The 55,399-nt window shown below is 62.8% G+C and carries 55 protein-coding genes (1 of these 55 cut by a window edge); 23 read left to right on the forward strand and 32 right to left on the reverse strand.

The window, feature by feature from the left end; translation table 11 throughout:
• Positions 1–296: 296 nt before the first annotated feature.
• A complete protein-coding gene (locus A6V37_RS06120) occupies positions 297–761 on the reverse strand; it encodes a hypothetical protein (protein WP_064271285.1) in 465 nt (154 codons plus the stop codon).
• A gap of 788 nt (positions 762–1,549) precedes the next feature.
• Here A6V37_RS06120 and A6V37_RS06125 point away from each other — a divergent pair.
• On the forward strand, positions 1,550–1,999 hold the full coding sequence (locus A6V37_RS06125) for an ester cyclase (RefSeq protein ID WP_064271284.1): 450 nt from the start codon (positions 1,550–1,552) through the stop codon (positions 1,997–1,999).
• Positions 2,000–2,097: 98 nt separating this feature from the next.
• Entirely contained in the window at positions 2,098–2,970 is an 873-nt protein-coding gene (locus tag A6V37_RS06130; RefSeq protein WP_075643422.1) for a DMT family transporter, read from the forward strand.
• Between the two features lie 31 nt (positions 2,971–3,001).
• On the opposite strand, the gene A6V37_RS06135 is transcribed toward A6V37_RS06130, so the two are convergent.
• Entirely contained in the window at positions 3,002–4,387 is a 1,386-nt protein-coding gene (locus A6V37_RS06135) for an FAD-dependent oxidoreductase (RefSeq protein WP_064285871.1), read from the reverse strand.
• Positions 4,388–4,738: 351 nt separating this feature from the next.
• Between A6V37_RS06135 and A6V37_RS06140 the strand changes: the two genes are divergently transcribed.
• Positions 4,739–5,299, forward strand: a complete 561-nt coding sequence (locus tag A6V37_RS06140; RefSeq protein WP_064271283.1) for a hypothetical protein — start codon at positions 4,739–4,741, stop codon at positions 5,297–5,299.
• A gap of 219 nt (positions 5,300–5,518) precedes the next feature.
• Complete coding sequence (locus A6V37_RS06145) at positions 5,519–6,712, forward strand: TIGR03118 family protein (protein WP_064271282.1); 1,194 nt, start codon at positions 5,519–5,521, stop codon at positions 6,710–6,712.
• Between the two features lie 118 nt (positions 6,713–6,830).
• Here A6V37_RS06145 and A6V37_RS06150 read toward each other — a convergent pair whose 3' ends face one another.
• Entirely contained in the window at positions 6,831–7,454 is a 624-nt protein-coding gene (locus tag A6V37_RS06150; protein WP_064271281.1) for a YceI family protein, read from the reverse strand.
• Positions 7,455–7,752: 298 nt separating this feature from the next.
• On the opposite strand from A6V37_RS06150, the gene A6V37_RS06155 reads away from it, so the two are divergent.
• From A6V37_RS06155 to A6V37_RS06165, 3 genes are read left to right on the forward strand one after another with little or no spacing between them, the layout of a single operon-like run.
• Complete coding sequence (locus tag A6V37_RS06155; RefSeq protein ID WP_064271280.1) at positions 7,753–8,283, forward strand: DUF4142 domain-containing protein; 531 nt, start codon at positions 7,753–7,755, stop codon at positions 8,281–8,283.
• Positions 8,280–8,612, forward strand: coding sequence for a cupredoxin domain-containing protein (locus A6V37_RS06160; protein WP_064271279.1), 333 nt, complete (start codon positions 8,280–8,282; stop codon positions 8,610–8,612). Before A6V37_RS06155 ends, A6V37_RS06160 begins: the two co-directional genes overlap by 4 nt.
• Before the next feature lie 17 nt (positions 8,613–8,629).
• The gene (locus A6V37_RS06165; RefSeq protein WP_064271278.1) at positions 8,630–9,325 is read left to right on the forward strand and encodes an RNA polymerase sigma factor; all 696 of its coding nucleotides are present in this window, start codon (positions 8,630–8,632) and stop codon (positions 9,323–9,325) included.
• 55 nt (positions 9,326–9,380) lie between these two features.
• Here A6V37_RS06165 and A6V37_RS06170 read toward each other — a convergent pair whose 3' ends face one another.
• A complete protein-coding gene (locus tag A6V37_RS06170; protein ID WP_064271277.1) occupies positions 9,381–9,797 on the reverse strand; it encodes a plastocyanin/azurin family copper-binding protein in 417 nt (138 codons plus the stop codon).
• Between the two features lie 174 nt (positions 9,798–9,971).
• Positions 9,972–10,691: an SDR family oxidoreductase gene (locus A6V37_RS06175; RefSeq protein WP_064271276.1), complete on the reverse strand. Its 720-nt coding sequence runs from the start codon at positions 10,689–10,691 to the stop codon at positions 9,972–9,974.
• Between the two features lie 107 nt (positions 10,692–10,798).
• Here A6V37_RS06175 and A6V37_RS06180 point away from each other — a divergent pair, with 107 nt between their 5' ends.
• Positions 10,799–11,698 (forward strand): LysR family transcriptional regulator, encoded by a 900-nt coding sequence (locus tag A6V37_RS06180; protein ID WP_064271275.1) that lies wholly within the window; start codon positions 10,799–10,801, stop codon positions 11,696–11,698.
• A 113-nt stretch (positions 11,699–11,811) separates the two neighbouring features.
• Positions 11,812–12,297, forward strand: a complete 486-nt coding sequence (locus A6V37_RS06185) for a GNAT family N-acetyltransferase (protein ID WP_064271274.1) — start codon at positions 11,812–11,814, stop codon at positions 12,295–12,297.
• Between the two features lie 147 nt (positions 12,298–12,444).
• Here the strand turns inward: A6V37_RS06185 and A6V37_RS06190 are convergent, their stop codons facing one another.
• Positions 12,445–13,029, reverse strand: a complete 585-nt coding sequence (locus A6V37_RS06190) for a flavin reductase family protein (RefSeq protein WP_064271305.1) — start codon at positions 13,027–13,029, stop codon at positions 12,445–12,447.
• Between the two features lie 230 nt (positions 13,030–13,259).
• Here A6V37_RS06190 and A6V37_RS06195 point away from each other — a divergent pair, with 230 nt between their 5' ends.
• Complete coding sequence (locus A6V37_RS06195) at positions 13,260–14,066, forward strand: aminoglycoside phosphotransferase family protein (protein ID WP_064271273.1); 807 nt, start codon at positions 13,260–13,262, stop codon at positions 14,064–14,066.
• Positions 14,067–14,116: 50 nt separating this feature from the next.
• Here the strand turns inward: A6V37_RS06195 and A6V37_RS06200 are convergent, their stop codons facing one another.
• Positions 14,117–14,449 (reverse strand): hypothetical protein, encoded by a 333-nt coding sequence (locus A6V37_RS06200; RefSeq protein WP_064271304.1) that lies wholly within the window; start codon positions 14,447–14,449, stop codon positions 14,117–14,119.
• Positions 14,450–14,702: 253 nt separating this feature from the next.
• Positions 14,703–16,205, reverse strand: coding sequence for a MocR-like pyridoxine biosynthesis transcription factor PdxR (pdxR, locus tag A6V37_RS06205; RefSeq protein WP_064285858.1), 1,503 nt, complete (start codon positions 16,203–16,205; stop codon positions 14,703–14,705).
• 106 nt (positions 16,206–16,311) lie between these two features.
• On the opposite strand from pdxR, the gene A6V37_RS06210 reads away from it, so the two are divergent.
• Entirely contained in the window at positions 16,312–17,052 is a 741-nt protein-coding gene (locus A6V37_RS06210) for a GNAT family N-acetyltransferase (RefSeq protein WP_064271271.1), read from the forward strand.
• 37 nt (positions 17,053–17,089) lie between these two features.
• On the opposite strand, the gene A6V37_RS06215 is transcribed toward A6V37_RS06210, so the two are convergent.
• Both A6V37_RS06215 and A6V37_RS06220 read right to left on the reverse strand, forming a co-directional pair.
• Positions 17,090–17,626, reverse strand: a complete 537-nt coding sequence (locus A6V37_RS06215; RefSeq protein WP_064271270.1) for a GNAT family N-acetyltransferase — start codon at positions 17,624–17,626, stop codon at positions 17,090–17,092.
• A gap of 110 nt (positions 17,627–17,736) precedes the next feature.
• A complete protein-coding gene (locus A6V37_RS06220; RefSeq protein WP_064271269.1) occupies positions 17,737–18,603 on the reverse strand; it encodes a LysR family transcriptional regulator in 867 nt (288 codons plus the stop codon).
• Between the two features lie 122 nt (positions 18,604–18,725).
• Between A6V37_RS06220 and A6V37_RS06225 the strand changes: the two genes are divergently transcribed.
• The 4 genes from A6V37_RS06225 (at position 18,726) to A6V37_RS06240 (ending at position 22,311) form a co-directional block, all read left to right on the forward strand.
• Positions 18,726–19,670, forward strand: a complete 945-nt coding sequence (locus A6V37_RS06225; RefSeq protein ID WP_064271268.1) for an AEC family transporter — start codon at positions 18,726–18,728, stop codon at positions 19,668–19,670.
• A gap of 208 nt (positions 19,671–19,878) precedes the next feature.
• The gene (locus A6V37_RS06230) at positions 19,879–20,844 is read left to right on the forward strand and encodes a quinone oxidoreductase family protein (protein ID WP_064271267.1); all 966 of its coding nucleotides are present in this window, start codon (positions 19,879–19,881) and stop codon (positions 20,842–20,844) included.
• Positions 20,845–21,049: 205 nt separating this feature from the next.
• Positions 21,050–21,628 carry a DUF4337 domain-containing protein gene (locus A6V37_RS06235; protein WP_064271266.1) on the forward strand — a complete coding sequence of 193 codons (579 nt, stop codon included), beginning with the start codon at positions 21,050–21,052 and terminating at the stop codon, positions 21,626–21,628.
• Between the two features lie 65 nt (positions 21,629–21,693).
• Complete coding sequence (locus A6V37_RS06240; protein WP_064271265.1) at positions 21,694–22,311, forward strand: LysE family translocator; 618 nt, start codon at positions 21,694–21,696, stop codon at positions 22,309–22,311.
• A 12-nt stretch (positions 22,312–22,323) separates the two neighbouring features.
• On the opposite strand, the gene A6V37_RS06245 is transcribed toward A6V37_RS06240, so the two are convergent.
• From A6V37_RS06245 to A6V37_RS06265, 5 genes are all read right to left on the reverse strand, one after another.
• A complete protein-coding gene (locus A6V37_RS06245) occupies positions 22,324–23,598 on the reverse strand; it encodes an RNA polymerase sigma factor (RefSeq protein ID WP_064285859.1) in 1,275 nt (424 codons plus the stop codon).
• 4 nt (positions 23,599–23,602) lie between these two features.
• A complete protein-coding gene (locus A6V37_RS06250) occupies positions 23,603–24,010 on the reverse strand; it encodes a VOC family protein (RefSeq protein WP_064271303.1) in 408 nt (135 codons plus the stop codon).
• A 21-nt stretch (positions 24,011–24,031) separates the two neighbouring features.
• Entirely contained in the window at positions 24,032–24,559 is a 528-nt protein-coding gene (locus A6V37_RS06255) for an SRPBCC family protein (protein WP_064271263.1), read from the reverse strand.
• 59 nt (positions 24,560–24,618) lie between these two features.
• On the reverse strand, positions 24,619–25,032 hold the full coding sequence (locus A6V37_RS06260; protein WP_064285860.1) for a YciI family protein: 414 nt from the start codon (positions 25,030–25,032) through the stop codon (positions 24,619–24,621).
• A 152-nt stretch (positions 25,033–25,184) separates the two neighbouring features.
• Positions 25,185–25,538: a YciI family protein gene (locus A6V37_RS06265; protein ID WP_064271302.1), complete on the reverse strand. Its 354-nt coding sequence runs from the start codon at positions 25,536–25,538 to the stop codon at positions 25,185–25,187.
• A gap of 410 nt (positions 25,539–25,948) precedes the next feature.
• On the opposite strand from A6V37_RS06265, the gene A6V37_RS06270 reads away from it, so the two are divergent.
• The gene (locus A6V37_RS06270; protein ID WP_064271261.1) at positions 25,949–27,916 is read left to right on the forward strand and encodes a hypothetical protein; all 1,968 of its coding nucleotides are present in this window, start codon (positions 25,949–25,951) and stop codon (positions 27,914–27,916) included.
• A 93-nt stretch (positions 27,917–28,009) separates the two neighbouring features.
• Here the strand turns inward: A6V37_RS06270 and A6V37_RS06275 are convergent, their stop codons facing one another.
• Positions 28,010–28,483, reverse strand: coding sequence for a hypothetical protein (locus A6V37_RS06275; RefSeq protein ID WP_064271260.1), 474 nt, complete (start codon positions 28,481–28,483; stop codon positions 28,010–28,012).
• A gap of 921 nt (positions 28,484–29,404) precedes the next feature.
• On the opposite strand from A6V37_RS06275, the gene A6V37_RS06280 reads away from it, so the two are divergent.
• Entirely contained in the window at positions 29,405–29,755 is a 351-nt protein-coding gene (locus tag A6V37_RS06280; protein ID WP_064271301.1) for a DOPA 4,5-dioxygenase family protein, read from the forward strand.
• 81 nt (positions 29,756–29,836) lie between these two features.
• Here A6V37_RS06280 and A6V37_RS06285 read toward each other — a convergent pair whose 3' ends face one another.
• The 4 genes from A6V37_RS06285 to A6V37_RS06300 all read right to left on the reverse strand — a co-directional run bounded on the left by A6V37_RS06285 (position 29,837) and on the right by A6V37_RS06300 (position 33,977).
• Positions 29,837–30,148, reverse strand: a complete 312-nt coding sequence (locus A6V37_RS06285) for a high-potential iron-sulfur protein (RefSeq protein ID WP_064271259.1) — start codon at positions 30,146–30,148, stop codon at positions 29,837–29,839.
• Positions 30,149–30,197: 49 nt separating this feature from the next.
• Entirely contained in the window at positions 30,198–30,887 is a 690-nt protein-coding gene (locus tag A6V37_RS06290) for a nitroreductase (protein WP_064271258.1), read from the reverse strand.
• A gap of 135 nt (positions 30,888–31,022) precedes the next feature.
• On the reverse strand, positions 31,023–31,706 hold the full coding sequence (locus tag A6V37_RS06295) for a Fe2+-dependent dioxygenase (protein ID WP_064271257.1): 684 nt from the start codon (positions 31,704–31,706) through the stop codon (positions 31,023–31,025).
• A gap of 66 nt (positions 31,707–31,772) precedes the next feature.
• Positions 31,773–33,977 carry a TonB-dependent receptor gene (locus A6V37_RS06300; protein ID WP_064271256.1) on the reverse strand — a complete coding sequence of 735 codons (2,205 nt, stop codon included), beginning with the start codon at positions 33,975–33,977 and terminating at the stop codon, positions 31,773–31,775.
• Positions 33,978–34,430: 453 nt separating this feature from the next.
• Here A6V37_RS06300 and A6V37_RS06305 point away from each other — a divergent pair, with 453 nt between their 5' ends.
• Positions 34,431–35,426, forward strand: a complete 996-nt coding sequence (locus A6V37_RS06305; protein ID WP_064271255.1) for an aldo/keto reductase — start codon at positions 34,431–34,433, stop codon at positions 35,424–35,426.
• Between the two features lie 19 nt (positions 35,427–35,445).
• On the opposite strand, the gene A6V37_RS06310 is transcribed toward A6V37_RS06305, so the two are convergent.
• The 5 genes from A6V37_RS06310 to A6V37_RS06330 are packed head-to-tail and all read right to left on the reverse strand — an operon-like array spanning position 35,446 to position 43,364.
• Positions 35,446–36,012, reverse strand: coding sequence for a YbhB/YbcL family Raf kinase inhibitor-like protein (locus A6V37_RS06310; RefSeq protein WP_423213163.1), 567 nt, complete (start codon positions 36,010–36,012; stop codon positions 35,446–35,448).
• Positions 36,013–36,049: 37 nt separating this feature from the next.
• Positions 36,050–36,850: an ROK family protein gene (locus A6V37_RS06315; protein ID WP_064271253.1), complete on the reverse strand. Its 801-nt coding sequence runs from the start codon at positions 36,848–36,850 to the stop codon at positions 36,050–36,052.
• A 47-nt stretch (positions 36,851–36,897) separates the two neighbouring features.
• Positions 36,898–38,508 (reverse strand): glucose-6-phosphate dehydrogenase, encoded by a 1,611-nt coding sequence (zwf, locus tag A6V37_RS06320; protein WP_064271252.1) that lies wholly within the window; start codon positions 38,506–38,508, stop codon positions 36,898–36,900.
• A 20-nt stretch (positions 38,509–38,528) separates the two neighbouring features.
• A complete protein-coding gene (locus tag A6V37_RS06325) occupies positions 38,529–41,336 on the reverse strand; it encodes an MGH1-like glycoside hydrolase domain-containing protein (RefSeq protein ID WP_064271251.1) in 2,808 nt (935 codons plus the stop codon).
• 51 nt (positions 41,337–41,387) lie between these two features.
• The gene (locus A6V37_RS06330; protein WP_064285861.1) at positions 41,388–43,364 is read right to left on the reverse strand and encodes an amylo-alpha-1,6-glucosidase; all 1,977 of its coding nucleotides are present in this window, start codon (positions 43,362–43,364) and stop codon (positions 41,388–41,390) included.
• Positions 43,365–43,574: 210 nt separating this feature from the next.
• On the opposite strand from A6V37_RS06330, the gene A6V37_RS06335 reads away from it, so the two are divergent.
• The 3 genes from A6V37_RS06335 (at position 43,575) to A6V37_RS06345 (ending at position 46,535) form a co-directional block, all read left to right on the forward strand.
• Positions 43,575–43,889, forward strand: a complete 315-nt coding sequence (locus A6V37_RS06335; RefSeq protein WP_064271249.1) for a hypothetical protein — start codon at positions 43,575–43,577, stop codon at positions 43,887–43,889.
• Between the two features lie 58 nt (positions 43,890–43,947).
• On the forward strand, positions 43,948–46,101 hold the full coding sequence (locus A6V37_RS06340) for a phosphocholine-specific phospholipase C (RefSeq protein WP_064271248.1): 2,154 nt from the start codon (positions 43,948–43,950) through the stop codon (positions 46,099–46,101).
• A gap of 164 nt (positions 46,102–46,265) precedes the next feature.
• Positions 46,266–46,535 carry a cupin domain-containing protein gene (locus A6V37_RS06345; RefSeq protein WP_064271247.1) on the forward strand — a complete coding sequence of 90 codons (270 nt, stop codon included), beginning with the start codon at positions 46,266–46,268 and terminating at the stop codon, positions 46,533–46,535.
• 21 nt (positions 46,536–46,556) lie between these two features.
• On the opposite strand, the gene A6V37_RS06350 is transcribed toward A6V37_RS06345, so the two are convergent.
• Together A6V37_RS06350 and A6V37_RS06355 are read right to left on the reverse strand one after the other, a co-directional pair.
• On the reverse strand, positions 46,557–47,672 hold the full coding sequence (locus A6V37_RS06350) for a succinylglutamate desuccinylase/aspartoacylase family protein (RefSeq protein ID WP_064271246.1): 1,116 nt from the start codon (positions 47,670–47,672) through the stop codon (positions 46,557–46,559).
• Positions 47,673–47,716: 44 nt separating this feature from the next.
• The gene (locus A6V37_RS06355) at positions 47,717–48,484 is read right to left on the reverse strand and encodes a transporter substrate-binding domain-containing protein (protein ID WP_064271245.1); all 768 of its coding nucleotides are present in this window, start codon (positions 48,482–48,484) and stop codon (positions 47,717–47,719) included.
• A 121-nt stretch (positions 48,485–48,605) separates the two neighbouring features.
• Here A6V37_RS06355 and A6V37_RS06360 point away from each other — a divergent pair, with 121 nt between their 5' ends.
• Complete coding sequence (locus A6V37_RS06360; RefSeq protein WP_064271244.1) at positions 48,606–49,526, forward strand: LysR substrate-binding domain-containing protein; 921 nt, start codon at positions 48,606–48,608, stop codon at positions 49,524–49,526.
• A 13-nt stretch (positions 49,527–49,539) separates the two neighbouring features.
• Here A6V37_RS06360 and lysA read toward each other — a convergent pair whose 3' ends face one another.
• Positions 49,540–50,823 (reverse strand): diaminopimelate decarboxylase, encoded by a 1,284-nt coding sequence (gene lysA, locus A6V37_RS06365; protein ID WP_064271243.1) that lies wholly within the window; start codon positions 50,821–50,823, stop codon positions 49,540–49,542.
• Between the two features lie 70 nt (positions 50,824–50,893).
• Here lysA and A6V37_RS06370 point away from each other — a divergent pair, with 70 nt between their 5' ends.
• Positions 50,894–51,838, forward strand: a complete 945-nt coding sequence (locus tag A6V37_RS06370; protein ID WP_064271242.1) for a LysR family transcriptional regulator — start codon at positions 50,894–50,896, stop codon at positions 51,836–51,838.
• 14 nt (positions 51,839–51,852) lie between these two features.
• On the opposite strand, the gene A6V37_RS38800 is transcribed toward A6V37_RS06370, so the two are convergent.
• From A6V37_RS38800 to A6V37_RS06390, 4 genes are all read right to left on the reverse strand, one after another.
• Positions 51,853–52,269 carry a rubredoxin gene (locus A6V37_RS38800; RefSeq protein ID WP_075643423.1) on the reverse strand — a complete coding sequence of 139 codons (417 nt, stop codon included), beginning with the start codon at positions 52,267–52,269 and terminating at the stop codon, positions 51,853–51,855.
• 364 nt (positions 52,270–52,633) lie between these two features.
• Positions 52,634–53,623, reverse strand: coding sequence for an alpha/beta hydrolase (locus A6V37_RS06380; protein WP_064271241.1), 990 nt, complete (start codon positions 53,621–53,623; stop codon positions 52,634–52,636).
• A gap of 205 nt (positions 53,624–53,828) precedes the next feature.
• The gene (locus tag A6V37_RS06385) at positions 53,829–55,280 is read right to left on the reverse strand and encodes a glycosyltransferase family 2 protein (RefSeq protein ID WP_064285862.1); all 1,452 of its coding nucleotides are present in this window, start codon (positions 55,278–55,280) and stop codon (positions 53,829–53,831) included.
• Between the two features lie 55 nt (positions 55,281–55,335).
• Positions 55,336–55,399, reverse strand: partial view of a cytochrome b gene (locus A6V37_RS06390; protein WP_064271239.1) — the final stretch only. The gene runs 536 nt beyond the window's last position; only the last 64 of its 600 coding nucleotides appear in the window; its start codon lies off the right edge, out of view — the gene reads right to left on this strand; it ends in the stop codon at positions 55,336–55,338.

Consider the following 55,399-nt stretch of genomic DNA (forward strand, 5'->3'; position numbering starts at 1 on the left):
TCGCGCTGGCGTGACGGCGTTGGTTTGTGGGTGGTGGTTTGGTGCGGCGAGTGGTGTGTCGGCGGGGGGATGGCGGCGAGTCTTGTCTATGGAGGCCTGGACGCGGTCGGTGGGACAGTGTGCGGCAGCTGCTTGCGGAGCGCGGGTAATTGCGCTTGCGACGAAAGGCATGGCAGGCGTGCGCACGCGCCAGATGGAAGCGACCAGCGCGGGCGCGTGGGCGGGCGGCCGCTTGAACCATTTTCGTCTCAATGATTCGCCGGCCACCTCGGTACTTGCCGCGCCCTTCTGGTTGCTTAGTGTTGAGCGACGGCGGCTTGTTGCGCGGCATCGATTTTCGGCGCCGCTGTATTTTCCGGCGACGGTTTTTTGCGCAGGGACGCGTTTGCGGTGGCTTCGGATGCCTTTGCTCGCTGCGATGCCTCCGCCAGTAGATTTGCCGCATGGCGTGCCGTGATGCGGCTTTGCGAAACACCTTTCGCGTCGAGTGCGATCACCTGGTACAGCTCACGGTCGCATTCGAGGTCCCGCTGATACTGCTCCATCGTGTCCACCAGCAACTCAAGAAGCGTCTGACGACGCCGCCGTTCATCGCTTGTAATTGCAGGATTCCTACATATTGAAGACGCGAATGTGATCAAGGTATCCAGTTGACCCACCTGCCGGTCGCAGAGATCGAATGCCGACAGGGCAAGCTTTTCGTACTGAAGTGCGTCGACCGGCGGACGTGAAGCTGGTTGATTTTTGATGGACTTGCTCATGGTGCGATCTCCTGTTGCTTACATGGATCGCCCGACACTCGCTTGGGAAGGGGGTGAGCGGGCACGAAGCGGGTTAGCAGACCGGGACACAAACAAACCGGCGAGCCTTGCGGCTCCCCACCACGGCCCGCCCATTGAAATATAGACGTGCAGAGGTAGACGCACGACCCGCCTGGGCGGGTGTGCGGTTTGCGTCGCAGGCTGCTAAACCTGGCCATCAGGTGTTTCCCGACGACTCGATAATTATAAATCAGGCGAACCGCATTGCCTTCAATCATCTAGTCAAAATGTGTGACTTGGCCGAAGAGATAAGGGGAGATAGGACAAAGAACATTGATGCTTGGCTGTTTCGGTCAATTGCAAACCATGTCCTACGACGCGTCCAGAAAAGGATTCCTTACTAAATAACGCAAGGACCACCGCCGCGTTGGTCCGCGAGCGCGTGAAGCGAGAGTAACGGCAACATGATCGGACTCCAGTCAATGAAGGACAGGCGAGCCGTATGTCGAAGATCGGATTGGCAAGCGGACTCCCGCGAAATACGCGCGATTCACGCGCACTATCTCGCGTTCGACGACTGCGCCTACTGTGCGATTGCATGGACACGATAGGGCTGCGGCCCAGCGCAGGCACTCCGATTCTTGCTTTTTCGTTGCGGCGAACGCAGTCAGCCTATCGAGTATTGCAGCAAGAAACGGGGGGCACCCGGCCGCTTGCGCCCATATCGTTGAGGCAGAGGGAAGCAATAGCGTTTCTCTCTTCCAACTTCAGTCAACGAGGAATTCACCATGTCCAAGGAAGATGACAACAAGGCCGTCGTGGGCCGCTGGTTCACCGATTTCTGGGGCAAGACATGCAATCTCAACATCGTCGACGAACTTGCTGCGCCAGACATGCTGCTTCAATACTCGCTGCACGAACCACGGCGCGGCCGCGAGGACATCAAGGCATTCATGTCCGATTTCCGTGAAGCGTTCCCGGACCTCAACTTCTGGGGCGCCGCTGATCTGATCGCCGAGGGAGACTATGTCGTTGGCCGCTGGGAAGGTGGCGGCACGCATACCGGTCCGGCGTTCAGCGATTTCCTCATCGGATCCTTGCCCGCCGGGACCGGCCGGACGATGCGCTTCACCGGCACGACCGTGCTTCGGTTGAAGGACGGCAAGATCGTTGAAGAGATCGGACTGGACGACGGCGTGACCGCGCTGCAACAACTTGGACTCCTCAAGGCAGCGTAATCGAAGGCGGAGCGCTGACGCATTCTCCTCCCCGATCGATTCATTGTGAGGTATCTTGATGCCAGTACCGTCATCATCATCGAAAGGGGGCTCTTGCCGTGTCTTCCGTTCGTGTCGTCGTTCTGACGGTACTGTCGATGGTTGCCTTCGCAGCGAACTCGCTACTGTGCCGCGTCGCCCTAAGGGGCACGGGAATCGACGCGGTAACTTTCACGTCGGTTCGCATCGTATCCGGCGCTTTCATGCTGTTGCTCGTAGTGTGGATTCAGGGCGGCCGGGTCCGGCATGCCGGTAACTGGCTCTCTGCACTCGCTCTTTTCGTCTACGCTGCCGGCTTCTCGTTTGCCTATCTCAGCTTGCCCGCATCCACTGGGGCATTGCTGCTCTTCGCCGCGGTTCAGGCCACCATGATCGGATACAGCGTCCGCATCGGCGAGAGACTATCCATGCTGCAATGCACTGGGCTCGTTTGTGCGCTGGCGGGACTCGTCGGCCTGTTGCTTCCCGGTCTTTCCGCGCCGCCGCCAGGCGGCGCTGCCCTGATGCTTGCCGCCGGCATGGCCTGGGGCATCTATTCGCTGCGCGGCAAAGGCGCGAAAAATCCGACGATGGAGACAGCCGGCAACTTCGCGCGCGCGGTGCCTTTCGCCGCCGTGCTCAGCGTAATCACGCACACGCATGCCGCGCTCGATTGGCCAGGCCTCGTGTACGCGATCGCGTCCGGGGCTGTCACTTCCGGCATCGGTTATGCCCTTTGGTATGCCACATTGCCGCAATTGAAAGTCGCTAATGCTGCAACGGTGCAACTGAGCGTACCGGTGATCGCCGCCATAGGCGCTACTGTTTTCCTTGACGAGAGTCTCACGCCCAGAATCGTGCTTGCGTCGGCGGCAATCCTCGGAGGAGTCGCCATCGTCGTGCTCAACGGCCGGCGGCCCGCCGCCAGTCCGCAGTACGGCGTGAAGCAGTAAACGGGCCGAGGCGTTCCCAAGCTACGCCTGCTCAGTACTCGCGCGGTGACACTGATCGTTCGACCTCGGACGCCGGCGAGGAGGCTGAGCGCGCAGGCCTTCGATTTGTCCGCCAGACTCGCCAGGCGATTGCAGGGCTGAGCAGCGAAAGCGGCGGGTTGGTCAGGTTCACCACCTTGAGAAACGCGGTCGCCAGCGCGCCGTCGTGTGCAGCAGCAAGATGAAACTGGCCGATATACCAGTTGATGAAGCGCAGCATCGGCGGTCGGGCGCCCTCGATTTGCGGATGACGCAGGTCGTTGCCAACCGCGATGTCCCATGGAATGTCGGCAATCTTCGCGACCGCTCCGAAGAACCGGCGTGCAAGCTCTCGCGAACCCGCGCGCAGGCACTCCTGCAGAGTCAACGCCTCAAGTGCCGCGACCGTCATCCCCTGCCCGTAGATAGGGTTGAAGGAGCAGATCGCGTCCCCGAACACCAGGTAGTTCTCGGGAAAGCGCGCAAGCTTCTCGTACCGCCGGCGCAAGTTGGAGACGAAGCGATAGCGCCTGTAACTGGTTAGCGGTTCAGCTATCGCGACAACGTCGTGAATATCCATGGTCGGCAGCGTTGCCAGATAGGCGAGAAAACCTTGATCGTCGTCGGGCGCGTCATCGCCAAGAAAGCCAACCGCGCTGACGATCCAACTGTCGTGTTCCTGAGCGAGCAGGGCGCCGCTGCGCCAGTTCGGCTCACTGCCAGCGATAACAATGCCGAGCTTGCCATCAAGGTCAGTTGCCCGGCGCCGGTAGGTGCGTGTCACGTAGCCGACGCCGATTTCGACCTTCTCGCTCGCCGGAGGTGCGTAGCCGAGCGCCTCAAGCCACGCAGCGCTGCACGAGCCACGGCCAGTTGCATCGACGACCAGGTCCGCATAGAGCGTCTCGTCCGCGTTGCCCTCGACACGCACGCGCACACCGGTAACGCTCCTGCAATCGGAGTCGCTGGCCAGACCCAGCACAGCGCAATTCTCAACGGCGCGCAGATTCGGCAACTTCAGGAGCCGTCGGCGCACATGGCCTTCGAGCACGGGGCGGCTCGCGAGCAGGCCCGTCAGATCGCTCCTCGCACGAGCCAGCGCAACGTTGCGGCCAATCCAGGTGACGTCGGCGGCGACATCGCCGCGCAGCCCGCCGCTTTGCGCGACCACCTCGTCGCTATACCCCGGGAAGAATTCCTCGAGCACCGCACAACCGCGCGCGAGAAGGCCGTGCGTGTGGCGCCCCTGCGGCACGCCCTTGCGCGGAATGTCCGCGGCCGGAAATACATCGCGTTCGAGCACGGTGACGGTGGTATAGAAGTCCGCCAGCGCACGGGCGGCCAGCAAGCCGCCCATGCTGGCGCCAACGACGATCGCATGCTCACCGAGGTTCTTCATGACAATTCTCCAGCTCAAATCGTCGAACTCGACGGCGCCGATCACTGGGCCTTCGAGGGTGATCAGCAACCCGTGCTGGTCAGCATCAGGCAATTTGTCAGCGGTCTCCCAGCATGACGGCAAATGCGTGATGCAGGCAATGACTCAATCGTCTGAATAAACTGCCCGCGCCAAACCAGGGCTTTCTGACCCCAGGAATAACCCGGCGTGTTCAACCGTTCAATCGTCAAGCGACCACGTCTTCGGACGTGTGCCTTTTACGCAGCGGTTTGAATGGATGGAGCACACGGACGTGCAGGCTGCCGCCGCCTCCGCGCGTCGAAATGTCGGCGTTACATGCAAGAGTGCATCATGGACAAACTATTTCGCTTTGGGGCATTACTCGTCTGTCTCGGTCTTTCTGCTCCCGCGTTCGCGCAAGAATATGACGATTCAGCGATGCAGGCCGACAGCGCCAATTGCCGCGCGGTCGCCGGGCAGGCGGACATCGACGGCTCGATGCAACAGATCATCGGGCGCGCGTGCCTGCAAAGTGACGGGACCTGGCAGTTCGAGCAGAATTCCGACGGCAGCGTGTTGTGGTATCCGGTTGCCGCCTACCCGTACCCTGACCCGTGGTGGTGGGGGCCGCCGATTTTCATCGGCGCGGGAGTGACTTTCATCTTCGTCGATCGTTTCCATCACTTCCACCACTTCCATCACTTCGATCATTTCCATCAACTGCCTCACGTCCACTTTGGCAATGCAGCCGGAGTCGGTGTCCACCGTGCGCCCCTCCCGAGCGGCGGAATGCAAGTGCCTGGTGGCACGCGTGGTTTCGGCGGTATGCAGCCGTCCGGTGGAATGCACGGCTTCGGCGGCATGCAGCCGTCCGGTGGAATGCACAGCTTCGGCGGCATGCAACGGCGCTAGATCGACCCGCGCAGCAATGCCATAGGGTAGGTCGTTTGCGCATGGATGGAATAGTCATGCGTGTTATTCGTTGCACGCCATTCGTTTTCATCCAGCCAGTTCAGTCATTGCGATCGCGCGACGCCGCGGGCGAAATACGCCCTGTCTTGCAGGAATAAACCTCGCGTCCTCTTCGTTTTCTGATCGTACAAACCTTTGGACAGAGCAAGGAGTACGGTCATGAAGTCTCTACTCGGCGTGTTCGGCGTCGTAGCCTGCGGCGCGGCCATCGCGACTCTCGTGTCATGCGGTGGCGGCTCCGGTTCGAACAATTCAAACCCGTTCGTTCCGTCGTCGTTCACTGTGACGGCCCTCGTGTCCGATGGAGTGGTGCCCGCCGCGCACACCGACACGAATCTGAAAAACCCTTGGGGCATCGTCTTCAATCCAAAAGGTTTTGTCTGGGTAGCGGACAACGGCACCAATCTCGCCACGCTGTATGACGGCAACGGCGTGCCGCAATCGCTGGTCGTCACGATACCTGCCGGCAAGAACGGTTCGGCGTCGCCCACGGGTATCGTCTTCAACGGCACTTCAAGCTTCACGGTCACGCAAAACGGCAAGTCCGGCGTCGCCGCATTCATCTTCACGGGCGAAGGCGGCACTATCACCGCGTGGGCGCCCACCGTCGGGCCGACTAACGCGTTCGTCATGTACGACGACGGCACGGGTGGCGCCGTATACAAGGGTCTCGCGCTCGCCTCGATAAACGGCAGCAACTTCCTTTACGCGACTGACTTCCATAACAGGAAGATCGACGTCTTCGATACCAACTTCGCCAAGGTCGCGCTGCCGGGCGCCTTCGTGGACCCGGCGATTCCGGCCGGCTTCGCGCCGTTCGGCATTCAGTTAATCGGCTCGAATCTGTTCGTCACTTACGCGATGCAGGACGCAGCCAAGCACGACGATGTCGCCGGCGCCGGACTTGGCATGGTCGATATATACGACACCGCCGGCAACCTGAAGCAGCACTTCGCGACCGGTGGCCCGCTGAATGCGCCCTGGGGCATGGCGCAGGCGCCCGGCAACTTCGGCTCGATGAGCGGAGCGATACTGATCGGCAATTTCGGCGACGGCAGGATCAACGCGTTCAATGCGGTGAACGGCCAGTCGATCGGAACGCTCAACGGCGCGAACAACACGCCGATCGTCGAGAACGGCTTGTGGGGCATCGCGTTCGGCAACAACCTCAGCAATCAGCCTTCCAATACGCTGTTCTTCGCGGCGGGCCCGAATAGCGAAGCCAATGGCCTCTATGGACGAATCGACGTGAATACAACGGCGAGTTCAGGCACGAACACCGGTGGTTCTGGTTCGAGCACGGGCACAAGCTCGGGAGGTGGCGTGGGTACTGGAATGGGCATGGGCATGTAGCGCTAGCCGCGGAGTGGATAACGGCCGTTCTCCAGGCGAGAGCGGCCGGCTTTTTGTGAACGACGACGCGCGCCTCAGATCTGGCGATGCCGTTCGTACGATACGACAGCGCAGTGATTCACGGATCGGACTGTTCCCTCACGAACCTGGCCTGGATCCTCATGTGCACATCGTCGCCGACGACAGAGGGCCATCTCGACAACCCGAACGCAGCCCGGCTGAAATGGCCGTCCGCGGAGAAGGCGAGCGTTTGGGGTGTGCGCGGCGGATCGCGCGGGGCTTCGTCAAACGTCACCGCAAGTTCGATGGAACGCGTCGTCGCCCGAATCGTCAGATCGCCCGTTAGCTGGCCAGTGTCAGTACCGGTGCGCACGAATCGGGTACTGACGAAGCGAATGGAAGGATAGTGGGCCACATCCAGCATGCCATTGCCTTCAACGATCCTAGCGACGAACGGTACGCTCGCTTCCAGACTGGTCGCGTCGATCGTCACCGTGATGCGGCCCGCGACAAAGCCCTGAAAACCGTCGAGCTCGGCACGCATGCGACTAAAGCGCATGGTGAGATTGGAGTGCCGGAAGTTCGCCACATTGAACTCGACACCTGAACGGTGCGAATCGAGCTGGTACTGTACTTGCGGCGCGGACGCGTCGATCGGGTCGGCGCCAACCGCGACCGCTGTGGACACGGCGCAGGCAAACGTCGCCGCGATCGCGATTGCCCATGTGTCGACGCGACGCATGGCCGTGCGTCGTCGATGAGTGGAACTGCTATCCCGCACGCTTTTGCCTCCATTTCCCCGGATGCGCGTCAGACTCGCTTAAACCCGATGCGGCTGCGAGATCGAGATCGTCGCGGAAATCCCCGGCCACCTTCACCCATAAACGATTGGCGCCGCGTTCTATTCCCGAGCCGCCTCGCTGAATCGAACCGAAATCGGGAACAGCCTTGCGGCTCGTGACATCTATCTCTGCAAGTGCAGAAAGGGCGCAATGCCCTCTTTGCGAACGGCGACCCGTGCGCCCATCCAGGAGACCAAGATGAAAAGCATCCGCTGGCTGTTGCTTGCCGCGCTCGCATTGGCGAGCGCTACCAGTTTGGCCCAAGGCTCAGGGCCGACCGATCCCCAAATTGCCGCTATCGTCGTTGCGGCGAACCAGGCCGATATCGATGCCGGCAAGCTTGCCGATTCGAAAACGCAGTCGAAGGACGTCAAGGCGTTCGCTGAGCGCATGGTCGCCGACCATACCAGCGTCAACCAGTCGGCCGTCAATCTCGTGCAGAAGCTCGGCGTCACGCCCGAGGCCAATCCGACCAGCGACAGCCTCAAGCAGGGCGGTGAGGCTAACATCGCGAATCTCAAGTCACTGCAAGGCGCACAGTTCGATCGCGCGTATATCGATCATGAAGTGACCTATCACGAACAGGTGCTCGACGCGCTTGACAAGACTCTGATCCCGAGTGCGAAAAACGCCGAACTGAAGGCGCTGCTCGTGAAAGTCAGGCCGGTGTTCGTCGCGCATCTGGATCACGCGAAGCACGTACAGGCATCTCTCGCGAAGATGCAATGAGCCGGCTGCGCGATGTCTCGCTAAGCGCCTGCGTAATTGCGTGCGTGGCCGGCGCCGGGCCGGCGGCCGCGCGTAACTGGGTCGTGACGATCGAGCAAATGCGCTTCGCGCCGTCCACTCTGACTGTGCATCGAGGGGACACCATTGTGTGGGTCAACAAGGACCTCGTTGCGCATACGGTGAGCACCGATGCAAAGGGCTTCGACTCCGGCAGCATTGCGCCCGAAGCATCCTGGCGATATGTTGTAAGCGGGCCCGGCCGTCAGCCGTACACGTGCCGGTTTCATCCAACGATGCATGGCACACTGATCGTCGAGCCTACACCGTGACCGAGCGAGGTGCCGCAATGGCCGACGTGTACTCCAGCGGATTGGCAGATCCCGATGCGGACATTGTGCACCGTGTCCAGGCGGGCGACCGCGCGGCCTTCGAGCTTTTGATGCGCCGCCACAACCGGCGCCTTTACCGGCTGGCGCGTGCCACGCTGCGCAATGACGCCGAAGCGGAAGATGCGTTACAGGATGCATATCTGAAGGCCTTCAGATCAATCGCCCAGTTTCGCGGCGACGCCGCGCTTTTTACGTGGCTCTCGCGCCTCGTGCTCAATGAATGTCTTGGCAGGATGCGCCGTGAGACACGCCGCCAGAAGGTGATTCCGATGCTGCCGGATTGTCCCGACGAGGAGCAGATGTCTTTCGAAATCGACGCGACGAATACCCGCGATGACTGCGCCCCCGACCAGTCGGCCGCCCGCGCAGAGATCCGGGCGCTTCTCGAACGCAAGCTCGATGCTCTGCCCGTGGGCTTTCGCACGGTGTTCGTGCTCAGATCGGTTGAGGAGCTGAGCATCGAAGAAACGGCGCAAAGCCTGGGCATTCCCGAAGCCACGGTGCGCAGCCGTCATTTCAGGGCGAGATCGATGTTGCGCGAATCGCTAGCGCAAGAACTCGACCGGCTGGGGCCGGAATTATTCGAATTCGGCGGCAAACATTGCGACCGCGTCGTCGCAGCCGTGCTTGAGCGGCTGCGACGATCTAGATGATCTGGAGTTCTATGCATTGTTTTGACGTGCCTGTCAGCAGGACCGCATGCGCGATTCACGGCGTCACTGCGAGCTCCGTGTGCATGCCTGCCGTGTAGTGCCCAGGCTTGTTGCAGATCAGCACGTAATGGCCGGGCGCGAGTTTGAATGACGCGTGCTTGCTCTTGCCCGGACCGATATCCTCGACTTCGCCCACCTTACTGAGCTTGTGCTCAGGCACCGTGCCCTTGCTGACGGGCAGCGCGCCATCCGAAAGATCCGTTTTGAGCACGACGAGTTCGTGCTCCATGTTGTTGTCCGCGGCATTCCTGACGTCGATCGTGACGCGGCCCGTCCTCACGTTATGAGTGTCGAGCTGGATCGAGTTCGATAACAAGGTGGCCTTGACGGTTTGCTGCGCCCAGCTGGCATGCGATGTCATGCCGAGTGCAGTTGCACCGATAAAGACAGCGATTCCGTAAGCGAGACGCATGGCAATCTCCTTTGCGTCAAAACATCGCGCCGCCGTTTCGTCGAGCGCGCAAACGCCCCTGCCTGAGCAACGGCATCAATTCTTCCAGCAGGGAGCGGCATGCCCAGTAAACGTACGCCGCGAGCGGCTTATTCCCGGATCAAATGACCCATCACGCGGCTTGACGAATTCAAGTCAAACCAACACACCACCACCGTCTATCACCACTGTTTGCCCAGTGGCAAACGCGTTATTCATCAGGTGTACATATGTTTGCGCGATCTCGTCGGCCTCCCCGATCCGGTGGACCAGCAACCGCGTGCCGACCTCGCGATACAACACCTCGCGCTCATCTTCCGGAATGTTCGACCACAGCGCAGTGCGCGCGAAACCCGGGCTGACAATATTGACCCGAATCGGCGCGAGTTCAACCGCGAGGGCACGGGTGAAGCCTTCCATCGCACTACAGATACTTGCCCCGGTCGTCCATCCTTTTTGCGGCCGTGCACCGGCGACCCCGCTCGTCAGCACAATCGATCCGCCTCGCCGGATATTCGGGGCCGCGGCCTTCACCGCTGCAATCGCGCCGAACACTCGCACCTCGAACGCCTTGCGCACCGCGTGCAGGTCCGTATTCGCCAGTTCGCCAATTTGCAGGCTGTCGCCGGCCGTATAGGCCAGATGATCGAAGTCGGCGATCCTGGTGAACAGTTCAGCAACCGAAGCGGCATCGTTCAAATCCGCAACATGGCCGACCGCACGCGAGCCCAGTTCCGCGACGGCCGCCTTAACCTTGTCTTCACGCGAAGACGCCACAACGACCATCGCCCCCTGCTCCACCGCGGCACGCGCGATGGCAAACCCGATACCTGACGTACCACCCAGCACTACCACTTTCTTGTCATGCAGATTCATGTTGATCCCCTGTCGATTGAGCCAAACGGCGTACGACAAAGTGTGATTGCGTAATCGGACTTGATAAACGATGATTTATTTATCGCACTCGCAAATGGATCTTATGAATGAACCGCTTTGTCAGCATGTCGATCTTCGTTCGGGTGGTCGAACGCGGCAGTTTTGCCGCCGCCGCCGAAGACAGCGGTATGACGGCGACGATGGTCGGCAATCATGTCCGCGCACTCGAACGTCTGCTTGGTACGCGTCTCCTCAACCGGACAACGCGGCGGCAGAGCCTGACTGAAATCGGCCGGGGCTACTACGAACAGTGCGTCAGCATTCTGGCCCAGGTCCAATCCGCGGAAATCGACGCGCGCGACATGCGCGCGCGGCCACGCGGACGCCTGCGGATCAGCGCGCCGGTCATCTTCGCGGCCTGCCGGCTCGCGCCGGCCATGAAGGTCTATCTCGAGCGCTATCCCGACGTGCAAGTGGAACTGGTGCTGAACGATCGCATCGTCGATCTCGCGGATGAAGGCTTCGACGCCGCGATCCGGGTCGGCGCCTTGCCCGATTCGAACCTGATCGCACGACCGCTGATGCCTTCATCGCGCATTGTCTGTGCCGCACCGGGTTATCTGGCGCGGTACGGAACACCGGCCACGCCTAAAGATCTGGAACAACATCATTGCCTCGCGTTCCGATTCAACAGCGGCGCCGAGCGCGACTGGAGCTTCACCCTTGCCGACGGTTCGCAACAGACGGTGCGCGTGCCTGGCCGGCTCGATATCAGCGAGGGCCATGCGTTGCGTGAAGCCGCGCTCACCGGCCTCGGCATTGCACGGCTGCCGGATATGATGCTGGAGCGCGACCTCGCCGCGGGAAAGTTGATCAGGTTGTTTGCCGATCTGCAGATGCCGACGTTTCCCGTGCACATCGTCTATATGCCCGAGCGCAAACAGACCGCGAAACTCGCGAGTTTCGTCGAGTTCGTGATTGGACAATTTGGTCCTGAGCGTCGATAACGCCCTCTGGTCAGAACGGCACGTTAAACGATACGATGCTTGTCTGTTCCGAAGCTGGCGCGCCATCGCGACACTTCCGTCTGCAACTCAACCGATCGACTGAGCATCTACCCTTGACTATCCATATCCGCCCCGCCACCGCAGCCGACGCTGCACTGATTCTTCGCTTCATCACGGAACTCGCGGTATATGAAAAAGCGGAGCACGAAGTCGTCGCAACCGTCAAAGACATCGAAACGAGCCTGTTCTCCACGGGTTCCAGCGCGACGGCGCTGATCTGCGAGATGAACGGCGAGCCGGTCGGTTTTTGCGTCTACTTTTTCTCGTATTCGACGTGGCTCGGCAAACAAGGGCTTTATCTGGAAGACCTGTACGTGTCGCCGGCATCGCGCGGCAGCGGTGCGGGCAAACAGATGCTGCGCCACCTTGCGCGAATTGCCTGCGAAACAGGTTGCGGCCGTTTCGAATGGAGCGTGCTCGACTGGAACGAACCGGCAATCGGTTTCTATGAATCGATCGGCGCGAGCGCGCAAAGCGAGTGGGTGCGTTATCGCTTGGCGGGAGACGCGCTTAAGGCGTTTGCCGAAGGCGACGCGTAAGCGACACTCGACTTGATACGCGCCCTGTTCGTGTGCAGCAAAAACCGCCTGCGTAGTCCGACGGCGGAACAGGTGTTCACCACTCGTCGCACTGCTGGAGCAGAAAGCGGGCAAATTTCTTCGAAGCAAGTAATCGCCCGCCAGCCTTCACTTGACCGCCATACTCTCCACCGGCTCCACCTCAAACGCTTCTCCGGTGGCAAAAAACGTCCCCCCAGCCACGTAGTGGCACGTGCGCAGATCGGGATCGTCGCCGAAGTGCCAGCGGTTGTTCGAATACACGCGGCTGTCCGCATACGCCGCGACCACTTCGCCGATAATCAGATCGTGGCGCTGGCTGTCGTCCGGAATCACCTTGCACTCCATCCACGTGATGCAGCCGGCGAGCATCGGCACGTCGATGTGTTGCGCAGGGAACGTCTCGAGACCGAAGGCGGCGAACTTGTCGAATTCGGTGCCCGCGTTCGAACCCACCGCCAACGTCTGTGCGGCGAATCCGCGGCTCGGCAGTTGCAGTCCGAATACACCGCTCGCTTCCATCAGTTGCCGCGTGAGCGTGCGGCCGTCCACCACCACGACCACCTTCGGCGGATTGAAGTCGAGCGGCATGGCCCACGAAGCCGCCATCACATTCGTGCGGCCGCCGTGCGCGCTGGTAATGATCGTGACCGGCCCATGATTCAGTAGCTGCGTGGCCCGCGGCAATGCAACAGGCTCTCGGGTAACTTTCATACGTTTGTTCGCTTCAAAGTGGATGCACGGATTGTAGCGGGGCCGCGCGAGGCCGGTGCGGCCACGCTCATCCGGGCCGCACTTGCCTTTCTCAGGCGAGAATGCCATTTCAACAGAACAATGGAGACACCGTGCGCGTCATCTGCCTGCATGCCTCTGGCTGCACAATCACTGTATCCAACGCGCCGGCCCGCGCTGTGCGCTGGCAGACATTCGCACACTGACGCGCCATGTTCACCGAGTACATCGTCAAATGGGATCTGGTGCAGGACGGCGAGCCGCTTCGCACGCACAGCAGCCGGCTCCTGCCGGTGCGCCGGCACGGCGTGCCGGCAATGCTGAAAGTCGCACAGGAACCCGAAGAGAAATTCGGCGCGCGGCTCATGGTGTGGTGGGACGGCGAAGGCGCCGCCCGCGTCCTCGCGCACGATGCCAATGCCGTCCTGCTCGAACGTGCGCAAAGCAGTCACGCGCTGGCGGATCTGGCGCGCACGGGCAACGACGATGACGACGATCGCGCCATCGACATTCTTTGCGCCACCACCGCGCGCCTTCACGAACCGCGCCATAAACCGCTGCCGGAGCTGGTCGGGCTGCCGCGCTGGTTCGAGAGCCTATGGCCCGCAGCCCGGCACTACGGCGGCTGGCTCAACGGGAGTGCCGCCGCCGCGCAGGCATTACTCGCCGCGCCGCAGGAGGGGGTGGTCCTGCACGGCGACATCCATCACGGCAACGTCCTCGATTTCGGCCCGCGCGGCTGGCTGGCGATCGACCCGAAAGGCCTGCACGGCGAGCGCGGTTTCGACTACGCCAATATTTTCTGCAATCCCGACGACGATTCAGCCCTGATACCCGGACGGTTCGAGCGTCGCGTCGAGCGAGTCGCGCTGAAAGCCGGACTCGACCGGCGCCGCTTGCTGCAATGGATACTCGCGTGGTCCGGATTGTCCGCGGCGTGGATTCTCGAAACTGGCGAGACACCCGGCATTGACAGGGAGATCGCCGGGATGGCGGCCGATGCGCTCAGGCACGGATAGAGGCGGGGCAAGTCAGGGGCGGCGGCTCGCGAACCGCCGCCCCATGTGCGTCAGTGCAGGGCTTTGCCGTTGGGCAGCGCGTCCAGCGGTTTGTGCTGTTCGTCGCCGAGCCCGGGGAAGAACGCGTTCCATGCGGCGCGCACGCCTTGGGCCGCGGTGGCTTCGGCGCTGATCGATTCGGCCTCGCCTTCGCCGGCTTTCGATGGATCGGCTGACAAGCCGCGCCAATGCGTAAAAACGAGCAGCGGTTTTTCGCTCCAGACGCCGTCGCCGAATTTTGCAAACGCGGTGTCGCCGCTCGTCAGTTGCACCTCGTACCAGCCTTCGCGCACGGGCGTATGGGCGGCAAGGTCAAACCACGCGGTCGGTTCGATTTCCTTCATGTCGTCTCCGGTCGAATAGATCGTCATAGATAACCGCAACAAGCGCACGCTTCGTGCCCGAGCCAGCAATGGCCGGACAGGCGTGCCGCATGCCGTGTAATGCTGCAGTGCAGCGCGCCGAACATGGCCTGCGCGCGATCCGCCGATGTCACACACGCCGAAATCGCCGCGCATAAGCGACACGATAGCGCGACATGGGCCGCGCGGACAAACGCAATAAGTGACACGCGACGCGGCACGGCCCGCGCGGCAGTCAACCCGCTTTCCGCCCGCGTTTCGGCTTGCCCTCCATCTCGCCCGCGAGTCCGGCCAGCACACGGATAGCGGGGGCCAGCCGCTCGGCGGGCGTGTTTCCGTAGCCGATCACCAGACCGTTTGTTTCGGCGCGCGGTTGCAACGCGAAGCCGGAGAGTGCGCGCGGATTGAAACCTTGGGCCAGCGCGCGTGCAGTGAGATTGCTATCGACGATGCTTGCCGGCAAGCGCAGCGTCAGATGCATGCCGCAATTGCCACCCAGAATTTGCGAGGGCGCGAAATGCGCGTTGAGCGCCTCGCGCAATGCCTGCTGACGGTCGCGATACAGCCGCCGCATGCGCCCGAGATGCAGCCCGAATTCGCCACTGCCGATGAAATGCGCGAGTGCAAGTTGCTCCAGACGATGCCCGCCGCGCAGCATCTCCTGCACCGCGACGGCCGTGTGCGCGGCGATCGCGCGCGGCAGCACCACGAAGCCGATGCGCAGCGCCGGAAACATCGTTTTGCTGAAGGAACCGACGTAGAGCACCGGCGCGTCCTCCACCAGCCCCTGCATGCTGGCGATCGGTTCGCCGGTGTGGCGAAATTCGCCGTCGTAGTCGTCTTCGATCAGCCACGCGCCCACGCGCCGCGCCCGGGCGATCAGCTCCAGACGGCGCGCCACCGAGAGCACCGCTCCCGTCGGATACTGGTGTGCGGGCGACGTGTAGATCAGCTTTGGCGGGTGCGTGTGCCACGCATCGGGCGGCACGGCCATGCCTTCGGGATCGACGGGCATCGGCAGCGTGGTTAGATCGCCCAAATTGAACGCGGCTTTCGCGCCGCGATAACCCGGGTCTTCGACCCACGCGACATCGCCCGGATTGGTGAAGAGCCGTACGCACAGGTTGAGCGCCTCCTGCGCGCCTTCGGTGATCACGACTTGCGAGCCGTCGCAGCGCACACCGCGCGCCATGCGCAGATGGGCGGCGATCGCGTCGCGCAAGGCCGGCTCGCCGGCCGGTGTGCCGTAGCCGAGCGCCTCGGGCAAACCGTGCTCCATCGCACGTTCAAGCGCGCGCCGCCAGGCGGTCACCGGGAAACGGTCCAGCGCGGGCGTGCCGGGCGTCAAAGGCAATGTGTTGTCGGCATGCGTGCGCGTGGCCGCGAACTGCCCGACGCGCGCCGCGTAAGCCGCCTGCGGCGCGGCGGGTTGCACCCGCGGCTCACCGCGCGCGGACGGGCTGGAGAGCGGGCTGACGCGCGTGCCCTGTTTGTCGGCGACGACATAGCCGACCGCGGCCAGATGCTCGTACGCAATCACCACCGTGTTGCGCGAGACGCCCATCTCCGCCGCCAGCAAACGCGACGACGGCAGAAGCGAGCCCGCCGGCACGCGCCCGGTGAGGATTGCCTGCTGCAACCGCTCGATCAGCTGCTTCTGCAGCGGCGCGGGCTTGTCGGCGCCGCCTTGGGCCGTCGCCGTCAGCGGGTTGTCGAGCGGACCAATGATTTCGATCATCTTAGCTGGACCTATCAAATGCGCTTATCGTGGATCTTTTTAACATACCACGTTTGCCGTATCGTTCTTTTCATCGACGATCATTCGCTACGACAGGAGAGCAGACATGGAATCCAGACGCAACGTGTACGACCAGCCGATCGGCACGCCCGTGCCGGGCTGGAGCGGCGCCCAGGCACCCGGCCGCGAGCCGCTGTCGGGCCGCTATTGCCGCATCGAGCCGGTGAATGTGGAGCGCCACGCCGAGGAACTGTACGACGCCTATAGTTCGGCCGACGACGGCCGCAGCTGGACCTATCTCGCGGTCGGGCCGTTCGAGAGTCTCGCCGCCTACCGCGAGCATCTGACGCGCATCGCCGCCTCCGCCGATCCGCTGCATTACACGGTGATCGACCTCGCGACCGGCAAGGCGGTCGGTACGCTGGCGCTGATGCGCATCGACCGCACGAACGGCGTGATCGAGGTCGGTCACGTTACCTATTCGCCCCGCCTCCAGCGCACACGTGTCGCCACCGAGGCCATGTTCCTGCTGATGACGGAGGTGTTCGAGAAACTGGGCTATCGGCGCTTCGAATGGAAATGCGATTCGCTGAACGAACCATCGCGCACGGCTGCGTTGCGCTATGGCTTCACGTTCGAGGGGATCTTCCGTCAGGCGATCGTGTATCGCGAACGCAATCGCGACACTGCGTGGTTTTCGATTATCGACAGCGAATGGCCCGCGCTGCGTTCGAGCTACACGCGCTGGCTCGATGCCGGCAACTTCGACGCGCAAGGGCAGCAGGTTGAACGGCTGGTGGTTTTGATCGACCAGCAACGGGCGGCGGCAAGCAACGCCGCGCGGTGACATAAGCGGCGAACTGGCCGGCGACGACGCTCGCCTCTCACACCGCGTTGGCCACGCGCCGCAGGACGATGGTCGGCTTGCCTTTGTACGTGGTGCGATGTTGTTCGCGATAGCCGCATTTGTGGGCGACACGCAGCGACGGCAAGTTCTCCGGCGAGACGATACAGGCTGTTTCGCCGCCCGGCCATTGCCGGTCAGCCCAATCCAGCGCGGCGCGCACGGCCTCGGTTGCGTAGCCGCAGCCATGCGCCGCCGGGTCCAGCGCCCAGCCGATTTCAGGCGTCGACATCAACGAAGGTTCGATGTCGCGGTGATAGTCGGCAAAACCGACTTCGCCGAGGAACCGGCCGCTCTGCTTGTCGCGCACCACCCAGTAGCCATAGCCCAGCATCGCCCAATGTCCGGCGTAGCGCAGCAGGCGTGCCCAGACTTCCTCGCGCGTGAAGGGCTTGCCGCCGATATAGCGGATCACTTCCGGATCGGACCACATCGCGTAGCTTTCGAGGAAATCGTCGCGCGTGTGCGGACGCAGGGTCAGGCGGTCGGTGGTGAGAAGCGTGGACGGAGTGGGCATGGGGAAGGAAGCGAAAAGTTAGCGATGTGACCCGGCAAACAGTGCGCTCGATGATCGCAGATTTTTTGCGCGCCAGGTGCGCCGCCAATGCGCAGGCATCGGCCCCACCCTCAAGCCATTTCCAGAAACCTCGCCAGACACGGATTGCGATTCGCCGGCGACCAGGCAATCACTTGCTCGATCAGCGGCGCATCCACCAGCGGCCGGAATACCACTCCCGCGAGTTGCGCCTTGCGCATCGACGCCGGCACCAGCGCCACGCCCACTCCTTCGTCGACGAGGCCCAATACCGTCTGCTGCAACTGCACCTCGAAGCGTATGTCAGGTTCAAAGCCGCCCGAGCGGCAATGGTCGACAATGGCCGCGCGCAGCGTGGAGGCCGCTTCCTCGGATGCAAGCACGAACGGCTCACCCGCCAGTTGAGAAATCTTCAAGCGCCGCGCGCGGGCTCGCGCATGGTTGCGCGATAGCGCAACACACAGCGGTTCGCGCACGACAGTGCGCGTGGCCAGTCCTTTGTCCCGCACGTTCGGAAACATGATCGCCGCATCGATCTGGCCGGTAAGTACCTGCGCAGCCAGATCGTTCGAAACGACCTCGCGCAAATTCAACGCGACCTCCGGAAACGCGGCGCCGAAGGCGCGCGCATAGCCAGGCACGACGTTATACGCCGAACACATCGTGAAGCCGATAGCCAGCTTGCCAGTGTCGCCGTGCGCGGCCGCTTGCGCATTGCTGACCGCCTGCTCCACCGCGGCGAGAATCGCCTTGGCATCGGTATAGAAGCGCTCGCCCGCCGCGGTCAAAGTCACACTGCGCGGACTGCGCTCGACCAACGTTACACCGACGCTCGCCTCCAGCGCCGCCAGTTGCCGGCTCAACGGCGGCTGCGACAGATTCAGACGCGCCGCCGCCCGGCCGAAATGGCGCGTCTCGGCCAGCGTCACGAAGTAGCGCAGCGGTTTGATATCAATCAATTTGTGCTCACGCCAGATGACGATGCAAAAAAGGTATTGTTCGACGCGATAAACAGTATTGGATTGTATCGCTGCAAACTACTACGCTGGCGAATCGCGCTTCCGCCCAGCTTTCTTCACCGATGTTAGCCACGCTCGAAATCCTGCTCCCCGTCTTCGGCCTGATTTTCGCGGGCTTTGCATGCCGCCGGCGCAACGTGCTTGGACCGAACTCGGCTTCGGAACTGAACCGGTTCGTAGTTTGGCTGGCGTTGCCGGCAATGCTGTTCGACATCATGGCGCACGCCACCTGGCAGCAGCTTTATCAGCCGGCCTTCGTCGCCACCTTCTCGATTGCGTGCGCCAGCATGTTCGCGCTGATCCTCGCCATGCGCCTGATGAACGGCCGGCATCTGGCCGACGCGAGCGTCGATGCAATTGCGGCGTCGTACCCGAACACGGGCTACATCGGCTTTCCGTTGGGCATGATCGCGTTCGGGCCGGCCAGCCAGACGCCGACCACGATCGCCACCATCCTCGTCACGTGCGTGCTGTTCGCGCTGGCGATCGTGCTGATCGAAGTCGGCCTGCAGACGGAGCGCACGCCCCACAAGCTCGGTCTGAAGGTGCTGCGCTCGCTCGCGCGCAATCCGTTGATCGCGTCGCCCATCGCGGGTGTGCTGTTTGCCAGCCTCCATGTCGCATTGCCGCCGAGCGCGGAGACCTTCCTGAAGCTGCTGGGCAGCGCGGCGAGTCCGTGCGCGCTGGTGAGCCTGGGTTTGTTCCTCGCGGAAAAACGGCCGTCCGAAACCGGCGCGCGCGGCGTCGCCCTGCTGGTGACCGGCGTCAAGCTGCTGCTGCAGCCGGCGCTGACGTGGTGGCTCGCGGCGCGCGTATTCGAGCTCTCGCCCGCGCTGGTCGAAATGGCGGTGATACTGGCCGCCCTGCCCACCGGCACCGGTCCCTTCATGCTCGCCGAGTACTACGAGCGTGAGGCGCACATCACCTCGCGAACCATCCTGCTGTCGACGGTAGGGTCGATCGCGACCCTGTCCTTGCTGCTGATGCTGATGGGCCATCGGACCTAAACGCAGGGCAGCGCATCCGGATACGCAAAGCGCCAATCCAGCCGCCCTCGTCAAGGCGCGCGGATAGCGGTCGGCCCGCGCCTCGCGCTATGCTTCGCCCACGGACCGACGCGGTTCGCGATCCTCATGCATGAATCGCGAACCGACCCGCCGTGCCCAAAGCCAGCCCACCCGCGAGGCAGCCCAGATCCACTCGGAGCAACGCACCATGAAAGCCATCCAGTTCAAGTCCTTCGGCAACCCCGCAGTGCTCGACTACGTCGATCTGCCGAAGCCCGAAGCCGATGCGGACAGCGCCGTCGTGCAAATCAAGGCAGCCTCGGTGAATCCGAGCGACGTCAAGAACGTCGCCGGGCATTTCGGGCACACGGTCTTGCCGCGCACACCCGGACGCGACTTCAGCGGCGTGGTGGTGGATGGTCCGCAAGCATGGCTCGGCGTCGAAGTGTGGGGTACCGGCGGCGATATCGGTTTCACGCGCGACGGCACGCACGCCGAATTCATCAAGGTCCCGCTCGCTGCTCTGTCGCGCAAACCCAAAACGCTGAACCACGCCCAAGCCTCCGCGATCGGCGTGAACTTCGTGGTCGCCTGGCTTGGCACGGTCGAATACGCGCACCTGCAAGCGGGCGAGACCATCGCGGTAATCGGCGCGGGTGGCGGTGTGGGCGGCGCAGTCGTGCAGATCGCGAAAGCGCTCGGCGCGCGCGTCATCGCCGTGGATCGTCGTCCGCTCGACGCGAATACGCCGGCCGGCCGCCTGATCGACGACTACGTGCCACTCGACGAAACCGCCACCGGGCGTGTGAAGACGCTGACCGGCGGCGCGGGCGCGGACGTGGTGTACGACACGGTCGGCGGCGTGGCCTTCGAAACCGCGCTGAGTCTCGTCAAGCGACGCGGCCGCGTGCTGGAAATCAGCGGCACGGGCAAGCGCCGCGTCGAGTTCGATCTGATCGACTTCTATCACAACGAGACCCAACTGCTCGGCGTGGATAGCGCCAAGCTCGGCGTCGCGGACTCCGCGCCGTTGATGAGCGCACTGGTCGAGGGCTTCGAGAGCGGCAAGCTGACCGGCCCGGCCATCGCGCAGACCTTCCCGCTCAAACGCGCTCGCGAAGCCTACGAAGCAGTGGCCGCCGGCACACGTGGCCGGGTCGTCGTCACGATGTAATCGCTCTCGCGCCCGGCGGGCGTGGCGGCATTCATTGACAAGCAAGCGGCCGCCGCACTCCACGCAATGGCCGGACATGTATCAAGCACTTGCATCTGCTAACAGGCCCTCTTTTCCGTCAAGAGGCGTCACACGCTAAGATTGAGCCCGCCGGACTCACACGCCGCGCGGTGACAAAAAGAAAAGCTTTGCCTCGGAGAATCAGATGCCTGAAGAATATGAAGTGCATGGTCCGCACGACCATGCCGTGGAACACCCCGGCCATCACGACGCGGATCCGTTTGCGAGCCGCATGGCCGTGATCACGGCCATCCTCGCGACGATCGGCGCGCTGTTGGCGTACCAGAGCGGCAACAGCGAAAATCTGGCGCTGTACTACAAGAACGAAGCCGCCATCAAGAAGACCGAGGCGTCGAACCAGTGGAACTACTATCAGGCGAAGGGCGAGAAAGAGAATCTCGCGGATCTCGGTGCGGCGCTGTCCGCCCCCAACTCCGATGCGCGCAAGAAATTCCTCGCCGACGTCGACAAGTACAAGACGCAGAAAGAGCCGATCCGCGCGAAGGCCGAAGCGATCGAAAAGGAAGTCGCGGATAATGACGCCAAAAGCGAAGCGCTGCTGCACGGCCATCATCGCTGGGCGCAAGCCACCACGCTGATCCAGGTTGCCATCGCACTGTGCGCGATCACGTTGCTGACGCGCAAAAAATGGCTGCGTAATCTGTCGTTCGCGGTGGCGGGCGCGGGTGTGATAACCGGCGTGATGGCGTTTTTCTCGGCTTGATCAGTGAAGTGAATCGCCGCGCTGCCGCATTCGCCGGCCGCGCGGCGCGTATGAAGGAGTGAAGCATGATTGATGGATCTGCCGTTCTGGGCGTGTTTTCCGTCTATGTGGCCGGCGTGGTCATTCCCGGCCCGAACTTTGTCGCGGTCGCGCACAAGGCCGCGTCGGCGACGCGACTCGAAGCGCTGGCCGTGGTCGGCGGCATCGTGCTCGTCAATCTGTTCTGGGCAAGCTGCGCGATTCTTGGCGTCGGTATCGTGTTCGCGGCCTTTCCGTGGCTCGCGCTGGCGGTCAAGGTGGCCGGCGCCGCTTACCTGATCTGGTTCGGCGGCCGTCTGATCGTCAAGGCTTCGGCCGGCAAGCCGGCGGCAAGCCCGAATGCGTCGGCGGGTGGCTTCCGGCAAGCGTTCGCGCAAGGCTTTGCGACCAACATCGCGAATCCGAAGTCGATGGCGTTCTTCGCGGCCGTGTTCTCCGCCGCCACACCGGCGCATGTGAGCGTGGGCACGTTCATCGCGATGCTCGGCATGGTGTGCGTAGTCGCGGGCAGCTGGTACAGCTTCGTCGCGCTCACCCTGTCGCACTCGCGGATTGCGACCGCATACCGGGGCTCCAAGGCGTGGATAGATCGCGCGTGCGGCGGTCTGATTGTCGCGCTGGGCGTGCGGCAGTTGATACGGTAAACCGCCGCCCGCTCAATGCGTCATGGCATGCGCACGCTCGAGCAACAACTCGCGCTCACGGGCGTTGCGCGTCATCCCAGCGGCGCGTTCGAACTCCGTGCGCGCCTCTTCAACACGTCCGAGTTTCGCCAGCAGATCGCCGCGCACGCTTGGCAGCCAGTGATAGTTCGCAAGCGCCGGGTCGTTCGCCAGCGCATCGGCAATCTCCAAACCAGCCGCCGGGCCGAACGCCATCCCCACCGCCACCGCGCGGTTCAACTCGACCACCGGCGAAGGCGCGACCTGGGCCAGCGCGTCATATAACGCGACAATCTGCGCCCAATCGGTGTCCTCCGCGCGGCGGGCACGAGCGTGACACGCGGCGAGCGCCGCCTGCAGCGCATACGGGCCGCTCGCGCCGCCCAGCGCATGCGCGCTCTCGAGCGCGGCGAGTCCGCGGCGGATCAGGAGCGGATCCCAGCGGCCGCGATCCTGATCGAGCAGCAATACCGGACGGCCCTGCGCATCGGTGCGCGCATGCATGCGCGACGCCTGAATCTCCATCAACGCGACCAGCCCGTGGACCTCGCTTTCGCCGGGCACGAGGCCGCTCAGCACACGCCCGAGGCGCAGCGCTTCCTCGCATAGCGACGGCCGCATCCAGTCGTCGCCGGCGGTCGCCGAATAGCCTTCGTTGAAAATCAGATAGATCACCTGCAGCACCGAGGCGAGCCGCGGCGCGCGGGCGTCCGCTTGCGGCACCTCGAACGGCACCTTGGCCGCCGAGAGCGTGCGCTTGGCCCGCACGATACGCTGCGCGATGGTCGGCTCCGGCACGAGAAACGCACGCGCGATTTCGTCCGTGGTGAGGCCGCCGAGCAGGCGCAGCGTGAGCGCGACGCGCGCGTCGGTGGACAGCACCGGGTGGCACGCGGTGAATACCAGCCGCAGCAAGTCGTCGCCGATGTCGTCGGCGCGTGCGGCATCAAGGGCATCGACGAAATCCGGCACGAGATGGGCCTCCTGCGCGTCGAGATCGTGACCCAGCTCCTCGCGCTTGCGGGCATGCAGCGCTTCCTGCCGCAAGCGGTCGAGGGCCCGGTTCTTGGCGGTCGCCATCAGCCACGCTCCCGGATTGTCGGGCACGCCCGCGTCAGGCCAATGTTCGAGCGCCGCCACCAGCGCGTCTTGCGCCAGCTCTTCGGCGAGCCCCACGTCACGCACGATCCGCGCGACGTGGGCGATGACCTTGGCGGACTCGATCCGCCAGACGGCCTCGATGGCACGGTGAGTGGCTGCCGTGGTCACTGGCTCAACCCGCCTTGCTGGCGTTCGGGTCCATGTAGATGAGCTCCCAGATATGGCCGTCGATATCCTCGAAGCCATGCCCGTACATGAAACCGTAGTCCTGCGGCGCGCGCGGCACGTTGCCGCCAGCGGCAAGCGCTTTGGCGACCAGCGTATCCACCTCCTCCCGGCTTTCGCAGGAGAGGCCCACGAGTGCCTCGGTGCTCTCTTTCGGATTGCACAGCGACTTGCGCGTGAAGGACTTGAACAGGTCCTTGACCAGCAGCATCGCGTAGAGGTTTTCGCCAAGAATCATGCAGGCCGCCTGCTCGTTGGTGAACTGCGGGTCGAAGCTGAAACCGATCGCGCTGAAGAAGGCTTTCGACCGGTCGAGATTGCCGACCGCGAGATTGACGTAAATCTGCTTATGCATGATGGCATCCATTGCTCAGGTTCAGCTCGCCTCGGCGAGCGTTTTCAGATTGTTCAGGCCGTCCTCGAAATCCTTGCCGACCATCTTGTCCATGCTGATGAACACCTGTATCAGCTTCGACATGAACGGCGCGGGTCCGTGCATCGCCCAGGTGACCTCGGTGGCGTCCCCGTCTGGCTTCAGCGTGAAGTCGGCCATGTTGTGCGCTTCGAACGGCTTCAGAAAATCGAGGTTCAGCGTCACGCTCGAGGGCTCGGTCGTACCGACTATCTCCATCTGCCCCACGCCGACCTTGTCGCCTTGCCACGCGTAGCGCGCACCCTTGCCGCTCTCCGTGCCGCTATAGGTGCCTTGGGCCGCCGGGTCCTTGCGCAGGAACGGATTCCACAAATTGAACTGATGAAGGTTGTCGATCAGCGCGTAGATGCGCTCGGGCGGCGCCTTGATGCGCACGCTGCGTTCAATGCGAAAGTTATCGGGGCGCGTCGCCGCGTAGACCAGCACCAGGCCTATGGCGGCGACCACTGCGATCAGCAGGGTCTTGAGCATGACGAATCCTTTCGATTTGATGGAGCCGTATCGATGTGTGTGAAGGCGGCGTGGCAGTGTCAGCGCTTGCCGGCTTCCAGTTCGCGGAACCGGTCCAGTTCGGGGCTGGGTTCGAAGTCGTCGAGTACAAACAATTGACGCACTTCAATTTCACCGTCCGCCTGCTCGCCGAAGGGCGCCGGAAAGCGCCGCGCCCATTCCATCGCCTCTTCACGCGAGCGCACCTGGATCAGCGTGTAGCCGGCAATCAGTTCCTTGGTCTCGGCAAACGGACCGTCGATCACCGACCGCTTGCCGCCGCTATAGCGCACCCGCCAGCCTTTCGAACTCGGCTGCAAGCCGGTGGCGTCGAGCAGCACGCCGCCTTTGGCCAGCTCCTCGTGGTACGCACCCATCGCGGCTATCAGGGACGCTTCCGGCATCACGCCGGCTTCGCTGGCGGCGGTCGCTTTGACGAGAATCATGAATCGCATCGCCGTTACTCCTTTTTCGTGGTGAGGGGGAAAGCCGCGCACGTTGGCGGGCTTCTTACTCACACGACGAGCAACGCGCGGCCGGATCGACAGACCGGTCGATTACCCAGGGAAAACCCCAAGTCAAATACCGCCAACGATGCGCAGACCACCTAGATGAAACAAGGTCCGAGTTTGCGAACTTCAACGGTGCACCACGTTGCCGCCGGGCAGGCTTGTGCGATCGCCACGGCTTCTTCGCGGGTTTCGCAATTGAGCAGAAAGAAGCCACCGATCATTTCCTTGGCTTCAGCGAACGGACCGTCGAGAAGTTTCGGCTGACCGCCGCGCACCTGCACGCGCACGGCGTCGCTGGATGAAGTGAGCGATTCGACCGCGACCAGTTTGCCGCGCGCTTTCAGATCGGCGGAGAAACGCACCATCTGGTCATAAACTTCCCGGCCCGCCGCTTCACCGCGTTCGGCGCGCTGGTTCGGGTCTTCGATGACAAGCAGCATATAAGACATGACGTCTCCCATTGATTGCGCCGCAGACGTGAGCGCCATGGAGGCGCATGACAGCAAAAAGCGCGCTTGCGGTACGTTGGCGAGAGGCAGTCTAACAAGCGTGAAAGGCTCCGGCAAACCCGCTCCGGCGCGCGCTCCAGCACTGGCGCGGGGTCCGTCGCCCGCCTTACGGAGACTCGTAATATTCACGCGGCATACGGTTTGTGCCGACGCGGCCGACACGATAACGGCGCTTTTAAAGTATTCTCCCAACGCGCTAAAGATCACTGTGGAATTGCCGTTCATCGCTTGGCAGCCACACATAATCCGCTTTTTATTTAGGGCCGGGCGCGCCAGGCGATACGCTCATTTGTCGGCAATATTGGCTGGCATAACACGCCAAACGAATAAACAGAATATCGGGGAAATTCATGCATCAATCGTTGGTACGCACCGGCGTCGCTGCTGCTGCGGCTTTGGCCTTTTTCCAGCTTGGTGGTTGCAGTGGCGGCAGTTCCGGCTCATCGTCCGCGGGAACACCGGCGGTGACGGCGAGCGCCGTCAGCGGCACGGTGGCCTCCGGCAACGCGCGGGTCGGCGCGACCGTCACGCTGTTCGACGCGACCGGCGCCCAAGCCACCGCGACCACCGACTCGCAAGGCGCGTACACGATTTCGGTGAAGGGTATGACCGCGCCGTTCCTGATCGTCGCCACTGACGCCAGCGGGATCTCCGCGCCGCTCGTCTCCGTGCTCGCCCAGTTGCCGGCCGGCACGGGCACGGCGCCGGCCGTGGTCAACGTCACCACGCTGACCACCGCGATCGCCGCCATGCTCACCGCCTCGGGCAACCCGACCGACCTCGCGTCCAGCACGGCGCTCGCCAAGGTCACCTTGCCGTCCGTGCAGATCGCCACCATCACGCTCGACACGATACTGGCCAAGATCCTCGTGCAGAACGGCTTGCAGTCGGCTGGCTTCGATCCCATCGGCGTGGCGTTCACGCCGAACCATACCGGCGCCGATGCGGTCATCGATACCGTGTCGCTCGTCACAGGCTCTAACGGCGGTTTGTCGCTGCTCTCGAACGCGGCGCCTGGCACGACCGTCGCGCTGAACAACCAGACCTCGCAATCCGTGGCGCTGGCAGCGCCGCCCGCGGCGGCGAACTACCTGGAGCCGCTCGCCGCGTTGCTGACCACGTGCGCCGCGAACGGCACGCTCAATACGTCGTGCTCGCCGGCCATCGACACCACGTTCCTGGAAAACGGTTCGACCGATCTCGCCGCCGGCCACGGTCTGACGGATGCACTCTTTACCGGCGCCGTATTCGGTTCGCCGAAGACGCTCGCCTTCTTCACGCGCAACGGCAAGCAGCAGGCGCTTGTGCAGTTGCCGTTCACGCTCGCGAGCGGCACGGTGGCAGGCGTGCTCTACAGCATCGCGCAGCAACTCGCCGCACCGGTGACGCTCGCGGGCGGCACGCAACTTGGGTGGGATCTGATCGGCAATCAATCGCAGTTCGCCGTGTCGATCAACTCGCAAATCGCGCGGCGCACCTTCCTCGATTCGCGGCTGAACGACGTGAATCGTTATGAGTCAGGGCTGACGATTGCCATTCCGACGGCAGCCAACCCGACGGTGTATTCGGCGTCCGTCACCGGGCCCGGTCTCGCCGCGCCGGTATGGCTGATGCCGCGCAATGCCGTCGGCAGCAGCACGCTGGCGCTGTCGAACACGCCGTTGAGCGCCGCACCGGTCTCGCCCGCCACGACCAGCAGCAATACGTCGCTGTACCGCTGGTCCTGGCAATCGCTTTCATCGGCGGCAAGTTTCACGGCGCCGTCCGCGAGCGGCTACTACGCGGCGCAATCACTCGATGCGAGCAGCGTGCCGCTCTATTCGGCCTACACGGTGACGTTCTACGACAAGAACGGCGCGCAACTCGGCCAGTCGTCGATCATCAATCCGGGCAGCCCATTGAGCGCCGCGGCAGGCAGTTCGGTCGCATGGCCGACGCTGCTGCCGGACTTCGCCACGCAATTTTTGACGCCGGGCGGTTCGCTCGCCGGCACGCAGTACGCGATGAGCGTGACGTGGTCGAGCCTCGTGAATGGACAGAATCTCTCGTATCCGGTGACGTCCGTGCAGATTCAGGCGACCGGCCTGAGCACCGGAGGTGCGAGCGTTGAAGTAGACGGCTTCTCCGTCGGCGCGCCGAACAACACCACGTTCGGTCAATATCAGACGACGGTCAGCGCTGGAGTGAATTCGCTAGGCGTGCAGACTTGCACGAATTGTCCGTTCCCGCCGCTGGTGGCGGGCAGTTCGCGGCTCGTGCAGTTGAGCGGCGGGCAGAATGGAATCTCATACTACGACATCACGAAGTACAACGACTGAGGCCGATAAGCGGCGTGTCAGTGCAGCTGAATGAAAAACGCCCGGCAGGGCGTTTTTCATTTGCGCGAGCGAGACGGGAGAAAGCCGTGCAGCTCAGTGTGCGGCTTCCGCCAGCGCTTGCACTTGCACGGACTTCATCAATCCTTCGATCATCTTCGCTTCCGCGCTCGCAATCTCGCTCAGCGATGCCACGGACAGTTGTCCATCCAGAATTGCCAGCGCCGTGCACACGCGGGCGTAGTCGCCGTCATCGAGTACCCACACGCCGCTTTCATGTTCGCGGGAGTCGAGGCGAACCATTGCCGCGTGCGCGCTTTCGATGTCGGACAGCAAGTCTTCGCCGAGGCCGAGGTGCGCAAGTTCTTGCGACACCAGCAAATGCCGGCTCAAGGTCATGTGCAGATTCCGCGACCCGTGGCCGCGCCGGAATGCATCGAGGGCGGTGTAGCACTGCAGGAGCATCGCCGTGGTGACCGGCTCGTGTGCGGTGCGGCTATAGGTCAACGCGCGCAGCAGCGGGGACATGGCCGGCTGATGGTGCTTGCGGACTCGCGATTTATTGGACATATCGGTTCTACCTCCTTCACTAACTCTCGGCTTCGCCACCGAATTCTTCTGCTCTCCGGCGGCAAATGCCGCCGATACGCCGGCGGCTCGACAGGCCCCTGATCTGAGTCTGTGCAACCATCATGGCAAGCAACTATTAAGACAGACTTAAACGCCGCACGGTTTGATCGCGTGCAGCATCTCACGTTACGCGGCCGGCCGCTTGGGCGGTGTCGTCCGCCAACAGCAAAAATGCAACACCGGGATATCGGTGCGAAATCGCCGATTGCAAGCCGTGCCGCGCACCGCGACGAAAAAAAACCCTGTTCCCGCGAGGGAACAGGGTTTGACAGGATGGAACAGTCGTACTCGCGCGTGGATGCTTGCCGACTTAAACCCCACCACAAACTAACAAAGCGACTACCTGACTACACTGCTAAAACTATTCTTGCTCGTATTGCCACTGCTAAAGCGGTTACTGCCGGAACGGTTGCTACAAAAAACTTTCGTTACTGGAACAAAAACTTCGTTGCTGGAACTGCTCACTGCATCACAGCCCGGTCCTCGCCTTCAACATCACCTGGCTGCAACCCCCTGCTGATTCGCGCGCAAATTACGCGGACCGCGCGCTGTTCTTCTTGCTTCTACTACCGACTGCTCTACTGCCCTGCCGCGTGGCACAACCGCGGCAAACTGCGATCAACGGTACGGTTCAAAAACAACGCGGGGGGAAACCGCGTCGATGGGCGCGGTGTTTTGTCGCTCCATGGAAAACAGTTTATGTGAGCACACGCGAATGCAATTGGTCGAAGCGAGGGGATTTGGCAGGTCAGTTTGCCGGATCGCTGTAACAGGGCTAATTCTTCAGACTTGGGCACACGCCCGCGGGAAAACTGAAGCAGAATGAAGACTGGAAAAAACTACTTTGCACCGGACACCGCCATGACGCTTCGCGACACTTCCGCCATCGAAAGCTGGCACGCCCATGTCTATTTCGATTCGAACAGCCGCGACGCCGCGTGGGCCTTTCGCGAGCAAATCGAAGCACACTGGAGCGGCAAGCTGCAACTCGGCCGCTTTCACGAGCGCCCCGTGGGGCCGCATCCCATGTGGTCGTATCAACTCGCGTTCACGCAGGAGCAGTTCGCCGCGCTGATCGGCTGGCTCACGCTGAATCACGGCACGCTCGATATTTTCGTGCACCCCAATACCGGCGACGCGCTAGGCGATCACCGCGACGCGGCCATATGGATCGGGCGCTCGCACGAATTGGTGCTGAGCGTGTTGACGTGACCAGCGTTGCGTTTGAAACCGGCGTGTGCGCGAACGCGGGGAACGGCGGTGCGTTTAGCTGAACGCGCGCCGCCTACACGCTCACATATTCGTGTACGAACTGCACCAGCCGCGCGCGGCGACCTGCTTGTCGCCGAACAGCGTGCAACCTCCGTAGGCGTCGGTGGCTTTGCCCTGAAACAGCGAACAGGTGCCGCAGGTTTGTCCGGCCGCATAGCTCGGGAACTTCGCTTTATCGACCTTGGAAGCATCTTCCCGGTAGCCGAGCGCTTGCGCTTTCGGATCGGCCTCGTTGAGCGTGTTGCCGGCCTCGGCGTAGGCGGCACGGGCAAGCACGAGCGCTGAGCCCATGCCCGCGCTGAGCATCAGAAAATGGCGGCGCGATGTTGTCATGATGGTCCGATGGAAATTGAGGGCCTGCTTCGGTCTCGATCACTCACTCTCAATCGAGAAATCGCGTGAACCGTTCAACCGGTTCGCGTTCGGTGCGCAGCGTGTTGACCAGCGCGTTTTCATCCGCGAAACCCAGCGACATGCCGCACACCAATTGCTCTTCGGGCGGCAAGCCGAGATGCCCCGCAATCACGCGATGAAACGGCGTGAAAGCGGCCTGCGGGCAGGTATCGAGGCCACGCCCGCGAGCCGCCGTCATGATGGCCTGCAGGAACATGCCGTAGTCGAGCCAGCTGCCGCGCTCCATGATCCGGTCGATGGTAAAAAACAGGCCCACCGGCGCGCCGAAAAAGCGGTAGTTCTGCGCATGCTGTTCGTGCATGCGCCCCTTGTCGCCCTTTTCGATCCCGAGCAAGGCGTACAGATCCCAGCCGATCTTGCGGCGACGGTCGATGTACGGCGAAACCCATTGATACGGATAGTACCGGTACTCTTCCTGATACAACGCGTCGCGTTGCGGATCGTCGTGCGCCGCAACCAGGTCCCGTGAAAGACGCGCGAGCGACCCGCCCGTCACCACGTAGACTTTCCACGGCTGCGTGTTGGTACCCGAGGGCGCGCGACTGGCCGCTTCGAGAATGGCTTCGATGTCGCCGCGCGGCACCGGCGCAGGCAGAAATGCGCGAATCGAACGCCGCGTCATGAGAGCGGCGTCAACTTCGTTGGCGGGTAGGGTCATGGGCGGCTTCCGGCAGAACCTGTCATGGTGGTGGTCTGCAAGAATTCTAGCGCGAGCGCGTGCTTTCCCGCTGGCCGGCCAGCGGGGGTCACGCCATGTTCGACTCATGCCTCAAGCCGCTTGCCGCGGGCACGCCTACGTTTCGCTCCAGGCTCGCAACAGGTTGTGATAAATGCCAATGAGGCTGCGGCGCGCGGCATCGTCAGCTTGCGTCGCGTTCAAGCGTTGAATGGCGGTGTCCATATCGAACAGCATCGCACGCTGCGTGTCGCTGCGCACGAGGCTTTGCACCCAGAAGAAACTGGCGAGCCGCGCGCCGCGCGTGACCGGCGTGACCTGATGCAGACTCGTGGCCGGATAGACGATCATGTCGCCGGCCGGCAGCTTGACCTGCTGCACACCGTAGGTGTCCTCGATCACGAGTTCGCCGCCATCGTAGTCGGCGGGGTCGGATAGGAATAACGTCACCGAGACGTCGGTGCGCAGCTTCACGCCGTTGGGCAGCACCCGCACCGCGCCGTCGACGTGACTGCCGAACTGCATGCCGCCCTCGTAGCGATTGAAGAGCGGCGGGTACACCTGGTTTGGCAACACCGCGCTGATGAACAGCGGGTGCCGCTCGATCGCGCCCAGAATCACGTCGCCAAGCTCACGCGCAATCGGCGTGTGCTCGGCAATCTGCTGATTGCGCTTGACCGGCGCGCCCTGATAACCGGCGGTGGCTCGGCCGTCGACCCACGCGTCGCCGGCTTGATCGAGCCGCTCGCGCACGAAGCGCAGTTGTTCGGCGTTCAGGACATTCGGAATGTGCAGCAGCATAGTGTTTCCTTCGCGGTGGCTTGCGATATCGCAACCGGCAAGCCTACCGCATCAGTGCGGTGCGTATCAGAAGCGGTAGTCGAACGTCGCCAGCAACGTGCGTCCGACGCTCGGCACCGAGCGGCCGCCGTCAGATGGAATCAGCGCGTCGTAGTACTGCTTGTTGGTCAGGTTGAGCAGGTTCAGACGGATGTCGTATTGCTTCGCGTGGTACGCGGCGGTCGCATCCCAACGCGTGTAGCCCGGCACCTGCACGTAATTCGTGTTCGACGCATAACGCGGCGACATATAGGTCGGACCGCCGCCGATTTCCCAATGCGGCGTAAGCGCGTACGTGGTCCACAACGTCAGCGTGTTGCGCGGCGTGTTGGCCGGCACGTGGCCCTGCGTGCCGTCGAGCGCCTTCAGGATGATGGCGTCCATGTACGTGTAGCCGCCGTAAATCTGCCACCTGTCGGTGATGTGGCCCGTCACGCCGGCCTGGAAGCCGTCGACGCGAACGTCGCCGTCGAGTTCGTATTCGGTCGGCGAGACCTGCGTGCGCGCGTTGTTCATTTCCTCGCGGAAGAACGCGGACGTCACCGACAGATTGCCGCCGAGCAGGTCCCACTTGCCGCCCACTTCATACGAGCGGGTCGACTCCGGCGCGAGATTCTGCGTCAGGTTGGTGACCGTCAACGCTTCGAGCGACGGATCGAACGACGTGCCATACGACACGTAATACGACTGCCAGTCGGTCGGCTGATAAATCACACCGGCCCGAACACTGGTGAAGAAGTTGGTTTGAGCCGCATAGCCCGGCAGGCTGATCGAGTTGTGAATCTGCGCCTGAAAGCGATCCCAGCGCAAACCGCCGATCACCTTCCAGTGCTGGCCGATCGACACGGTGTCGTTCAGGTAGGCGGCAATTTCGTTCGAGCCGGAATCGGCGTGGTTGCCGACCGTGGTGGTCACACCGGCAGGCGACGACAGATACGCCGGGTTCAGCATCGTCACGACCGGCAGGTTATTGCGCGTGTAGGCCTGATTCGTATAGCTGTCGTGTCCGAGCTCGATGCCGCCGATCAGGTCGTGCTTGAGCGGCCCGGTATCGAATTTGTATTCGAGCGTGGTGTCGTTGTACAGCGAGTGGTTCTCGATCACGCGGTCATGGCTCTGCAACTTGATGAACAGTTGCGACGGCGGGAGTGTCGTGTAATTGCCGTTCGTCAATGCCGTGCTCGAGGCGAGCGGTCCGGTCAATACCGCTTGCGGCGCGGTTTCGCGCGCGTCGGTCAGCGAGTGCGAAAACTGCGTCTGGTTGGTCAGCGTGAGCGCGTCGGAGAACTTGTGCTTGATCGCGGCGGTGAACGTCTGCACGTCCTGAATCGTGCGGTCGGTAGTCAGCCCGTAAAACGTGTTCTTCGGCACCGGCGACGGGTGGCCGTTCAACGCCTGCACGCCGTAGTCAGGCATGTCGTAGTTGTGCTGGATCAGCGCGGACAGCGTCACTTCAGTCGGCGTGCCGATTCCGAAGCGCACTTCCGGAGCGATGCCGTAGTCCTTGTTCTTCATCACATCACGCGTCGAACCGAGGCTCTGGCCGAATGCGTTCAGGCGAATCGCGGCGGTATCCGTGAGTTTATGGTTCACGTCGATCGTGCTGCGATAGCGGTCGTCCGTGCCGACCATGGCCGTGACTTCCGCGGAGTCCTTCAGGTTCGCTTTCTTGCTGACCTGGTTGATCACGCCGCCGGTCGAGCCACGGCCGAACAGCATCGACGACGGTCCGTACAGCACTTCGAGCTCTTCGAGGTCGAAGGTGTCGCGATAGTACTGGTTGCGGTCGCGGAAGCCGTCCAGATAGATGTCGTTCTGCGCGGTAAAGCCGCGCAGGTTGATGTTGTTGCCGATCTGCCCACCTTCGGCCGCGCCGATCGTCACGCCAGGCGCGTTGCGCAGCGCGTCCTGAAACGACGTGGCGCCTTGCGTCTCCAGTACGGCCTTGTTGATGACCGTCACGGTCTGCGGAATGTCGCGCAACGCCGTGGGCGTCTTCGCGCCGACGGTCGAGCGCTCTGCCTGGAAGTCCTGTTGCTCGGCCTGCGCCGCGACGCCGATCGTCGGCAGGTTGCCGCTGTCAGTGGGTGTGCTCGCCGCGGAGTTGGCGCTCGACGGCTGCGTGGCGGTTTGCGAAGCGGATTGCGGAGCGGTCTGCGCGACGGCCGGTGTCGCAAAAGGAACGGCAAAAGCTAGCGCTAACGCGGTCGCAAGCGGCGTGTGGTTGAACATGGGAAATCCCGTCAGAGGTGCGCTTGCCGGATTCGCATGCCTGAGATGGAATCAATGACAAAGCCGCATTTGGCTGGCTGCCGGAGTTGTGCTCGCGGCACAAACGACGGGATGGCTGGCTGATGGTTAAATGAGAATCGCTATCATTCCACACGCATAAAGCCGCATCAATCACGGCAAGCATTACCCCTCGTAACAGAATTGTTTCTTCTCGTTACGATTGAATGGAATACGTAAACTTCGACGCGATCGCGAAGCCAATTTATTACTCATTTGTAATGTCTAAGGTATTAAAACGAATTTCTTTCAATACCCTAACCAGAGACTGCGCCATCGATATTCTTTCAATTTAATAACAATCAAAAGCAATCCCCGCCAGCACCAAATCGCAACTCCGTTTATCCTTTTTGCAACACCGTGTATCGAACTGTTCCGTCCATTCCCGGAGTGACCATGCAATACCGCCAATTCGGCCGCACTGGCCTGACCGTTTCGCGCCTGTGCCTCGGCACGATGACCTTCGGCCTGCAGACTGAAGAAGATGTCTCACACCGCATTCTCGATACGGCAGCGGACGCCGGCGTCAATTTCATCGATACCGCCAACGTGTATCCGCTCGGCGGCGGCGAAGGCATTGCCGGCCGCACCGAGGAGATTGTCGGGCGCTGGCTGAAGGGCAAACGCGCCCGCTTCATTCTGGCAACCAAGGCCGTCGGCAAAATGGGGCCTTCCGCATGGGACCAAGGCGCATCGCGCAAACACCTGCTGGACGCCATTGACGCCTCGTTGAAGCGCCTCGGCACCGATTACGTGGACCTGTACCAGCTCCATTCCGACGACACTCACACGCCGCTCGACGAAACACTTGAAGCATTGGACGTGATCGTGCGTTCAGGGAAAGCGCGCTATATCGGCGTATCGAACTTTCTCGCGTATCGGCTGGCGCGCGCCTTGGGCCGCGCGGATGTATTGCGCGTGGCGCGGTTCGTGTCCGTGCAGCCTCGCTATAACCTGCTGTTCCGCCAGATCGAGCGGGAACTGCTGCCGCTCGCGGCCGAAGAGCAATTGGCCGTGATGCCGTATAACCCCCTCGCGGGCGGCCTGCTCACGGGCAAGCACAAGCACGATGCCGCACCGGCGTCCGGGCGTTTCACCGAGACCGTCGGCAAGGCCGGCGCGATGTACCAGGAGCGGTACTGGCATAAGCGCGAGTTCGAAACGATCGAGCAACTGAAAGCGATGGTGGCGCCAACCGGCGAATCGTTGACGCGGGTTTCGCTCGCCTGGGTGCTGGCGAATCCGCTCATCACGTCGGCGATTATCGGCGCGAGCCGCGCCGAGCAGTTGAGCGATACGCTCGCGGCCTCCGAACTCGTGCTCGACGCCCAGATCAAGACACAGCTCGACGAGGCCAGCGTGGCATACCGCTGGGGCGATGCGGCGCGTTAAGCGCTATCAGCCATGAGATTCATCGCCCGTAACGCAGGACCGTGCTCGTTGCCGCGAGCACGTGCCCCTTGATCGCAGCGTGCAAAGCGTCTCTCGTCAAACCGGGCGGCAGTGCGTCGGGCGGCAGATCGAGTGCATAGACCTGCGCGAGGTAGTGATGCGGATTGTCCCCCACCGTCGGGCACAGTCCGCGATACCCGGTACCGCCCGACTGGTTCACCCCGTCCACGCTGCCAGGTGGCTGGGGACCGCCCGCGTCGAGCGAGGTGATTGAGGGTGCCAGCCCATACAGCACCCAGTGCACAATCCCGAGGCCTTTCGCGCCGTCTGGATCAAAGATGGTCACTGCAAAGCTCTTCGCGCCGGCCGGCGCGTTGCGCCATTGCAGCGCCGGCGAAACATTGTTGCCACCGCAATTATTGGCGCTCGACGCATGGCTCGAATCCACCGTGCCGCCATCCGCCACACCCGGCGAGGCAACCACGAAGGCATCCGCCGCGCCGGCATGCGCCGCGGCACACGACAGCGCGGCAAACACGCCGGCCGCGAGCAGGCGTCGCACGAAACCCCGTTGATTGCTGTGCATCATCCCTGGTCACCTCTTCCCGTTTATTGGTCAGACTTCACTTGAAGCGGCCCGCCCGCTCGTTCGCCTCCGGCAGTTGCCGCGTCTCGCGCAAGGAGCGCGGATGCCACAGGCGCGCGCCGCCTTCGATACCCGCGTCGTTCGAAACGGTCGCCACGTTCGCCGGCAAATCGAACTTGAGACGCGCCGCGTTGCCGCCGCCGATCCACAGTTTGTCGTAATTCACCAGCGCCGCCAAAATGCCGATCACCTTGTGAACGCGCCGGTTCCAGCGTTTATTCCCCGCTTTCTCGCGCGCAGCCTCGCCGATGTATTCGTCGTAAGCCACGCCCTTCTTGCTGACCGGATGATGCGCAAGCTCGAGGTGAGGCATCAGCTCGCCGTCGCGGAACATGGCCGTGCCCGCACCCGTGCCGAGCGTCAGCACGAATTCGAGGCCGTGACCTTCGATGGCGGCAAAGCCCTGCATCTCGGCGTCGTTGATCATGCGCACCGGCAAGCCGCCCAGGCGCTGCGCCAGCGAATCGGCCAGCGGTATGTCGTGCCACCCTTCCACGCCGAAGTGCGGCGCGGTCAGAATGCGGTTGTTGCGCACCACGCCAGGAAAGCCGATCGACATCAGCGTAGGTGGCGCCTGTTCGACGAGCGGCGCGACCAGCTTCGCCAGCGCGTCCACCAGTTGATCCGGCGTGCACGGATGCGGCGTCGCGACACGCACGCGTTCGGTCGTCATCTGGCCGTTAGCGTCGATGATCGCGGCCTTGAGGCCGGTGCCGCCGACATCGATCGCCAGGATCTGCTCGGTACTGCTCTTCACTTTCGTCTTACGCGTCGCCACGGTGCCCCCCGATGATGTTGGTGCGGCTCGATGGATTGCTTCTTGAGTTACTTCTTCTGGACTGCTTCTCTTTTCAGCGGACGCCATGCGCGACCGTCGCGCGCCAGTAGCGCATCCGCTTGCGCGGGACCCTCGCTGCCGGCCGCATAACCGTGCACCGGCAGCGCGCCGCCGGCTCGCGGATGCAGCACGTCGTCCACGGCGCACCAGCTCGTCTCAATGCTGTCGGCGCGCTGGAACAGCGTCTCATCGCCGAGCATGCAGTCGTACAGCAAGGTTTCGTAGCCGACGTTGGCGCGTTCCGCGAAAAAATCGCCATAGTCGAAAGACGACTGCACCGCGCCGACCTGCATGACCGGCCCCGGCGTTTTTACGTTGAAGTCGAAGCTCGTGCCGTGTGCGGGATCGATGCGCAAGGTCAGCACATTCGGCGTGAGCGCGTCGACGGGCGTGTCACGGAACAGGCGGAACGGCACCGGTTTCAGCTGCACTGAAATTTCTGTGCGACGCGCCGCGAGCCGCTTGCCGGTACGCAAATAGAACGGCACGCCGGCCCAGCGCCAGTTCTCGACGAACACGCGCGCCGCCGCATAGGTTTCCGTCGTGCTGCCGGGGGAGACGTCCGGTTCCTCACGATAGCCGACGCCGGCCGGACCTTTTTCGTATTGGCCGAACACCACGTCGTTCGGCGTCAACGGCTGGATCGCGTCGAACACTTCGGCCTTCTTGTCGCGCACGGCCTCAGGGTCGAACGAGTTGGGCGGCTCCATGGCGACCATGCCGAGCAACTGGAACAGATGGTTCGGCAGCATGTCGCGGAACGCGCCCGTCTGCTCGTAAAACTTGCCGCGCCCTTCCACGCCGATCGTCTCTGCCGCCGTGATCTGAACGCTGTCGATATATTCGCGCCGCCACATCGGCTCGAACAGCGCATTGGCGAAACGCACCGCAAGAATGCTCTGCACGGTCTCCTTGCCGAGAAAATGATCGATGCGATACACCTGCGATTCTTTTGCATACGACAGCACATGCGCGTTCAGATCGCGCGCCGAGGCCAGATCGGTACCAAACGGCTTCTCGATCACGAGGCGGCGGAAACCGCTGCCGTCACCCCCTTCTTTCAACAGGCCCGCTTTGCCGAGATGCTCGACGATCGGTTTGAAAAAGCGCGCGCTGACCGCAAGGTAAAAGATCACGTTGCCGCCCGGCGTTGCGTCGAGCTTTTGCTTGAGCTTCGTGAAGGTGTCGTCGGTTTCGAATTCGCCGGCCATGTATTCGAGGCGCTGCGCGACCCAGTCCCACGCCTTGTCGTCGAGCGTGCCGGCGTGGAACGTGCTGGCTTTGTCGGCGGCGAATTGCTGCAGGGATTTATGGAGATCTTCGCGCCACTCGCTCGTCTCGCGCTCGCCGTGATTCACGCCGACAATTTTCATGGCGTTGTCGAGCAGGCCGTCCACCGCCAGGTTATAGAGCGCCGGCGTCAGGAGCCGCCGGGTTAGATCGCCGCCCGCGCCGAAGATCACCAGAGTGCAAGGTGGCGCGGGCCGCTTGCCGGCCGGCGATGCGGGCGCGTCGTGCGGACTCGCGCTGACTTTGCAACTCGGTCGTTGACTGGCGGCGGCGTGATCGGATGCTGCAGTATTCGGTGTAGTCGACATGGGATTCCTCAATCCTTGTGCTATTTCGTCGATGCGTGGGCGTGTTCCGGCGCAGGCGCGGTCGCACTCGCGCCTGCCGGCGCCGCAGTTTGCGCCACAGCCGACGCGGAATGCGGCGCCGGATCCGCTTCACCCGCCAACGGCACATTGCCCGACGCGGCCATCGCGCGCGGTTGCAACAGCAACGCAACCAGCCCCGTCCAGCCGGTCTGATGCGACGCGCCCACGCCGCGCCCCGTGTCGCCGTGAAAATACTCATGAAACAGGATCAGATCGCGCGAACGCGGGTCCGCCTGTAGCAGAGGATAGGCGCCCATCACGGGCCGCTCACCGTCCCTGTTCTTGAGGAACAGCGTCGTGGCCCGGCGCGCCAGTTCATCGGCGATTTCGCTAAGCGAGAACTTCTGCCCCGATCCGGTTGGATACTCGACGCGGAAATCCTCGCCGTAATAGCGGTGAAATTCGTAGAGCGATTCGATCAGCAGATAGTTCACCGGCATCCACACCGGGCCGCGCCAGTTCGAATTTCCACCGAATACGCGCGTATCGGATTCGGCAGGCAAATACTTGACGCAAAAACTGCTCCCGTTGTGATTGAACACGAACGGGTTGTCCCGATGGCAGCGCGAGAGCGCCCGCACGCCATGATCGGAAAGAAATTCGCTTTCGTCGAGTGCACGGCGCAGTAATGCTTTCATCCGATGCCCACGCAAGAGCGAGAGCAGCAGCGCGTTGCCCTTGCCTGGCTCGTTCCAGCGCGAGACCAGCTTCGCCAGATCCGGGCGATGTTCGAGGAACCAGACCAGCCGTTCACGCAAGCCTGGCAAGCCGCCGTGCAGGCGCTCCTCGAGCACGTGCACGGCGAACAGCGGAATCAGGCCGACAATGGAACGCACCCGCATCGGCACGTTGCTGCCGTCGGGCAGGCGCAGCTTGTCGTAGAAGAACTCGTCCTGACTGTCCCACAAGCCCGTGTCGCAACCGTCGTCGCAACTCACCGCCTCGGCGATGAACAGGAAGTGCTCGAAAAACTTCACGCCGATATCCACGAACACGTGGTTCTCATACGCGAGTTCGAGCGCGATACGCATCAGGTCGAGCGCATACGCAGCCATCCATGCGGTGCCGTCGGCCTGATCGATGTGGCCGCCGGTCGGCAGCGGCGACGAGCGGTCGAAGATCCCAACGTTGTCCAGGCCCAGAAAACCGCCCTGGAAAATATTGTGGCCGTCGGCATCCTTGCGGTTCACCCACCACGAGAAATTCAGCAGCAGTTTGTGGAAGACAAGTTCGAGAAAATCGCGATCCGGCTTGCCGGTGAGCACGCGGTCGATCTCATACACGCGCCACGCGGCCCATGCATGCACGGGCGGGTTCGCGTCGCCGAGCGCCCATTCGTAGGCGGGAATCTGGCCGTTCGGATGCTGATAGCGGTCCTTGATGAGCAGGAGCAGTTGCCGTTTCGCGAACGCCGGATCGATCAGTGCAAACGCGGCCGCATGAAACGCCAGATCCCACGATGCGTACCACGGGTATTCCCATTTGTCCGGCATCGACACAATGTCCGCGTTGCACAGATGCCGCCAGTCGATATTGCGGCCGCGTTTGCGATCGGCTGACGGCTTCGGTTGCAGCGGATCGCCGTCGAGCCAGCGCTGCACGTCGTATTGGTAGTACTGCTTCGACCACAGCATGCCGGCGAGCGCCTGACGCTGCACGAGACGCGCATCGGGATCGTGGATCTCGTGTTGCAGCGCGCCATAGAATTCGTCCGCCTCGGCGATACGGCGCGCAAAAACCGCATCGGCATCGAGCGGCACGGCGTCGGGACTCGACTCAGGACGCCAGCGCAGGTACACCACGGCGCGGCCATACGGAGCAAGCTCGATCGGCGCATGGGCGCCGGCCTTGGTGCCCGCGTCGCGGCGCACGGCCTGCTCGTCGCCGTTCACCAGATAATCGTTGAAGCCGTCTTTGAACGGACCTGCGCCGTCCATGTTGAAGAGACGTTTGACGTTGGTGTCGTTCTCGCAGAAGAGCCACGTGACCTGCGGCGCGTCCTTCGACCACGCCGTAACGACGATCGGCTCATGGCCCTGCTGACGCCCGATCACATGCGCGTCGCCGTCGTGGTCCGTGCCGGCGACGAGCGAGGGTTTGCCTTTGTTCTCCTTCCACGACCACGAATTGCGCGCCCATATTTGCGGCAGCACATCCAGCGAGGCAGCCTGGTCCGCGCGATTCTCGATCGTCACGCGCATCAGGATGTCGTCGGGTGTGTGTTTGGCGTATTCGACCTGGACGTCGAAGTAACGCAAATCGTCGAACACGCCGGTATCGAGAATTTCGTACTCCGGCATGTCGCCGCCCCGGCGCGCGTTTTCCTGAATCAGGTCGTCGTATGGAAAGGCGGCATGCGGGTACTTGTAGAGCATGCGCATGTACGAATGCGTCGGTGTGCCGTCGACGTAGAAGTACAGCTCCTTCACGTCCTCACCATGATTGCCTTGCGCGTTGGTGAGGCCGAACAGACGCTCCTTGAGAATCGGGTCTTTGCGATTCCATAGCGCGAGCGAAACGCACCAGCTCAGCTTGTCGTCGCCGAAACCGGCAATGCCGTCCTCGCCCCAACGGTAGGCGCGGCTGCGTGCATGGTCGTGTGGGAAGTAGTCCCAGGCGGTGCCGTTCGCGCTGTAATCCTCGCGCACCGTGCCCCACTGCCGCTCGCTGAGATACGGCCCCCAGCGTTGCCAATGCGCACAATCAGCCGAATGCAGCCGGGAGCCTTCAATAGTGGCGAGCAGATTGGCAGCGCGCAGCGGTGGCATGTCGACATCCTTGCGTCAGGCCTGGCGGTGGGACACTCATCGTAGCGCGGTTTAGGCGGCGGCGGTCGTCCAATGGGCAAGCAGGTGTTGAATGCGCAGCAACTCCCCTAGCGACCATGCCTGAAACGGCGTGCCGGCGGGCACGTGCGGGGCGTCGCCATCGGCGATTTCGCTGAGGTGGTCGAGGCCGGCGTGATCGAGCTGCGCGTACAGCGGGTCCAGAAAACGCGCTTTCGCTTGCGCGCCGGCATCCGCTTCGGCGCCATGGACCCGCAACCATGCTTCGACAAACGGGCCGAGCAGCCACGGCCAGACAGTTCCCTGATGATAGGCGCCATCGCGCTCGAGCGGAGACCCGCCGTAGTGCCCGCGATAAGCGGGAGCGGATGGTGCGAGCGTTCTCAAGCCGAGCGGCGTGAGCAAGTGCGCCTCGACCTGGTCGAGCACCGCGCGCGCCGCCGCGCCTTCGAGTAGCGGAAACGGCAGACCGCCTACCGCAAAAATCTGGTTGGGTCGAATCGAACGGTCGATAGCGCCTTCAACGTGGTCTACATCCACGTTATCGAACAGCGCGTGCGTGGCCGGATCGACGAAGCGCTCATGAAATGCCCGCAACGCCCGCTCGGCGGGCGCCTGCCATTGCGCATTCCACGTTGCTGCAATGCGCAACGCGTTGATCCAGAGCGCCTGCACTTCGACCGGTTTGCCAATACGCGGCGTGACCACCCAGCCGTCGACTTTCGCATCCATCCACGTGAGTTGCACGCCAGGTACGCCGGCACTGAGCAGACCGTCGGCGGTAGAAGCGCGGATGTTGAAGCGCGTGCCGTTCGTGTAGCCGGCGAGAATCGCTTCGGCCGCCTGTTGCAGCCGCTCGCGTGTCGCGGCGCCGGCGTGCTGCGTGACGAGATAGTCGTGTACGGCGACGACGAACCACAGCGAGGCATCGACCGAGTTGTATTCCGGCGTGTCGCCGTAGTCTGGGAAACGGTTCGGCAACATGCCTTCAGACAGCGTGGCCGACCATTCGAGCAGGATGGCTTCAGCCTCGTCGAGACGGCCCGAGGCGATCAGCAAACCGCGCATTGCGATGAAGGTGTCGCGGCCCCAGTCGGTAAACCACGGGAAGCCCGCGAGGATCGTACGGCCTTCGTTGCGCGCGACGACGTAGGCATCGGCGGAGCGTTGCAGGCGTGAGCCGAGCGTCGCGCGGCGCTGTTGCTCGATGCTTCCGAGTTCCGCTGCGTGGGCGGCGGCTGGCTCCGCGTTTGCCGATGCGCTGGTTGCGGCCGCCGCGCTGAGAATCATCACCGCGTCGCCATCGGCAAGATTGAAGCTGAATACGCCAGGCGTCGCAAGGTCCTCGCTGAAGTCAAGGCCACGCTCCCGCTCGCGCACATAGCAAAAGTTGCGATACCAATCAGGCGCGTGCAGGTAAGTGCCGTTCGTTGCCGCACGAATGACCGGCCGGTCGCCATACGGTTGCCAGCTCACGCAGCCCTGATCGCCACTCGTCTGCGCGTTGAAGTTGAACGCGGGATTTTCATGGTGCAGCGCATGATAGTCGCGGCCCGAAAGCAAAGGCCGGACCTTCAACGTGAACGCGTTGGGAAGTGCAGTGCGTTCCGCGCTTTCCAGACGCCAGCGCAACACCGTCTCGCCTGCCGCCTTGCTAACGAACGTCTCAGCGATGCACACCCAATGCGCGTCGATCTGAATGCGCCATGTCGGCCACGGCTCGGTGCCGAACGCAAGAAGACGCGTGGTCAGGTCCGGATAGATCACGTCCGGCACATATCGCTGCATGCTCAGCGGATAACGCTGGCCGTCCGCCTCGAGCCATGCCTCCACGCCATTGACGAGCACCACGCGCCCGCCCGGCGCGCGCGGGGCGCTCAGCAGTAACGCGTGATAACGGCGCGTGCGCAGCGTACCCACCGTGCCCGACGCGAAACCGCCGAAGCCGTCCGCCTCGAGCCATTCGTCTTCGAGACGCGTGATGTCGAAAGGCCGTTCGATGAGTGTCATGAATTGACCAGTCAGGTGAAGCCATGAATCTTTCAGTGTGCCTGGACTACCCGCGTATGGCACAACGGTGACCATTCTCCTACTTATCACCTGCCAGTTTCTTTCAAAATCCAAACTCCTTGTCCCACGTTATGCCACAAGCAAACGTTTCACAATTATTTCTCGAAAGGATTGGAGACTGCATGCGCTTTCACGAAACTGGATGCGGACATGAGAAGAGATATCGGCCTCGCGAGTGTCGCTTTGGTTGCGCTCGCAACTTTGGCGTTGAGTGGTTGTGGCGCGGACGACGCCGCACCGTCGGCAGCCTCTTCATCGCCCGAGGTTGCCAATAGCGGCGCCGCACCCGGCGCGGCGATGCCGTCTGCGACGGCCATGTTCAATCCAGCTTCGATGCCAGCCGTGGATCCCGCTGCCGCGTCAGATCCAATCGTACAGAACATGCAAGCCAGTCTCGCTGCCGACAACCGGCAAATCGCGCCCGTCATGCGTTATGCACCCGGCGACAGCACCAGCAGCAACTGATCCGATTCCACCGGCGCGCGAGGCGCGCTATTCTTCCCCCCGCAGAAGGTGATATTCGATGACATCAACTAGCCGTCGCCGTTTCCTGCAGACCGTGGCTTCATCCGCCGGTGCTGCCGCCGCCCTGACCGCACTGCCCGAGTCGATTCGCAACGCGCTTGCAGTTCCCGCGTTTTCGCGCACCGGCACGATCCGCGATGTCGAGCATATCGTCGTGTTCATGCAGGAGAACCGCTCGTTCGACCATTACTTTGGCCACTTGCGCGGTGTGCGCGGCTATAACGACCGCTTCCCGATTCCGCTGCCGGGCGGCAAGCCGGTGTGGTATCAGCCGTCGAAGGAAAATCCGGCCCAGCCGGTGCTGCCGTTCCATCTGAATACCGCGACCACCAGCGCGCAATGCGTCGGCGATCTCGATCACACCTGGTACAAGACCCACGCCGCGATCGACGGCGGCCGCTACGACCAGTGGCCCGCCAACAAGACCGACATGACGATGGGTTACCACCTGCGCAGCGATATTCCGTTTCACTACGCGCTGGCCGATGCGTTCACCGTCTGCGACGCCTACTTCTGCTCGCTGCCCGGACCCACGCACCCGAACCGCTCGTATCTGATGACCGGCATGGTCGATCCGACTGGCACGATGGGTGGTCCGCTGCTCGACAACAGCGACTATGTGGACGGCGACGCTCCGCCGAACTATCAGTTGCTCTCGTGGACCACGTACCCGGAGCGCCTGCAAGCTGCGGGCATTTCGTGGCAGGTGTACCAGCAGGGGCTGACCGGCGCCGATCCGTTGAACGGCAACTACGGCACCAACGTTCTGCAGAACTTTGCGAATTTCATCAATGCGCAGCCGGGTTCGCCATTGTTTGAGCGCGCGCAGACCGTGCGCACCATCGACGACCTGAAGGCCGACGTGCTGGAGAACAAGCTGCCGCAAGTGTCGTGGCTGTGCCCGCCGGCCGCGTACTCCGAACACCCGAGCTATACGCCCGCCTATGGCGCGGAATACACGTCGCAAATTCTCGACGCGCTGACATCGAATCCCGAAGTGTGGAGCAAGACGGTGTTGTTCATCATGTATGACGAGAACGACGGCTTCTTCGATCACCTCGTGCCGCCGCAACCGGCGACCACGCCCGCGCAGGGCCAGTCGACCGTCAGCACCGACGGCGAAATTCACAATGTGGTGAATCCGGCCCGTGGCGGCAGCTATACCGCCGACGGCTTGCCGTACGGCCTCGGCCCGCGCGTGCCGATGACGATCGTCTCGCCGTGGAGCAAGGGCGGTTTTGTCTGCTCGCAGGTGTTCGATCACACCTCGGTGATCCGCTTTATCGAAGCGCGCTTTGGCGTGTATGAGCCGAACATCACGGCATGGCGCCGCGCGGTGTGCGGCGACCTGACCTCGGCGTTCGACTTCCGCACGCCGGACTCGAAGGTGCCGCCGCTGCCGGACACGAGCAACTACAAGAGCATCGCCGACAACCAGTGCGCGACGCAGCCGAAGCCGACCGTCCCCGCGACGCCGGGCGCCATCGATCCGCAGGAAAGCGGCATCCGTTTCGCACGTGCGTTGCCGTATGAGTTGCATGTGAACGGTCACGCGGATGTGAAGAAGAACACGTTCGAGATCTCGCTCGGCAATACCGGCGACCAGGGCGCGCATTTCTACGTGTACGCGACGAACCGCACGGATGGGCCGTGGCGCTATACCGTCGAAGCGGGCAAGTCGCTGAGCGAGACTTTCGACCTGACGACGACCAGCGGCGTGTACGCCTTCGAAGTGTTCGGACCAAATGGCTTCGTGCGCAAGTTCACGGGCAATACGCAGCAGGCGGCGGCGCAAACTTCGCAGGCCGCGGGATGGCATGATAAGGACAAGGCGGCGCACCCTGAGGTGAAGGTGCAGTACGACGTGGCGAACGGCAACGTGTTCCTGAAGTTCAGCAACAAGGGCGGCGGGATTGCGCGCTTGACGGTGACCGACAACGCTTATGGTGCGCGCGTGCGTACCGTGCTGGTGCCGGCGGAGTCGCATATCGAGGAAGCGTGGGTGCTGGCGTCGAGCCATCACTGGTACGACCTGACGGTGACGAGCAACGATGACGCCAGCTTCTCGCGCCGTGTTGCGGGTCACGTCGAGAATGGGCGGCCGAGCATTAGCGATCCGGCGGCGGTGGCGCCGGTGTTGGTGGTGAACTAAAGGCGTGCGAAAGTAGAACGGCTTCGGTCAGGCGGCCGCCTTGGCGGCACGCCTGATCGAAGCGCGGTTCAATGCCTGAAAGTCGTTACGCTGCGAGCGTTCTGCACGAAACGACAGATCGCGCTAGAGTCAGTGTTCCCCCACTTCCTGAGGATGGGAACATCATGGATCGCAACACATTCACCGAAAGTCTGACGAAAGAAGGCTTTCCTGACACCTTGCTCGTCACGCGTGAGGCGAACGGCGAGGTGGACGTCCACACGCATCCGTTCGAATCCAAAGCGCTGATTCTGGAAGGCGAAATGAGCATACGCGTGGGTGAAGAAGAGCGCGCGTATCGCGCCGGCGACGTCTTTCACTTGCCGGCGAATGAGCCGCATTCGGAGCGCTACGGTCCGAACGGCGTGACGTTTCTGGTGGGTAGGAAGGTATAAGGCGCGCTCGGCGAGAAGACCTCAAGCCCCCAACAACACCCCCGTCCTGAACGCCCGCGTTCCGGTCACTCGCCCAAGCGGCGCCCCCGCTGTCACGAAGCGAATCGCGCGGCGCATATAAAACACGCCTTCAGTATTGCTGGCGATCGTGGTCGTCTCATCGGTCAGCGGATCGACAATATCGAACAACGCCTGCCCGACACGAATCGTCTCGCCGATCTTCGCGCGATGAACAAGAATCCCGCTCACAGGCGCATAGAACTGTTCGCTGCCAGCGAGCGGCGTCGCTGGCGACAGCAACGGCGGCAAAGGCTTCACTTCGCGCCGAATCGCCTTACGCCACACGAGATAATCGACTATTGCATCGGCGTCCTCCTGAGCCACCTCATAAGAAACATCGCGCTGACCGCGGCATTCCACGGTCACCGCAACGGCGCCATTCGGCACCGGCTTGTCCGCGGGCAACGCCTGCTGCAACGTCCACCACAACAGGCTATGTGTCTCATCAAACGACTCGCCGCCCGAGTTGGTAGCCAGCAACGACGCCTGCGCTCCGAGATAGCGCGACAAAGGCTCAAACTCAGGCCACGCGGCTTCGCTCGTATAGAGATGCATCGCCGCTTCGAGCGAGCAGTGCAGATCGATAATCACGTCAGCGTCGAACGAGAGCTTCAACAGCGCCAATTGCAGCGATTCGAATTCGGTCAACGGCTTCTGCGCAGCCAGCTCATCGGCAATCAACTTCCGCACAATCCGTACGTTCTCCGCAGCATCCGAGCCCAGGACCTCCTTGGCTCGCGACACGACCCTGGAGAACTGCACGAAGTGCCGATTGAAGTTCTTCCCACTGCCGAGATCGAAGCGCCCCAGAAACTGCCCGAGCACGGTTTGCCCGAGTCCAACCGGATTCGCCACCGGCACCAGCACGATTTCCGCGTTCAGCGCGCCCTGCTGTTCCAGTTCAATCAGTCGGCGCTTGAGCAACACCGTTGTCAGCATCGCCGGGGTTTCATCCGCATGCAGCGACGACTGGATATAAATCTTTTGCCCGCTATTGGCCGGGCCAAAATGAAACGACACCAGTTCGCGGTGCGTGCCGATAGCCGGCGAGAGAAGCGGAATCGATTGCCTGTTCATGAGCGGATAGTTTGTAGAGGAATAGTCAGGAGCCGAAACATCAGTTAGTTGCCGTACGGGTCGAAATCGAAGTACTTCTTCGCGATCTGCGCGTACGTGCCGTCTTTGAGCATCGATGCAATGGCCGAGTTGATCGACGTCTGCAGCGCCGTCTCATCCTTGCGCAAGCCGATGCCTACACCACGATCACCCATCGAAAGCGGTTCGCCGACAAACGCGAAACCCTTCCCCGCCGGCGTGCGCAAAAAGCCGATGTCCGCTTCGACAGAACCCAGCAACGCGCCATCAAGACGTCCGTTCTGCAGATCGGCGAACACTTCGTCCTGGCTCTTGTAGGCCACCACTTGCGCGCCGAGCGGTGCCCAGTTCTTCAACGCGTACCCCTCGAACTGCGTGCCCGACTGCACGCCGATCTGCTTGCCGGCCAGTGCGTTCGTGCCGCCCGCGAGCGCCGAACCTTGTCGCGCGATCAGCCGTGATTTGAACTGGAACAGCTTCGACGAAAACAGAATCTGCTGCTCGCGCTTCTCCGTGATCGCCATCGACGACAGGATCGCGTCGATCTTGCGTGCCTGCAGCGCCGGAATCATCCCCGAGAATTCGAGTTCAACCCACTGGCAGCGCGCGTGAATGCGCTTGCAGATTTCGTTGCCGAGATCGACGTCGAAACCCTTGAAACTGCCGTCGGGCGCTTTGGCGTCCATGGGCGGATAGCTCGGGTCGATACCGAGGCGCAACGTGTCGGATTCAGCGGCAAAGGCGCCACTGCTGAAAATCAGCGCGGCGCTCAGGATCATCAGCGGAGTTTTCATGGCAGACGGAGTGTGGATGGGTCGAAGGACGGCCGCATCATCCTATGATGCCCCCGCGCCTCAAAGAAGTCCCATTCGGACTATCATGATCACTTTTACCGATCACCGGACGTTTCTCCCCATGGCGTTGACGATCTCCCAGCTCCGCGCGTTCGCCGCGGTGGCCGAGCATGGCAGCATCCGCGCGGCTTCGCGGGCGCTCGGCATTGCGCAGAGCGGCATCACGCAGCAGTTACAGAACCTCGAGTCGTTGCTGGGCGCGACGCTGTTCACGCGCACGAATCGCGGCATTGCGCTGACCGCCCTCGGCCAGCGGCTGTTGCAGCGGGCCGGCGCGATTATCGGAGAATGCGAGCGCGCCGAGCAGGAAGTGCAGCAATTGCGCGGCGACTACGTCGGCGAGGTGACGTTCGGCATGACGACCGAGCCGCTGATCGACGCCTTCGCGCCGGTGCTGATGGAATTTCGCACGCGCTTCGAACGGGTCGCCGTGCATCTGCGCACCGGCACGTCGCGCATGATGATTGCGTGGATTCGCGAAGGCACGCTGGACTTCGCGGTCGCGCTGGTATCGAAGCAGACGGACACCGCGGATCTTTCGGTGACGCCGCTCTATCCCTCCGATCCGGTTATCGTTTGTCGCAAGGGACATCCGAAAGCACGCGCACGCTCGCTGGCCGAGCTCGTCGATTGCACGTGGGTGGCCACGCGCTCGCCGAATCTGACGGACGATCCGCAGGTCAGTCGCCTGAACCATCTGTTCGACAGTCACGGCTTGCCCCCGCCGAAAATCGTCGCCACGGTGGAAGGCCTGTACGAGACGCTGCATCTGGTCGGCGCGACGGATTGCCTCTCGCTGGAAGCGTCGGTCGTGGCGAAACGCGGGCCGTTTGCGAGCACGCTCACCGCCATCCCGGTACGCGAGCGCGCCATCGAGCAGAACGTCTGCCTGCTGCAGCGCGCGGCCATTCCGCTCACGCCCGCCGCGCAGGAACTCGCGACAATGATCGCTTCCTATACCCGCACGGTGCGGACGCGCTGACCATCAACCGGAGTCACGCCAGCGTTTCGAGCGCGAGCAATTCGTCGATGGTTTGCCGGCGACGGATCAGACGCGGCTTGCCCTTCTCCAGCAACACCTCGGGTGCGAGCGGCCGGCTGTTGTAGTTCGAGGACATCGACGCGCCGTAGGCGCCCGCATCGTGGAACACGACAAAGTCGCCCACTTCAGGCGTGGGCATCGCGCGGTTCAACACGACACCGCCCTCGGCCTGGGTGAACACATCGCCGGCTTCGCACAACGGTCCGGCCACGGCGAATGAATCAAGCGGCGCCTCGCTCGGCAAGCCATCGGCTTTCAGCACGGTCATCTCATGGTGGCTGCCGTAGAACGACGGCCGCACGAGGTCGTTGAATCCGGCATCGACTAAAGCAAATTGCCGAGCGGGCCGCCGATTCAAGGCATGCACTTCGGCAACGAGCACGCCCGCCTGCGCGACGAGGAACCGCCCCGGTTCGATCTCCAGCCTCACGCGGTGCCCGACATGCGCTTCGATCTGCCGGCGCGCCGCATCCCAAAGCCGGAAGTAATGCGCGACGTCGATGCGCGGTTCGCCTTCGCGATAAGGCACCGACAAACCGCCACCCGCGGAAATGGCTTCGATATCGTGGCCCAATGCCTTGACGGTTTCGACCATCGCATCGCAGACGCGCGACAGATGCGCATAGTCGACACCCGAACCGATATGCATGTGCAGCCCGACCAGTTTCAATCCATAACGACGAACAATCTCCACGGCGCGCGGCACGTCGTCGAGCCAGATGCCATGCTTGCTGTGCTCGCCGCCCGTGTTGGTCTTGTTGCTATGCCCGTGGCCAAAACCCGGATTGATCCGCAGCCACACGCGATGCCCCGCGGGGGCATGCCGTCCTATCCGCTCGAGCATATCGAGCGAGCCGGCGTTGACCGTGATGCGATGCTCGATCACGGTGGCGAGCGTCGCGTGATCGATCAGATCTGCCGTGAACACGACGCCCTCAGGGTCGCCGTCAGGCGCGAAACCTGCCGCGAGACTGCGCCTGATTTCGCCCAGCGAGACCGCATCGACCATGGCGCCTTCCTCGCGCATCAGCTTGAGGATATGCAGATTCGAACAGGCCTTCTGCGCAAAGCGAATGACATCGAAGCTGCGCAGTTCGGCAAGACGTGCGCGAATGGTACCGGCGTCGTAGACCCACAGCGGCGTGCCATGCTGACGGGCGAGGTCGGCGAGTTGTTGCGGATTGAATGGCGTCACGGTTCCCGGCTCTCGATGTCGAAGCGTTGCGGTGACCGACATGATGCGGAAAGCGTGTCATTCAGTAAAATACCAATTCTTCGTGCATCCATTCATTCTTGATATACCTGTCATGGCACTCACGCATCGGCATATCGAAGTCTTTCGCGCCTTGATGACGGCCGGCAGCGTCACCAAAGCGGCGGAGATGCTCTTCACCTCGCAGCCCACGGTGAGCCGCGAACTTGCGCGCATGGAGCAGAGCATCGGCTTCGCGCTGTTCGAACGCGCGGGCGGGCGGTTGCGCCCCACGCTCTCCGCGCTCACGCTGTTCGACGAGATCAAGCGCGCCTATGCCGGGCTCGAACGCGTGGCGTCCACCGCCGCCAGCCTGCGCGAATTCCAGGGCGGCCAGCTTTCCGTCATCGCGTTGCCCGCGTTTTCGCATTCGATTTTGCCGGGCGCGTCGAAACGCTTCAGCGACGCCCAGCCTGGTGTGAGCGTGTCGATCGCGACTCAGGAGTCGCCGTTTCTCGAGGAGTGGCTGACGGCGCAGCGCTACGATCTCGGCCTGACCGAACACGGCGCGCCGCCGGCGGGCACGCGTCTGACGCCGTTACTCGAAGTCGACGAGGTATGCGTGCTGCCCGACGGGCATCCGCTATTGGCCAAGCGTGTGATCGCGTTAAAGGACTTCGCGGGCCGGCCTTTCATCAGCTTGTCGCCGAACGATCCGTACCGGATTCAGATTGACGAGGCCTTCGCACAAGCGGGTATCGCGCGCCGCCAGGTAGTCGAAACGCCCACCGCGGTCTCCGTGTGCAGTTTCGTGCGCCAGGGGCTCGGCGTGGCGATCGTCAATCCATTGACGGCGCTCGATTTCGCAGGCCGCCATCTGCATATCCGGCCGCTCGCCGTGTCGTTGCCGTTTCGCGTGAGTGTGATTCATCCGGAACATCGTCCGAGCCATCCGCTGGCCGGCGCGTTCGTGCAGGCGCTGCAAAGCGAAGCCGCCGCACTGCGGCTGCAATTGAAAACGCACACTGGAACTCGAAGCGGGAACCGAACCGCGAGCTGAACCGCTCCGCGAGTTTAGAACTCGACCAACGCGAAATCGTCTTTGCCCACGTCGCAGAGCGGGCAGCGCCAATCGGCCGGCACATCCGCCCAGCGTGTGCCCGGCGCGATGCCCTCTTCCGGCAAACCTTCGGCTTCGTCGTAGACCCAGCCGCAGATCACACAGACCCATTGCTTGAAGTCGTCGGTTGAGGCGGCATGGCGATCCGCCGCTTGCGACGCATCGCCCGCTTGCGCAGAGGGCGTTTCATCGAGGCTCACCACGAGTGGCGCGGCAGTGCCCACGCCGGTCCCGGCAAGACGCGCCTGCAGGCTCTCCAGCAAGCGCTGCGCTTCGGCCTGGGTCAGATCGATCCAGTATGGATCGCCAGCGCCGTCGTTCAGCCGCTCAGGAGAAAACTGGATTTCTACGGCTACGCCCTTCTTGTACATGGCAAATCGGAATGTCGAGGAAACCGGCGGCCTGCGCCGGCATAGGCCGCAAGCGCCAGGCCGCGGCGTCGCGCAAAGATCAGACGAAATGGTTCAGCACGATGGCGGCGATCAGGCCGGCGGCGCCGATCAGGCCGAGCAATTGCAGCAGGGTGAGGGATTTACGCGATGCGGTAGAGATTTGTTGCGTGGTCACGGGCAAGTCTTAAAAGTCGGAAAAAGCGAAATGGTACACGGTTGCGAAGACGGTTCATGCCGATTAGCTCAAACCTTCGTGCATCCGCTGCCATTATCGCCGCCCGAGCGCTCCGGATTGCCTACCGTGCGGAGATGGACTAGTTCCCGTCAAACGGGGAACGTTTTCTTACGAAACGGCGATCTCACCGGCCTGTTCTGACACCGCCGCCACAATTGCGGCAACCGCCGGGGGCTCGAGCGTCAGGCCGATATGCGTCACACCCGGCACGATCGTGACCGGCACCACGCGCCCGGCCTCGGCGAAAACGCCGGCGAATTTCTCCGCGTAAAACGCCTCGTCGTTCGCGCCGACCAGCACTTCGAGAGGCTGGCGCGTTGCGCGAATATCGGCGCCGTAGTTGTCGTGCGGACGGAAATTCTGCATGAGGCTGTACGAATACTGCGGCGTGAGCCTCGCCGCTGCTTCCGGCGACAAGGCGTAGGCCACCGTCGGCAGATGATTGAAGAGCGTGATGCGCAGCTTGTTGAGCATGACCAGCACCATCACCCGCGGCAAACCGACACTGGCCCAGCCGCCGACGGAAGGCGGAGTGGTCGGCGCATTGTGGTGAAGGAACGGCGCCAGCAGCACATAGCGGTGGAAGGCCAGTTGTCGTGCGTCGCTCGCGAACCGCAGCGCAAACCCGCCGCCCGCCGAGAAACCCACCAGCGTACGCGGCCCGGCCGGCTGAACCACATCGAGAAAATCGCTGAGATCGTCTTCGAGCTGACCGATGTACGCAATCGTGCCTTTCCTGCCCGACTCGCCATGCCCGCGCACATCGGGCACATAGACGTCGTAACCCGCTGCGGCGAGCGCCTTGGCGAGCGTGTGCATGCTCACGCTGCTCGCCGACGAGCCGTGAATCAGTACGGCGCTGCCGCGCACCGGTGCGATACGGCTCACGTAATACCGGTACGCGAGCGCGGCGTTATCGCGTGCGGCATAGTGTTCGAGCGGGGGTAAATCGGACGTATCGATCGACTTGAAAGGCTCGTTGATCGACGCGAGCGGCGGTGGCTGTTTCGGCCCGCCCTTCACGAGGGCCACCGCCGCAACGGCGAGCCCCACGAGAAACACGACAACCGGCATGACGGCGTGCAGTTCGGCGCTCATCGAATTGGCCTCTCAGGCGATGCTTATGCTTGTGGATTTTGCATCGACGAGCCCGCGTCTTGCTCAGCCTGTTAGTGCACCCCGTTTTGCTCGTGCCGCCGGCGTGCAGGTCATCGTCGCCGACGATTGTACGGTCGCGCATGGCGCCAGAAAGACTCGAATATTGGCTATTCGAGCGGGTTGCCGCTGCATTCGAGACGCGCCGTCAGCTCTCGTCGCGGGCCACGAGCCCCGAGCGGCGCTGCACGCCCCACGCCCGTCCGCCACGCAGAAACTGCAGCCAGCCAAGCGCCGCGCCGGCATGCCGCACCAGTTGAAACGTGAACGGCTCGGCAATCGCCGCCAGCATCGCCATCCACAAGCTGGAGCCGGTACGCTCGCCGGTCCAGCGCCGATACAGATGGATGCTCCACAGATAGAACGCGAGGTCGATCGCGGTTTTCAAACCGATCACGCTAAAGATCGACACGACAATCGCGCCATGCCCGCCGAACACAAACGCGAGCAGCAACGCGAATGCGGTCAGGCCGTAGATCGGCTGCATGGTGTCGATCGCCTTGACCGGCAGCATCAGCATGCCGAGCGTGCCGTAGCGCGGATTGCCGGTCATGTCGCGGTTCCAGTACTGCGTCTGCAGGAAGCCCGCGAACCAGCGGCGGCGCTGGCGCAGGAAGCTGCCGAGGTTGTCCGGCGCATCGGTGTGGGCATGCGCGTCACCGACCACGCGCACGTCCCAGCCGAGACCGTGATCGACCGAATAGCGGCGCAGCCTGTGAATCAGCTCATAGTCTTCGAGGAGGCACGCTGGATCGAAACCGCCCACGTCGACCAGCGCGTCGCGCCTGAACGACGCGAACGCGCCCGAAATCAGCAGCAGACTGTCGGCGCGCATCCACGCAAAACGGGCGATGAAGTTGCGCATGTACTCGTACGTCTGGAACCACTCGAATACGCGGCCCGACACCGACTTGCCGCAAACCGGCACCAGAATGCCGGCCGCGGCGACCAGCTTCGGCTCGCTCGCGAACGCGGCGCGCATGGCGTAGGTGGCATCGTCGTCGAGCAACGTGTCGGCGTCGACGGTCATGACCGTGTCCGTGGTCATCACCGTGATCGCGGCATTCAACGCGCGCGCCTTGCCGCCGTGCGGGACGCGAAGCCAGAACAGATTCGGGTAAAGCGGGCTCGGCGCGCTCAGCACGCCTTCGGCGGCCGCGACCAGACCAAAACGTTCGGTGAGCAGTTCGCGGGTCGAGTCGGTGGAACCGTCGTCGGCAATGACGATCTGCGCCGGACCATGCGTCTGCCGCAGCAGCGCGGCGAGGGTCACCGGCAGCACCGCCGCCTCGTTATGCGACGCGACGATCACACCCATGCTCGGCAGCACACGCTGGTCGTAATCGGCTTCGAGCGGCGGCGTACGCCGCATCAGCGGCAGCGTTTTCCACGTGACGAACGCGAGCAGCAACGTGTCGTACACCACGTACGCAATCCCCGTCGACCACGCCAGCGCGCCCTGCAAAAAGAAAGCGCGCGCGAACAGCAGCAGCCACAGGACCACCACGCTCAAATGAATCAGCGTGCTCAACGGCGTCGTGCGGCGCGGGACAATGCGCGGCGACGCGAGAGCAAGCGCCTGTTCCAGTGTCTTCTTCAAAATGACTGCCGAGTCCTAAGGTGTTGCGATTGATAGAAAGGCCAACGCGATGCGCTTACGGCAGCATGCGTTTCAGGACCGATTTACGGTCGATCCACTGATGCTTCAGCGCGCCGCCA

The sequence above is a fragment of the Paraburkholderia ginsengiterrae genome (assembly GCF_001645125.1).
In the GTDB taxonomy this organism is placed as follows: Bacteria; Pseudomonadota; Gammaproteobacteria; order Burkholderiales; family Burkholderiaceae; genus Paraburkholderia; species Paraburkholderia ginsengiterrae.

Bases quoted from the DNA above. Each gene is read 5' to 3' on its own strand.
- A6V37_RS06120 (WP_064271285.1), bottom strand. From the start codon at position 761: ATGAGCAAGTCCATCAAAAATCAACCAGCTTCACGTCCGCCGGTCGAC.
- A6V37_RS06125 (WP_064271284.1), top strand. From the start codon at position 1,550: ATGTCCAAGGAAGATGACAACAAGGCCGTCGTGGGCCGCTGGTTCACC.
- A6V37_RS06135 (WP_064285871.1), bottom strand. From the start codon at position 4,387: ATGAAGAACCTCGGTGAGCATGCGATCGTCGTTGGCGCCAGCATGGGC.
- A6V37_RS06140 (WP_064271283.1), top strand. From the start codon at position 4,739: ATGGACAAACTATTTCGCTTTGGGGCATTACTCGTCTGTCTCGGTCTT.
- A6V37_RS06145 (WP_064271282.1), top strand. From the start codon at position 5,519: ATGAAGTCTCTACTCGGCGTGTTCGGCGTCGTAGCCTGCGGCGCGGCC.
- A6V37_RS06150 (WP_064271281.1), bottom strand. From the start codon at position 7,454: ATGCGTCGCGTCGACACATGGGCAATCGCGATCGCGGCGACGTTTGCC.
- A6V37_RS06155 (WP_064271280.1), top strand. From the start codon at position 7,753: ATGAAAAGCATCCGCTGGCTGTTGCTTGCCGCGCTCGCATTGGCGAGC.
- A6V37_RS06160 (WP_064271279.1), top strand. From the start codon at position 8,280: ATGAGCCGGCTGCGCGATGTCTCGCTAAGCGCCTGCGTAATTGCGTGC.
- A6V37_RS06165 (WP_064271278.1), top strand. From the start codon at position 8,630: ATGGCCGACGTGTACTCCAGCGGATTGGCAGATCCCGATGCGGACATT.
- A6V37_RS06170 (WP_064271277.1), bottom strand. From the start codon at position 9,797: ATGCGTCTCGCTTACGGAATCGCTGTCTTTATCGGTGCAACTGCACTC.
- A6V37_RS06175 (WP_064271276.1), bottom strand. From the start codon at position 10,691: ATGAATCTGCATGACAAGAAAGTGGTAGTGCTGGGTGGTACGTCAGGT.
- A6V37_RS06180 (WP_064271275.1), top strand. From the start codon at position 10,799: ATGAACCGCTTTGTCAGCATGTCGATCTTCGTTCGGGTGGTCGAACGC.
- A6V37_RS06190 (WP_064271305.1), bottom strand. From the start codon at position 13,029: ATGAAAGTTACCCGAGAGCCTGTTGCATTGCCGCGGGCCACGCAGCTA.
- A6V37_RS06195 (WP_064271273.1), top strand. From the start codon at position 13,260: ATGTTCACCGAGTACATCGTCAAATGGGATCTGGTGCAGGACGGCGAG.
- A6V37_RS06200 (WP_064271304.1), bottom strand. From the start codon at position 14,449: ATGAAGGAAATCGAACCGACCGCGTGGTTTGACCTTGCCGCCCATACG.
- pdxR (WP_064285858.1), bottom strand. From the start codon at position 16,205: ATGATCGAAATCATTGGTCCGCTCGACAACCCGCTGACGGCGACGGCC.
- A6V37_RS06210 (WP_064271271.1), top strand. From the start codon at position 16,312: ATGGAATCCAGACGCAACGTGTACGACCAGCCGATCGGCACGCCCGTG.
- A6V37_RS06215 (WP_064271270.1), bottom strand. From the start codon at position 17,626: ATGCCCACTCCGTCCACGCTTCTCACCACCGACCGCCTGACCCTGCGT.
- A6V37_RS06225 (WP_064271268.1), top strand. From the start codon at position 18,726: ATGTTAGCCACGCTCGAAATCCTGCTCCCCGTCTTCGGCCTGATTTTC.
- A6V37_RS06230 (WP_064271267.1), top strand. From the start codon at position 19,879: ATGAAAGCCATCCAGTTCAAGTCCTTCGGCAACCCCGCAGTGCTCGAC.
- A6V37_RS06235 (WP_064271266.1), top strand. From the start codon at position 21,050: ATGCCTGAAGAATATGAAGTGCATGGTCCGCACGACCATGCCGTGGAA.
- A6V37_RS06240 (WP_064271265.1), top strand. From the start codon at position 21,694: ATGATTGATGGATCTGCCGTTCTGGGCGTGTTTTCCGTCTATGTGGCC.
- A6V37_RS06250 (WP_064271303.1), bottom strand. From the start codon at position 24,010: ATGCATAAGCAGATTTACGTCAATCTCGCGGTCGGCAATCTCGACCGG.
- A6V37_RS06255 (WP_064271263.1), bottom strand. From the start codon at position 24,559: ATGCTCAAGACCCTGCTGATCGCAGTGGTCGCCGCCATAGGCCTGGTG.
- A6V37_RS06260 (WP_064285860.1), bottom strand. From the start codon at position 25,032: ATGCGATTCATGATTCTCGTCAAAGCGACCGCCGCCAGCGAAGCCGGC.
- A6V37_RS06265 (WP_064271302.1), bottom strand. From the start codon at position 25,538: ATGTCTTATATGCTGCTTGTCATCGAAGACCCGAACCAGCGCGCCGAA.
- A6V37_RS06270 (WP_064271261.1), top strand. From the start codon at position 25,949: ATGCATCAATCGTTGGTACGCACCGGCGTCGCTGCTGCTGCGGCTTTG.
- A6V37_RS06275 (WP_064271260.1), bottom strand. From the start codon at position 28,483: ATGTCCAATAAATCGCGAGTCCGCAAGCACCATCAGCCGGCCATGTCC.
- A6V37_RS06280 (WP_064271301.1), top strand. From the start codon at position 29,405: ATGACGCTTCGCGACACTTCCGCCATCGAAAGCTGGCACGCCCATGTC.
- A6V37_RS06285 (WP_064271259.1), bottom strand. From the start codon at position 30,148: ATGACAACATCGCGCCGCCATTTTCTGATGCTCAGCGCGGGCATGGGC.
- A6V37_RS06290 (WP_064271258.1), bottom strand. From the start codon at position 30,887: ATGACCCTACCCGCCAACGAAGTTGACGCCGCTCTCATGACGCGGCGT.
- A6V37_RS06295 (WP_064271257.1), bottom strand. From the start codon at position 31,706: ATGCTGCTGCACATTCCGAATGTCCTGAACGCCGAACAACTGCGCTTC.
- A6V37_RS06300 (WP_064271256.1), bottom strand. From the start codon at position 33,977: ATGTTCAACCACACGCCGCTTGCGACCGCGTTAGCGCTAGCTTTTGCC.
- A6V37_RS06305 (WP_064271255.1), top strand. From the start codon at position 34,431: ATGCAATACCGCCAATTCGGCCGCACTGGCCTGACCGTTTCGCGCCTG.
- A6V37_RS06310 (WP_423213163.1), bottom strand. From the start codon at position 36,012: ATGCACAGCAATCAACGGGGTTTCGTGCGACGCCTGCTCGCGGCCGGC.
- zwf (WP_064271252.1), bottom strand. From the start codon at position 38,508: ATGTCGACTACACCGAATACTGCAGCATCCGATCACGCCGCCGCCAGT.
- A6V37_RS06325 (WP_064271251.1), bottom strand. From the start codon at position 41,336: ATGCCACCGCTGCGCGCTGCCAATCTGCTCGCCACTATTGAAGGCTCC.
- A6V37_RS06330 (WP_064285861.1), bottom strand. From the start codon at position 43,364: ATGACACTCATCGAACGGCCTTTCGACATCACGCGTCTCGAAGACGAA.
- A6V37_RS06335 (WP_064271249.1), top strand. From the start codon at position 43,575: ATGAGAAGAGATATCGGCCTCGCGAGTGTCGCTTTGGTTGCGCTCGCA.
- A6V37_RS06340 (WP_064271248.1), top strand. From the start codon at position 43,948: ATGACATCAACTAGCCGTCGCCGTTTCCTGCAGACCGTGGCTTCATCC.
- A6V37_RS06345 (WP_064271247.1), top strand. From the start codon at position 46,266: ATGGATCGCAACACATTCACCGAAAGTCTGACGAAAGAAGGCTTTCCT.
- A6V37_RS06350 (WP_064271246.1), bottom strand. From the start codon at position 47,672: ATGAACAGGCAATCGATTCCGCTTCTCTCGCCGGCTATCGGCACGCAC.
- A6V37_RS06355 (WP_064271245.1), bottom strand. From the start codon at position 48,484: ATGAAAACTCCGCTGATGATCCTGAGCGCCGCGCTGATTTTCAGCAGT.
- A6V37_RS06360 (WP_064271244.1), top strand. From the start codon at position 48,606: ATGGCGTTGACGATCTCCCAGCTCCGCGCGTTCGCCGCGGTGGCCGAG.
- lysA (WP_064271243.1), bottom strand. From the start codon at position 50,823: ATGTCGGTCACCGCAACGCTTCGACATCGAGAGCCGGGAACCGTGACG.
- A6V37_RS06370 (WP_064271242.1), top strand. From the start codon at position 50,894: ATGGCACTCACGCATCGGCATATCGAAGTCTTTCGCGCCTTGATGACG.
- A6V37_RS38800 (WP_075643423.1), bottom strand. From the start codon at position 52,269: ATGTACAAGAAGGGCGTAGCCGTAGAAATCCAGTTTTCTCCTGAGCGG.
- A6V37_RS06380 (WP_064271241.1), bottom strand. From the start codon at position 53,623: ATGAGCGCCGAACTGCACGCCGTCATGCCGGTTGTCGTGTTTCTCGTG.